Annotated in this window: 63 protein-coding genes, 1 pseudogene and 1 riboswitch (1 of these 65 running past the window's edge); of the genes and pseudogenes, 48 read left to right on the forward strand and 16 right to left on the reverse strand. The window is 43.4% G+C overall.

Going from position 1 to position 57671, the window contains the following annotated elements; translation table 11 throughout:
* The 5 genes from F0342_RS18100 to F0342_RS18120 all read left to right on the forward strand — a co-directional run.
* A partial coding sequence (locus F0342_RS18100) for an integrase core domain-containing protein (protein ID WP_149157256.1) occupies positions 1 to 245 on the forward strand: 245 nt, incomplete at its 5' end.
* 205 nt (positions 246 to 450) lie between these two features.
* Positions 451 to 1641 carry an MFS transporter gene (locus F0342_RS18105; RefSeq protein WP_149157257.1) on the forward strand — a complete coding sequence of 397 codons (1191 nt, stop codon included), beginning with the start codon at positions 451 to 453 and terminating at the stop codon, positions 1639 to 1641.
* A 132-nt stretch (positions 1642 to 1773) separates the two neighbouring features.
* Entirely contained in the window at positions 1774 to 2217 is a 444-nt protein-coding gene (locus F0342_RS18110; protein ID WP_149157258.1) for a GyrI-like domain-containing protein, read from the forward strand.
* 485 nt (positions 2218 to 2702) lie between these two features.
* On the forward strand, positions 2703 to 3086 hold the full coding sequence (locus F0342_RS18115; RefSeq protein ID WP_149157259.1) for a hypothetical protein: 384 nt from the start codon (positions 2703 to 2705) through the stop codon (positions 3084 to 3086).
* A 94-nt stretch (positions 3087 to 3180) separates the two neighbouring features.
* The gene (locus F0342_RS18120; RefSeq protein WP_149157260.1) at positions 3181 to 3687 is read left to right on the forward strand and encodes a DNA topology modulation protein; all 507 of its coding nucleotides are present in this window, start codon (positions 3181 to 3183) and stop codon (positions 3685 to 3687) included.
* A gap of 430 nt (positions 3688 to 4117) precedes the next feature.
* On the opposite strand, the gene F0342_RS25000 is transcribed toward F0342_RS18120, so the two are convergent.
* Together F0342_RS25000 and F0342_RS18125 are read right to left on the reverse strand one after the other, a co-directional pair.
* Entirely contained in the window at positions 4118 to 4291 is a 174-nt protein-coding gene (locus tag F0342_RS25000; RefSeq protein WP_188048601.1) for a hypothetical protein, read from the reverse strand.
* 212 nt (positions 4292 to 4503) lie between these two features.
* On the reverse strand, positions 4504 to 4719 hold the full coding sequence (locus F0342_RS18125) for an IDEAL domain-containing protein (RefSeq protein WP_149157261.1): 216 nt from the start codon (positions 4717 to 4719) through the stop codon (positions 4504 to 4506).
* Positions 4720 to 5077: 358 nt separating this feature from the next.
* Positions 5078 to 5275: riboswitch (cobalamin riboswitch) on the forward strand.
* Between the two features lie 278 nt (positions 5276 to 5553).
* Between F0342_RS18125 and F0342_RS25525 the strand changes: the two genes are divergently transcribed.
* The 18 genes from F0342_RS25525 (at position 5554) to cntE (ending at position 25106) form a co-directional block, all read left to right on the forward strand.
* Positions 5554 to 5676: a hypothetical protein gene (locus tag F0342_RS25525; RefSeq protein ID WP_262481797.1), complete on the forward strand. Its 123-nt coding sequence runs from the start codon at positions 5554 to 5556 to the stop codon at positions 5674 to 5676.
* Positions 5677 to 6792, forward strand: coding sequence for a citrate synthase (gene mmgD, locus F0342_RS18130; protein WP_149157262.1), 1116 nt, complete (start codon positions 5677 to 5679; stop codon positions 6790 to 6792).
* Between the two features lie 102 nt (positions 6793 to 6894).
* The gene (prpD, locus tag F0342_RS18135; protein WP_149157263.1) at positions 6895 to 8328 is read left to right on the forward strand and encodes a 2-methylcitrate dehydratase; all 1434 of its coding nucleotides are present in this window, start codon (positions 6895 to 6897) and stop codon (positions 8326 to 8328) included.
* Positions 8329 to 8346: 18 nt separating this feature from the next.
* Positions 8347 to 9261, forward strand: coding sequence for a methylisocitrate lyase (gene prpB, locus F0342_RS18140; RefSeq protein WP_149157264.1), 915 nt, complete (start codon positions 8347 to 8349; stop codon positions 9259 to 9261).
* Positions 9262 to 9366: 105 nt separating this feature from the next.
* A complete protein-coding gene (locus tag F0342_RS18145; protein WP_149157265.1) occupies positions 9367 to 11082 on the forward strand; it encodes an acyl-CoA dehydrogenase family protein in 1716 nt (571 codons plus the stop codon).
* A gap of 15 nt (positions 11083 to 11097) precedes the next feature.
* Complete coding sequence (locus F0342_RS18150; RefSeq protein ID WP_149157266.1) at positions 11098 to 11985, forward strand: NAD(P)-dependent oxidoreductase; 888 nt, start codon at positions 11098 to 11100, stop codon at positions 11983 to 11985.
* Between the two features lie 16 nt (positions 11986 to 12001).
* Positions 12002 to 13456: a CoA-acylating methylmalonate-semialdehyde dehydrogenase gene (locus F0342_RS18155; protein ID WP_149157267.1), complete on the forward strand. Its 1455-nt coding sequence runs from the start codon at positions 12002 to 12004 to the stop codon at positions 13454 to 13456.
* Positions 13457 to 13544: 88 nt separating this feature from the next.
* The gene (locus F0342_RS18160; RefSeq protein ID WP_149157268.1) at positions 13545 to 14330 is read left to right on the forward strand and encodes an enoyl-CoA hydratase-related protein; all 786 of its coding nucleotides are present in this window, start codon (positions 13545 to 13547) and stop codon (positions 14328 to 14330) included.
* A gap of 14 nt (positions 14331 to 14344) precedes the next feature.
* Entirely contained in the window at positions 14345 to 15415 is a 1071-nt protein-coding gene (locus tag F0342_RS18165) for an enoyl-CoA hydratase/isomerase family protein (RefSeq protein WP_149157269.1), read from the forward strand.
* A gap of 423 nt (positions 15416 to 15838) precedes the next feature.
* Positions 15839 to 16684: a histidine racemase CntK family protein gene (locus tag F0342_RS18170; protein WP_316252629.1), complete on the forward strand. Its 846-nt coding sequence runs from the start codon at positions 15839 to 15841 to the stop codon at positions 16682 to 16684.
* Positions 16684 to 17487, forward strand: a complete 804-nt coding sequence (locus F0342_RS18175; protein ID WP_149157271.1) for an SAM-dependent methyltransferase — start codon at positions 16684 to 16686, stop codon at positions 17485 to 17487. The genes F0342_RS18170 and F0342_RS18175 overlap by 1 nt, the downstream gene beginning before the upstream one ends.
* Positions 17487 to 18803: an opine metallophore biosynthesis dehydrogenase gene (locus F0342_RS18180; RefSeq protein ID WP_149157272.1), complete on the forward strand. Its 1317-nt coding sequence runs from the start codon at positions 17487 to 17489 to the stop codon at positions 18801 to 18803. The genes F0342_RS18175 and F0342_RS18180 overlap by 1 nt, the downstream gene beginning before the upstream one ends.
* A gap of 44 nt (positions 18804 to 18847) precedes the next feature.
* Positions 18848 to 20440, forward strand: coding sequence for a staphylopine-dependent metal ABC transporter substrate-binding lipoprotein (gene cntA, locus F0342_RS18185; RefSeq protein WP_149157273.1), 1593 nt, complete (start codon positions 18848 to 18850; stop codon positions 20438 to 20440).
* A 51-nt stretch (positions 20441 to 20491) separates the two neighbouring features.
* On the forward strand, positions 20492 to 21424 hold the full coding sequence (gene opp1B / locus F0342_RS18190; protein ID WP_149157274.1) for a nickel/cobalt ABC transporter permease: 933 nt from the start codon (positions 20492 to 20494) through the stop codon (positions 21422 to 21424).
* A complete protein-coding gene (gene cntC / locus F0342_RS18195; RefSeq protein ID WP_149157275.1) occupies positions 21425 to 22324 on the forward strand; it encodes a staphylopine uptake ABC transporter permease subunit CntC in 900 nt (299 codons plus the stop codon).
* On the forward strand, positions 22321 to 23127 hold the full coding sequence (cntD, locus tag F0342_RS18200; RefSeq protein ID WP_149157276.1) for a staphylopine uptake ABC transporter ATP-binding protein CntD: 807 nt from the start codon (positions 22321 to 22323) through the stop codon (positions 23125 to 23127). Before cntC ends, cntD begins: the two co-directional genes overlap by 4 nt.
* Position 23128: 1 nt before the next feature.
* Positions 23129 to 23875 (forward strand): ABC transporter ATP-binding protein, encoded by a 747-nt coding sequence (locus F0342_RS18205; protein ID WP_149157277.1) that lies wholly within the window; start codon positions 23129 to 23131, stop codon positions 23873 to 23875.
* Between the two features lie 37 nt (positions 23876 to 23912).
* Entirely contained in the window at positions 23913 to 25106 is a 1194-nt protein-coding gene (cntE, locus tag F0342_RS18210; RefSeq protein ID WP_149157278.1) for a staphylopine family metallophore export MFS transporter CntE, read from the forward strand.
* A 95-nt stretch (positions 25107 to 25201) separates the two neighbouring features.
* Here cntE and F0342_RS18215 read toward each other — a convergent pair whose 3' ends face one another.
* Positions 25202 to 25990: a sporulation protein gene (locus F0342_RS18215; protein ID WP_262481812.1), complete on the reverse strand. Its 789-nt coding sequence runs from the start codon at positions 25988 to 25990 to the stop codon at positions 25202 to 25204.
* Positions 25991 to 26277: 287 nt separating this feature from the next.
* Here F0342_RS18215 and F0342_RS18220 point away from each other — a divergent pair, with 287 nt between their 5' ends.
* The gene (locus tag F0342_RS18220) at positions 26278 to 26520 is read left to right on the forward strand and encodes a hypothetical protein (RefSeq protein ID WP_149157280.1); all 243 of its coding nucleotides are present in this window, start codon (positions 26278 to 26280) and stop codon (positions 26518 to 26520) included.
* A gap of 151 nt (positions 26521 to 26671) precedes the next feature.
* Here the strand turns inward: F0342_RS18220 and F0342_RS18225 are convergent, their stop codons facing one another.
* The gene (locus F0342_RS18225; protein WP_149157281.1) at positions 26672 to 26971 is read right to left on the reverse strand and encodes a hypothetical protein; all 300 of its coding nucleotides are present in this window, start codon (positions 26969 to 26971) and stop codon (positions 26672 to 26674) included.
* Between the two features lie 363 nt (positions 26972 to 27334).
* Between F0342_RS18225 and F0342_RS18230 the strand changes: the two genes are divergently transcribed.
* The 13 genes from F0342_RS18230 to F0342_RS18290 all read left to right on the forward strand — a co-directional run bounded on the left by F0342_RS18230 (position 27335) and on the right by F0342_RS18290 (position 38168).
* Positions 27335 to 27877: a ribonuclease FAU-1 family protein gene (locus F0342_RS18230; protein WP_149157282.1), complete on the forward strand. Its 543-nt coding sequence runs from the start codon at positions 27335 to 27337 to the stop codon at positions 27875 to 27877.
* A gap of 145 nt (positions 27878 to 28022) precedes the next feature.
* Positions 28023 to 28499, forward strand: a complete 477-nt coding sequence (locus F0342_RS18235) for a DUF2975 domain-containing protein (protein ID WP_262481798.1) — start codon at positions 28023 to 28025, stop codon at positions 28497 to 28499.
* A 9-nt stretch (positions 28500 to 28508) separates the two neighbouring features.
* Entirely contained in the window at positions 28509 to 28727 is a 219-nt protein-coding gene (locus tag F0342_RS18240; RefSeq protein ID WP_149157284.1) for a helix-turn-helix domain-containing protein, read from the forward strand.
* Between the two features lie 22 nt (positions 28728 to 28749).
* On the forward strand, positions 28750 to 29556 hold the full coding sequence (locus tag F0342_RS18245; protein WP_149157285.1) for a DUF817 domain-containing protein: 807 nt from the start codon (positions 28750 to 28752) through the stop codon (positions 29554 to 29556).
* 17 nt (positions 29557 to 29573) lie between these two features.
* Entirely contained in the window at positions 29574 to 29828 is a 255-nt protein-coding gene (locus F0342_RS18250) for a hypothetical protein (RefSeq protein ID WP_149157286.1), read from the forward strand.
* A 238-nt stretch (positions 29829 to 30066) separates the two neighbouring features.
* Positions 30067 to 30462, forward strand: coding sequence for a transcriptional regulator SpxA (gene spxA / locus F0342_RS18255; protein ID WP_149157287.1), 396 nt, complete (start codon positions 30067 to 30069; stop codon positions 30460 to 30462).
* A gap of 97 nt (positions 30463 to 30559) precedes the next feature.
* Positions 30560 to 30973, forward strand: a complete 414-nt coding sequence (locus F0342_RS18260) for an Rrf2 family transcriptional regulator (protein WP_149157288.1) — start codon at positions 30560 to 30562, stop codon at positions 30971 to 30973.
* Positions 30974 to 31064: 91 nt separating this feature from the next.
* Entirely contained in the window at positions 31065 to 31400 is a 336-nt protein-coding gene (locus tag F0342_RS18265; protein WP_149157289.1) for an IDEAL domain-containing protein, read from the forward strand.
* A gap of 282 nt (positions 31401 to 31682) precedes the next feature.
* A complete protein-coding gene (locus tag F0342_RS18270; protein WP_149157290.1) occupies positions 31683 to 32495 on the forward strand; it encodes an MBL fold metallo-hydrolase in 813 nt (270 codons plus the stop codon).
* Positions 32496 to 32579: 84 nt separating this feature from the next.
* The gene (locus tag F0342_RS18275; RefSeq protein WP_149157291.1) at positions 32580 to 34319 is read left to right on the forward strand and encodes an ABC transporter ATP-binding protein; all 1740 of its coding nucleotides are present in this window, start codon (positions 32580 to 32582) and stop codon (positions 34317 to 34319) included.
* Entirely contained in the window at positions 34316 to 36094 is a 1779-nt protein-coding gene (locus tag F0342_RS18280) for an ABC transporter ATP-binding protein (protein ID WP_149157292.1), read from the forward strand. The genes F0342_RS18275 and F0342_RS18280 overlap by 4 nt, the downstream gene beginning before the upstream one ends.
* A 322-nt stretch (positions 36095 to 36416) precedes the next feature.
* Positions 36417 to 36833, forward strand: coding sequence for a GNAT family N-acetyltransferase (locus tag F0342_RS18285; RefSeq protein ID WP_149157293.1), 417 nt, complete (start codon positions 36417 to 36419; stop codon positions 36831 to 36833).
* Between the two features lie 57 nt (positions 36834 to 36890).
* Positions 36891 to 38168, forward strand: coding sequence for a sensor histidine kinase (locus F0342_RS18290; protein ID WP_188048603.1), 1278 nt, complete (start codon positions 36891 to 36893; stop codon positions 38166 to 38168).
* An 11-nt stretch (positions 38169 to 38179) separates the two neighbouring features.
* Here the strand turns inward: F0342_RS18290 and F0342_RS18295 are convergent.
* A pseudogene (locus F0342_RS18295) lies at positions 38180 to 38965 on the reverse strand (putative hydro-lyase); the annotation flags it as partial.
* A gap of 417 nt (positions 38966 to 39382) precedes the next feature.
* Between F0342_RS18295 and F0342_RS18300 the strand changes: the two are divergent.
* Positions 39383 to 40282 carry a cupin domain-containing protein gene (locus tag F0342_RS18300; RefSeq protein ID WP_262481799.1) on the forward strand — a complete coding sequence of 300 codons (900 nt, stop codon included), beginning with the start codon at positions 39383 to 39385 and terminating at the stop codon, positions 40280 to 40282.
* Between the two features lie 176 nt (positions 40283 to 40458).
* Here F0342_RS18300 and mce read toward each other — a convergent pair whose 3' ends face one another.
* The 3 genes from mce to F0342_RS18315 form a co-directional block, all read right to left on the reverse strand.
* Positions 40459 to 40884: a methylmalonyl-CoA epimerase gene (gene mce, locus F0342_RS18305; RefSeq protein ID WP_149157297.1), complete on the reverse strand. Its 426-nt coding sequence runs from the start codon at positions 40882 to 40884 to the stop codon at positions 40459 to 40461.
* A gap of 196 nt (positions 40885 to 41080) precedes the next feature.
* The gene (locus F0342_RS18310; protein ID WP_149157298.1) at positions 41081 to 41863 is read right to left on the reverse strand and encodes a YibE/F family protein; all 783 of its coding nucleotides are present in this window, start codon (positions 41861 to 41863) and stop codon (positions 41081 to 41083) included.
* Positions 41860 to 42999: a YibE/F family protein gene (locus F0342_RS18315; protein WP_262481813.1), complete on the reverse strand. Its 1140-nt coding sequence runs from the start codon at positions 42997 to 42999 to the stop codon at positions 41860 to 41862. Before F0342_RS18315 ends, F0342_RS18310 begins: the two co-directional genes overlap by 4 nt.
* A 403-nt stretch (positions 43000 to 43402) precedes the next feature.
* Between F0342_RS18315 and F0342_RS18320 the strand changes: the two genes are divergently transcribed.
* Positions 43403 to 43729, forward strand: a complete 327-nt coding sequence (locus F0342_RS18320) for a four-helix bundle copper-binding protein (RefSeq protein ID WP_149157300.1) — start codon at positions 43403 to 43405, stop codon at positions 43727 to 43729.
* A 67-nt stretch (positions 43730 to 43796) separates the two neighbouring features.
* Here the strand turns inward: F0342_RS18320 and F0342_RS18325 are convergent, their stop codons facing one another.
* Positions 43797 to 44480 (reverse strand): response regulator transcription factor, encoded by a 684-nt coding sequence (locus F0342_RS18325; protein WP_149157301.1) that lies wholly within the window; start codon positions 44478 to 44480, stop codon positions 43797 to 43799.
* Positions 44481 to 44498: 18 nt separating this feature from the next.
* Entirely contained in the window at positions 44499 to 45860 is a 1362-nt protein-coding gene (locus tag F0342_RS18330) for a sensor histidine kinase (RefSeq protein WP_149157302.1), read from the reverse strand.
* Positions 45861 to 46033: 173 nt separating this feature from the next.
* On the opposite strand from F0342_RS18330, the gene F0342_RS18335 reads away from it, so the two are divergent.
* Positions 46034 to 46633, forward strand: coding sequence for a YdhK family protein (locus F0342_RS18335; protein WP_395940701.1), 600 nt, complete (start codon positions 46034 to 46036; stop codon positions 46631 to 46633).
* Positions 46634 to 47064: 431 nt separating this feature from the next.
* On the opposite strand, the gene F0342_RS18340 is transcribed toward F0342_RS18335, so the two are convergent.
* Together F0342_RS18340 and F0342_RS18345 are read right to left on the reverse strand one after the other, a co-directional pair.
* Complete coding sequence (locus F0342_RS18340) at positions 47065 to 47529, reverse strand: DinB family protein (protein WP_188048604.1); 465 nt, start codon at positions 47527 to 47529, stop codon at positions 47065 to 47067.
* Positions 47530 to 47580: 51 nt separating this feature from the next.
* Positions 47581 to 48609: a serine hydrolase domain-containing protein gene (locus F0342_RS18345; protein WP_149157305.1), complete on the reverse strand. Its 1029-nt coding sequence runs from the start codon at positions 48607 to 48609 to the stop codon at positions 47581 to 47583.
* Between the two features lie 201 nt (positions 48610 to 48810).
* Between F0342_RS18345 and F0342_RS18350 the strand changes: the two genes are divergently transcribed.
* Together F0342_RS18350 and F0342_RS18355 are read left to right on the forward strand one after the other, a co-directional pair.
* Positions 48811 to 49428, forward strand: a complete 618-nt coding sequence (locus F0342_RS18350; RefSeq protein WP_188048605.1) for an HAD family hydrolase — start codon at positions 48811 to 48813, stop codon at positions 49426 to 49428.
* 148 nt (positions 49429 to 49576) lie between these two features.
* The gene (locus tag F0342_RS18355; protein WP_149157307.1) at positions 49577 to 50779 is read left to right on the forward strand and encodes a sensor histidine kinase; all 1203 of its coding nucleotides are present in this window, start codon (positions 49577 to 49579) and stop codon (positions 50777 to 50779) included.
* Between the two features lie 103 nt (positions 50780 to 50882).
* Here F0342_RS18355 and F0342_RS18360 read toward each other — a convergent pair whose 3' ends face one another.
* Positions 50883 to 51131 (reverse strand): YueH family protein, encoded by a 249-nt coding sequence (locus F0342_RS18360; protein WP_149157413.1) that lies wholly within the window; start codon positions 51129 to 51131, stop codon positions 50883 to 50885.
* Between the two features lie 213 nt (positions 51132 to 51344).
* On the reverse strand, positions 51345 to 51647 hold the full coding sequence (locus tag F0342_RS18365; protein ID WP_149157308.1) for a hypothetical protein: 303 nt from the start codon (positions 51645 to 51647) through the stop codon (positions 51345 to 51347).
* A 185-nt stretch (positions 51648 to 51832) separates the two neighbouring features.
* Here F0342_RS18365 and F0342_RS18370 point away from each other — a divergent pair, with 185 nt between their 5' ends.
* The 6 genes from F0342_RS18370 (at position 51833) to F0342_RS18395 (ending at position 55355) form a co-directional block, all read left to right on the forward strand.
* Positions 51833 to 52321, forward strand: a complete 489-nt coding sequence (locus F0342_RS18370) for a DUF2798 domain-containing protein (RefSeq protein ID WP_149157309.1) — start codon at positions 51833 to 51835, stop codon at positions 52319 to 52321.
* A gap of 141 nt (positions 52322 to 52462) precedes the next feature.
* Positions 52463 to 52966, forward strand: coding sequence for a YehS family protein (locus F0342_RS18375; RefSeq protein WP_149157310.1), 504 nt, complete (start codon positions 52463 to 52465; stop codon positions 52964 to 52966).
* A gap of 3 nt (positions 52967 to 52969) precedes the next feature.
* Positions 52970 to 53677 (forward strand): M48 family metallopeptidase, encoded by a 708-nt coding sequence (locus F0342_RS18380; RefSeq protein ID WP_149157311.1) that lies wholly within the window; start codon positions 52970 to 52972, stop codon positions 53675 to 53677.
* Positions 53678 to 53717: 40 nt separating this feature from the next.
* Positions 53718 to 54107 (forward strand): VOC family protein, encoded by a 390-nt coding sequence (locus tag F0342_RS18385; protein ID WP_149157312.1) that lies wholly within the window; start codon positions 53718 to 53720, stop codon positions 54105 to 54107.
* A gap of 189 nt (positions 54108 to 54296) precedes the next feature.
* Positions 54297 to 54737 carry a Dps family protein gene (locus F0342_RS18390; protein ID WP_149157313.1) on the forward strand — a complete coding sequence of 147 codons (441 nt, stop codon included), beginning with the start codon at positions 54297 to 54299 and terminating at the stop codon, positions 54735 to 54737.
* 195 nt (positions 54738 to 54932) lie between these two features.
* Positions 54933 to 55355, forward strand: a complete 423-nt coding sequence (locus F0342_RS18395; RefSeq protein WP_149157314.1) for a VOC family protein — start codon at positions 54933 to 54935, stop codon at positions 55353 to 55355.
* A 115-nt stretch (positions 55356 to 55470) separates the two neighbouring features.
* Here the strand turns inward: F0342_RS18395 and F0342_RS18400 are convergent, their stop codons facing one another.
* Positions 55471 to 56835, reverse strand: coding sequence for an MATE family efflux transporter (locus F0342_RS18400; protein ID WP_149157315.1), 1365 nt, complete (start codon positions 56833 to 56835; stop codon positions 55471 to 55473).
* Between the two features lie 59 nt (positions 56836 to 56894).
* A protein-coding gene (locus F0342_RS18405; RefSeq protein WP_149157316.1) for a MerR family transcriptional regulator crosses the window boundary here: on the reverse strand, positions 56895 to 57671 show its 3' portion. 66 nt of this gene lie beyond the right edge of the window; the window shows 777 of its 843 coding nt (coding positions 67-843); its start codon lies off the right edge, out of view; the stop codon is at positions 56895 to 56897.

Raw genomic sequence — 57671 nt, forward strand, 5'->3', positions numbered from 1 at the left:
GCGCAAAAAAAAGAGGCATTATCACAAGCATGTCCCGACGAGGAAACTGCTTTGATAATGCCGTCATCGAATCCTTCCACTCCTCTTTAAAGTCAGAAGAATTCAGCCCTCTGGATCGAGGGAAACTAACCAACCATACAGTACGAAAGAAAATAGAATCGTACATGTATTATTATAATTATTGTCGTCCTTTTACAAAATTAAACTGCCAGACTCCGGTAGAATTTAGAGTCAAGGCAGCTTAGGTGTTTTATTTAGTCTTATTTGACTGTGTCACTCCAGATACCCTGTGGCTTTTTTGATCTAGCTACGGCGGCTAGAGGCTCGAGGTCATAAGCTAAACATGCAAAAAAGGAAAAAGCGCCTTTCCGGCATATTCATCTTATGCTTGTCGCCTCTGAACGAGCCGCCTCCGCTTTTCTATTAGCCTTATGTTTATGAGAGGACGAAATGATAAAGACAAAAAACAATATTTATCTGCTATATTTATATATATTTTTTGCCCAGTTATTCTTTGACCGGGCGTTGTGGGTCATCTACCTTGGCGATAAGGGGATGACATTTGGTGAAATCGGTATATTGGAGGCGTTTCTCCATTTAGCCATCGTCCTGTTTGAGGTTCCGACAGGGATGATCGCAGATTTGTATGGGAGGAAGGTCAGTCTGGTGATCGGGAATGTGTTCAGTCTCCTTTATGGGCTGTTCATGCTGATGAGCGGTACGTTTTCGATGTTTACCTTGGCCTTTCTATCCATGGGTCTCATGGTCACCTTTCATTCCGGCGCCGAGCAGGCGTTTGCTTATGACACGTTGAAAAATGAAAAGCGTGAGAAGGATTATACGAGGGTAATTGGAAGCATGACGGCCATTTCCCTCTTATCATTGAGCCTTGCCAAATTCCTTGGGGGATTCATGGCAGAGATCAGCTGGGAATGGGTATACGGTGCAACCATAGTTACCCATGTCCTTGCTGTGATTCCACTGTTTTTCATGAAGGAACCGGAACGTGAAAAGACGGAGGATATCGGCGGACGATGGTATAACCAGTGGGTTCATCAATTTAAATTAGGGGTTGCCGTTTGGAGAAATAACAAGGTCATTCACCAGCCTGTTGTGCTATTCATCTTAGCGAGTGCAGTCATGGTGATCATGGTGTTCTACGGACAGGAATACTTCATTCAATTAGGTTACTCCCCTGTTGTCGTGGGAGCTGTGTTTACAATTGAAGGGTTCCTTGGCGTCGTGATGGCGAAGATCGCTTACAGGGTGGAGGCGCGATTTAAGTTCTTTAATATTTTATATTATGGCTTAGGTCTTTTCCTCTTCTTTTTCATCCTGTTCATCTTCGCCACGGACTGGGCGATCCTGTTATCGTTTCTGATCCTTGCACAGCTCTTGAGTCTGTTCGAACCGATCTTCAGCTCATTCGTGCAAAACTTTCTGCAGAGCAATATCAGGTCAACTTTCCTTTCCCTGATCGGATTAATGGAGAGCTTCGTCATCATGATCAGCTTTCCGATATTCGGATTTGCCATTGAACGTACGGGGTTTACCGACGGGTTTGTGGGCCTGCTTCTGATTTTCTTCGTGCTGGCAGGCGGGTATTTGGTTGGTAAGAGATTTATTGAACGGATAAGGTAAAGAAGGAGCTTCTCACATTTAGGTGGGGGGCTTTTTTTATCATCAGAACAGGGAAATTATGTTAAAATTAAGAGGTTAGAACTCAACTAGGGGGTCAAAATGAAACTATCCTAAATAAAAGGAGAGATTAATGTGCATGGTGAAAAAATGAAAAAAACGTTCCGAGTAGTAGGGCTAAAAGGGGAAGGAGCTTTCACTGATTTTAGCACGGAGGTACCAAAACGTGCCCGGCAATTTCTAGAGAGGTTACATGAAATCGAATCCGTGCATGGTCCTGAAGTCACCCTTTATGAACCTAAGAGGGATACGGACCATTTGGAAGGGATCTATTATGTCGGGATCATGGTGGACGAAGCCCTCACAAAAGTTCCGGTGGGAATGGAATATATCGAACTGGACGATGAGTATGTTACGGCGAGTGGGAACGTACAACAAATTGGCGAGCTTCATAACGATCTTTTGAATTGGATGGATGACCAGGGATATAAAAGGAAACCTGAGTCTTATATTGTGGAGACCTATCATCCTTTGGAAAATGGCGAGGAAGAAGTAGCGATATACTTACCTATTCAATAGTAGGATTCTCCCCACGTCATTTTTCAACAAAAAGATCATAAAAAGAAAAAGTGGATCTTAAGCCGTGAAACCGGTTCATATATTGGATGAGAGGATGCTTATCTACTCAAATAAGCTCATTGATAATCATAAACGTGATATTTTCATAGGTTTTGATCAAAAACAATTGAAGGGGTGTTTAGTTGAAAGATTATTATGGTCCTTATTTTAGTAGGTTCATGGAGCCCCGGGGAAAGGCACCTTGGCTTTTGGTGAAAAAGGATACCAACGGGAATGTCTCTGTGGTTTTTTTTAGAATAGCTTAAATATACATGACCTATCTTATCGTGTGACCAGAAAGGGGGAATTTCGTGTTTTTATTTATCGCATTTGCGCTGCTATTTCTAAATGTGGCGTTTCTTATATTAAAGCTAGTGGCTCCTTATTCTGAAATGATGAACTCTTTTAAAACAGTGAATGGATTTTGAAAAGCTCAAGTGGCTTGTTTGGCTTTTGTCTTGCTCTTCGTATTTCTCCATTTTTCAGGGGAGGAGAGGGCCAAATGGCATACTAGCCCTGACTATGTTTCAGATGGCAATTTGTATTTAGGTGATGAGAAGGGGAGCATCGAATACAATTCATTTGTGATGGAGGAAGAAAACTTTGAAACGAATCTGATACTTCCTGAGAAAGCCGTAGGTGCAGATAAAGTGCGCCTTCTGTTCACTCACGATGGCCGCGGAAAAAAAGCACCGATCGCGTTACCGCATTCTCGGGAGAAGGAACAACCAGTGACGCTGTGGTTTCCTGACAGTGGGAAATGGAGAATGGATATTGAAATTAATGGTTCCGTCCATTCTTCAGTTGTGTTGCCCGTCAAAGAGAAATAACCGAATCACAGGGATAGGTCCCTTGGCTTTTTTCCGGAATAAGAGCCAAAGGGCCTGTCCTTATGGTCTTGAGAAAGAGAAAAAGGAGGTCCCCATGAAAAAGGTTGTACTTATTGGTTCAGGTGGATCGGGGAAATCTACACTGGCAAGGCAATTAGGTGAAAAACTAAAGATAGATGTTTATCATCTTGATGCGATGTTTTGGAAACCTAATTGGGTTGGTGTTCCAAAGAATGAGCAGAAAAAAGTTCAAAATGATTTAGTTAGACAAGAAGAATGGATCATTGATGGGAACTATGGCGGGACCATGGAGATAAGACTGAATGCAGCAGATACCATCATCTTTCTCGATATTTCCAGAATAATTTGTGTCTACCGTGCTTCCAAAAGATTGTTGAAGTACATAAATAAAACAAGACCGGATATGGGGGAAGGTTGCGAAGAAAGATTTGACTTAAAATTTTTTAAATGGATATGGAATTATCCGAAAACCAGCAGACCGGAAATTTTAAATAGACTTAAACAATTGCCTAAAGATAAACAAGTCATCATGTTGAAGTCACCAAGAGAAGTTCAACAGTTCTTGGAAAAATTAAGATGACTTTATTTATCTAAAGGGAATGAACGTCGTGAATTGCAAATTTTCATTATCTTATCAATCCTTTGTAGGGTTTCATTAGGAGCTTCATTTTCTTCTTGTTCAAAGTATTTTTTGAAACAGCCAAAGAAAATTTAACACGCTGGCATGATTACGATGGAAAGTGGCATGATTATTATCATTTCGGCACGATAAATCTGAAACTGGCATGATTATCCGAAATCATGCTTGAAAGTAGCCTAAACCGGCATGATTACCGCGTAAAGATTACAATTTTCTTTTAAATCGCTTGTTTTTTTATACATAGTTGTTTTCACTTGGCGAATAGCAGGTTCAAATTAGAAAATCTTGAACACTCCCTGCGCTTCTTGAATTAAAAAGCAACCCAAAAATGGCTTGGTTCAAACCTCAAGCCATTTTTGGGTTGAACCAGCTATTCATTGATCTGTTGTTGCACCTGTTGGATTTTCTGTTGTGCTTTTTCAAGTTCGCTTTGAGCAAAATGACACGCTTCTGCTTCAGTACTGTTTGAATTAACTTGCTTTAAATGAAGATGTGCTTTATGGATAATATCTTGGGCTTCTTGTAATTCGCTTTTAAAGTTCATAGCCGTTCATCCCTTCATTAACTTTTTCTCCATTATCATGCGCAAGTCTTTAGTGAATTACTCACTTCTTATCATTGGGAGAGGATCATGTATCTCTTTCAGGTGAAAATGAAAAAGGAGAGAAACTCCTGCCAAATTCAGCAAGAGAATTCTCTCCTTTTCATTATCCATAAAAACCAATGGCTTATTTATATCTAATCAATCGTTTAGCGTTACATCTTTTCCTCGTGATCTTTACGGATCTGATTTAACTCCTCCGTGAACCGCAGGAATTCTTCTTTGTTTCGATCACGTAATGATTGGTCGATTTTCTGTTCGAGTTGCTCTTTCCGGAAAGTTAGCAGGGCCTTGTCCAAAATCATTTCTGCAAAAAGAGAGTCTATGCCGGGTACCTCGGACTGTGGTGAATTTAGCAAATACTTCTTCATGAAAAATCAACTCCTTGACCTTTTTTATATTATACTAACCATTATCTCAATATTCAAACATTTTAATCGAAAAAAATAAATTAATTGAAGGGAAGGAAGTTGGAATCAAGTTTCATTTAAGATTTTGTTAAGTTTGCTTTTCACTATTCAGTTACTAATCCTCGATGTTAAAACCGCCATTTACTCAGGTTTCGTATCAAAATTAATGAACTTTAAAAAATATTTCCCCGTGGCTTGGAAGTATTTAGCTGATTAGCTTGTTCCATACAAAAAAACTTCAGATTTAAAAAGGAAAATATATCAAACAATAAAATTGTTTGTAATTTTTAGAAATATTTGATATGTTTGATTGGAAAACTGAATACGTGTAGAAGCAGGTGTAGAGGGATATGACGATCCTCTACTTAATAGGGAAGTTCGGTTAGAGTCCGACGCTGTCCCGCAACTGTAATTGGGAGCGATTCGAAAAAGCCACTGTCTTTAGAAATTTGAAGATGGGAAGGTTCGGAGAGTGATGATCATAAGTCAGGAGACCTGCCTGTTTCAGCACACATCAATACCTACGAGGATAGGGGGTGTTAAGTGCGAACGAGTGATCAACATTTTTTGTTTTGGCTTTTTGGGGGAACAGAAAATGTTTATTTAAGCATCAGTTCGATCTTAACAACTTCTTTTTAGAAGTTGTTTTTTTATTGTCCATTTTTAAACAAGACGGATTCGAGGTGAACTTCTTTGTATGGAACAGTTGAGTATTTTACCGATTACTTCAAAACGTGCATTATGAACAACTTCAGTGGAGAAAAGCCACTTATGCTTCCTTCTAATTATCAGCGATTGACAGAAGAAATCATAATGCGGATAGAAAAAAGAGAAGAAAAAGAAGTTTGTCTGAGTAATCTTGAAAGGGCTTACAACAAAATAAATGATGAGTTATTTGGAGATAGGAGGAAGAGATGATTGGAAGCTAAAGAAAAATTTTTCCCCGGACTTGATGGTGTTGTTGCAGCAGAAACAAAGATCTCGTTTTTAGATACGATACAAAGTGAAATTGTCATCCAGGGTTATGACCTTATTAAACTATCACAATCTAAAGAGTATATGGATATTGTCCATTTACTGCTGGAAGAGAGTTTACCTGATTCTGCAGAGAAAGAAGCTCTGGAAAAGGTGTTGAAAGGTGAATATAAGATACCTGGGGAACTGATTGAAATATTCAAACAGCTTCCTGGAAATACACATCCCATGGATGGGCTTAGAACAGGAATTTCAGCTCTTGCAGGATATGACAACAAACTCGATGATCGTTCATTACCCGTGAATAAAGGGCGGGCTTATCAACTTCTTGGGATGGTGCCCAACGTTGTGGCGAATAGCTATCGGATCATTCAACAAATGGAGCCGATCCGTCCAAACGAAGATCTATCATACAGTGCAAATTTCTTTTACATGATCACTGGGCGAGTCCCTTCTCTACTGGAAGAAAAGATATTTGACCGCTCTTTAGTCCTTTATAGTGAGCATGAGATGCCGAATTCCACTTTCACGGCAAGGGTGATCGCGTCTACTCATTCTGATTTATACGGTGCCTTAACCGGTGCGGTGGCTTCCTTAAAAGGGAACCTGCACGGAGGAGCGAATGAAGCGGTTATGTACATGCTTAATGAAGCAGGCAGTGTGGAAGCATTTGAAGAGTTGCTCGAAATGAAAATGATGAAAAAAGAAAAGATCATGGGGTTTGGGCATCGCGTGTATATGAAGAAGATGGACCCGAGAGCATTAATGATGAAGGAAGCGTTAAAAGAACTATGTGATGTAAAAGGCGACCACCTTTTATATGAAATGTGTGAAGCCGGTGAGAGAGTAATGGAGAGAGAGAAAGGAATCTATCCGAATCTTGATTATTATGCAGCTCCGGTCTATTGGATGTTGGGGATACCGATTCCACTATATACTCCAATCTTCTTTAGTGCCAGAACAGTCGGACTTTGTGCGCATGTTATTGAGCAGCACGCCAATAATCGACTCTTCCGTCCGCGAGTACATTATACAGGCGAGCGACGTGTATTTAATTAAACAACTGGGGAGTTGTAACGTCGCCCACCTGATGAAAATGGATATTTTGGCGAATACCCATTTATATCATAAATAACTTTTAACAGAAAAGGAAGGTATCTCATGCTGAAAACGAACGAAACGACGAAAACCGATGTGTTATTGGAAGAAATAGCCGATTACGTATTAGATAGAGACATCACAAGTACGGAAGCATATGAAACGGCACGCTATGTATTGTTTGATACGCTTGGATGCGGAATTCTCGCTTTGAAATACCCGGAATGTACAAAGCTTCTGGGACCTGTCGTACCCGGGACAATTGTACCGAATGGGACTAGAGTGCCAGGTACATCGTTCGTCCTTGATCCTGTGAAAGGGGCATTCAACATAGGGTGCATGATCCGCTGGCTGGATTACAATGATACGTGGCTCGCTGCGGAATGGGGACATCCATCTGACAACCTTGGAGGCATCCTTGCAGTAGCGGATTATGTAAGCCAGGTACGGATTTCGGAAGGGAAAGAACCCTTACAAGTTCGGGATGTGCTCGAAATGATGATCAAGGCCCACGAGATTCAGGGAGTACTGGCTTTGGAAAATAGCTTGAATCGTGTAGGTCTCGATCATGTTCTATTTGTGAAAATCGCAACGACAGCTGTTGTAACGAAGATGTTGGGTGGATCTCGTCAGGAAATCATTAATGCGTTATCGAATGCATGGATTGACAATTCAAGCTTGCGAACATATCGACATGCACCCAATACAGGCTCGCGAAAATCCTGGGCAGCAGGAGACGCAACAAGCAGGGGCGTTCACTTGGCAATGATGGCTGTAAAAGGCGAGATGGGCTATCCAACCGGACTTTCAGCACCTGGATGGGGATTCCAGGATATACTCTTCAATAAAAAAGAATTGGTACTGGGCCGTCCACTTGAATCGTATGTAATGGAAAATATACTGTTCAAAGTATCTTATCCGGCAGAATTTCATGCCCAGACAGCAGCCGAGTGTGCGGTAAAGCTCCACCCATCAGTGATTAACCGACTTGACGAAATCGATGAAATCAGGATCATGACCCATGAATCAGCTATACGCATCATTGATAAAACAGGTCCTCTCCATAATCCGGCGGATCGCGATCATTGTTTGCAGTACATCACAGCCATCGGATTGCTTAAAGGCGATATCAAAGCGGAAGATTATGAAAATGAAACAGCCCTGGATCCAAGAATTGATTCCTTGCGTGAAAAGATGACCGTGGTAGAAAACAAACAATACAGTGAAGATTACCTTGATCCGAGCAAGCGCTCAATCGCAAACAGTGTACAAATTCGTTTCACAGATGGATCCGTTACCGAAAATGTAGAATTAGAGTTTCCATTAGGACACCGATTCAGAAGAGACGAAGCGATTCCAAAGATTAAGGAAAAATTCATGAACAATATCAAGACCCACTATTCAAGCAAACAACAGAAATTGATTGAAGAAGCCTGCTATGACAGGGACACATTAGAAAACATGAAAGTGAATGAATTTGTAGATTTGTTCATCTAGAAAAGGAGGATGACCAAGATGGCATGGATTGTAGACCAACCGTTAGCACAAACAGAGCTTGCCGACCAATTTCAAAAAAGTATGTCCAGTGAATCCATTTTGCAAATACCTGGCGCTCATGATGCGATGGCTGCCCTCATTGCAAAGGAGGCGGGTTTCTCAGCGCTTTATTTATCGGGAGCCGCTTATACAGCAAGCAGGGGACTCCCGGATCTTGGGATGCTGACGTCAACTGAAGTTGCAGAACGCGCCAAAGACCTTGTTCGTGCTACTAATTTGCCGGTATTAGTCGATATCGATACGGGATTCGGAGGATATCTGAACGTAGCACGTACGGCTAGAGAAATGGTGGAGGCCCATGTAGCTGCGGTTCAATTGGAAGATCAGCAATTGCCTAAAAAGTGCGGACATCTAAATGGGAAACAACTCGTATCTCCGGAAGAGATGGTTCAGAAGATCAGGGTGATCAAAGAGGTGGCTCCTTCATTAATTGTCGTAGCGCGTACGGATGCCCGCAGCAGCGAAGGACTGGAAGGTGCGATAGAAAGAGCGGCTATGTATGTAGAAGCAGGTGCCGACGCAATCTTCCCTGAAGCCCTTGAATCTGAAGAAGAGTTTCGACTGTTCCGAAACCGAATCCGAGTTCCACTTCTTGCTAACATGACAGAGTTCGGGAAGACCCCTTACCATACTGCTGAAGAGTTTCAGGACATGGGTTTTCAGATGGTCATTTACCCTGTGACTTCATTGCGGGTGGCGGCGAAGGCATATGAACGGATCTTCCAGCTAATCAAAAAGGAAGGCACTCAAAGAGAAGGAATCCAGGACATGCAGACTAGAAGCGAGTTATATGACACCATTTCCTATTATGACTTTGAAAATCTGGATAATGAAATTGCAAAGACTCTCCTAACCGATGAACATAAATCGTAAAGCACAAATGGTAAAAGGGAATCGTGATTCGCATCAATTGTAGGATGTAATCGATTCAACGCTTTTGGTAAATAGGTATAACAAGTCAAAGCGAGGAGGAAAGGGATGGGCGAAGCAGAACTTCAAGCTAGTGAACGTTTATTTACTCATCATGGAGAGGAAGATGAAGTATTTACTCCGGAAGATTTTAATGAGGAAGGTCATCTCATATCGAAAACAACAGAACGATTCGTCAAAAACGATGTAATTCCCTTGCTTGATTCGATTGATCATCATGATTATGCCAACGTTAAAAAATTGTTTAAAGGAGCAGGGGAGCTCGGCTTGCTCAGTATTGAGGTTCCAGAATCGTATGGTGGCCTGTCACTGAACAAAAAACTTTCAGGCCTTGTAGCAGAGAAGATGGGATTTGGCGGTTCGTTCAGCGTATCCTTTAATATTCATGCAGGTGTAGGTACACTTCCATACGTATATTATGGAACAGAGAAGCAAAAACATATGTACCTGCCAAAGCTCATATCGGGAGAATGGATTGGAGCCTATGCTTTAACGGAACCTGACGCAGGATCGGATGCACTAAAGGCTAAAACGACTGCAGTGTTGAACGAAGAAGGGACATCCTGGCTGTTAAATGGTGAAAAACAGTGGATAACCAACGCACAAGTGGCGGATGTCTATGTCGTCTTTGCCAAAACCGGTGACGGCATGACTGCCTTCATTGTAGAGAGGTCTTTCAATGGGGTTTCAGTTGGCCCAGAAGAGAAGAAGATGGGGATAAAAGGATCTTCGACCGCCACTTTAATCTTGGAAGATGTCAATGTGCCGTCACAGAATGTCCTGGGAAAAGTTGGGCAGGGACATCATGTAGCGTTAAACATTTTAAACATGGCGCGGTTGAAGCTCGCCTTCTCGAACATCGGTACATCGAAGCAGGCACTGAAGCTTGCAGTGGGCTACGCGAATCAGCGTAAGCAATTTGGTAGACCAATCATCCGTTTTTCCATGATACAAGAAAAGATTGCGGATATGGCGATTTCGATTTATGGGGCGGAGAGTGCCGCATACAGGACGGCTGACAGCTTAGACCAAGTGTTGGACTCCGCCGCCCCCTTAGATGATCGATTGAGAGAACTCGCACACTACGCAACAGAATGTGCAATCAATAAAGTAAACTGCTCCGAAGTCCTTGACGGGATTGTAGATGAGGCCGTACAGATTCATGGTGGGTATGGATACATGCAGGAATATGAGGTGGAAAGACTTTATCGGGATGCACGGATAAGCCGGATTTTCGAAGGAACCAATGAAATAAACCGACTGACGATTGCTAAGCTTTTGATCAAAAAAGCATACCAATCTGCCGATTCAAGGAAGGAACACCTAATCCATAAGCATATAAACCGAAATCAGGAATACATCCACTTGTCTAAAATGCTTCTCGACAAATCTTTGAGAGCACTTACACATTTCCACATTAACATCCAGCAGGAACAAGAATATTCCCGCTTGCTCGCCAACATGATGAAAGAAATCTATGTGATGGAATCTGCGTTCATTCGCACAGAAAAAGCCATACAAAAGAACGGGATAGACAAAGAGCTATTGAAAACGAACATGACGAACATCATCTGTGAAGAGGGTTATCGAAGAATGGAAGAGATGACAGTCTTGATCTTATCGGGAACAGAAGCAGATGAAGCCCGCAGAAAAGGGATATTGGATGAAATCAAAAGTCTTCCTGTTCCCCTTTACAGGAATCTGTTTATTCAAAAGCGGGAAATCGCAGAACGCGTGTCTGAACATGAAAAATATATCGTGTGAACGGAGTGAAGTCTTGTGAAAAAGATCGGATTTATCGGTTTGGGCAATATGGGTCTACCTATGTCGCAAAATTTGCTTCTGTCTAACTTTACAGTGTATGGAATGGATCTGAATAAAGAAGCTGAGTTGTCCTTTCTTAAATCGGGAGGTACGGTCGGCGTATCGCTTGATGAGATGGTTGAACGATGTGATGTAATCCTGACAAGCCTTCCATCGACAAACGCAGTGGAGGAGATTTTCTTGGGGGAAAAAGGACTCGTTAACATCTCGGGTCCAAGTGTTATGCTCATCGATACGAGTACGGTAGCTCCAGAACTGAATAGCCGGATAGAAGAGGCGGCTAAGAAAAAGGATGTGGAATTTCTGGCGGCACCAGTCAGCGGGGGTGTAGTAGGGGCAGTAAATCGAACACTCACTTTCATGGTCGGTGGTGTAAGGTCTGCCTTCGATAAGGCACTGCCTGTATTCAACGCGATGGGTGAGAATATATTTCATGTGAGTGAAAAGATCGACAGCGGTACAAATACGAAGCTCATCAATAATCTACTGATCGGATTTTATACAGCGGGTGTAAGTGAAGCCCTCCATCTTGCTAAGAATAGTGATCTTGATCTTGAAAAATTGTTCGAGATGCTCAACGTCAGTTATGGACAGAGCAGAATCTACGAGCGCAATTATAAAAGTTTCATAGCTGATGATACTTATGAGCCCGGTTTTTCTTTAAAGCTGCTGAGGAAGGATCTCGGGTTTGCTCTTGGACTTGCCGAAAAAAACAACGTGGAACTGCCGGTCAGCAAAATCCTCTTCGACCTATATGAAGAAGCCGAAAAGAACGGTTGCGGTGAAAAAGACATGTCCATCCTATACAAAAAAATTAGTGAAAAGACGACGACCATTTTATAAGAAGGGGTGAGAATAGATGATTACAACAAATATTAAAAAAATGCAGAACAACATCAACGGAGAATGGGTAGATTCTACCGGAACGGATGTTGAAGAAGTAATCAATCCTGCGAATGGAAAAATCATTGCCTATGTACCTCTATCGACGAGAACGGATGTCGATCACGCCGTACAGGCCGCTCAAAAGACGTATGAGACTTGGACATTAGTCCCTGTGCCGAACCGGACAAGACTATTATACAATTACTTAAGGGTTCTTCAAGAACAGAAAGAACAATTGGCTGAAATCATCACGATGGAAAATGGAAAAACGCTAAAGGATGCTCGTGGAGAGGTTCAGCGAGGGATAGAAGTCGTTGAGCTTGCGACTGCGACACCAACTCTAATGATGGGAGAGTCACTACCTGGGATTGCGGATGGAATTGATGGTTCGATTTGGCGTTATCCATTAGGAGTCGTTGCAGGAATTACACCTTTTAACTTTCCGATGATGGTACCACTTTGGATGTTCCCACTTGCGATTTCCTGTGGAAATACGTTTGTTCTGAAGGCATCAGAAAAAACTCCGATCCTAGCAGGTAAACTTGTAGAGCTGTTCTATGAATCAGGTTTCCCTAAAGGTGTCCTTAACCTCGTACACGGAGCAAAAGACGTGGTGAACGGTTTACTGGAGAACGAAGACATCAAAGCCATTTCTTTCGTTGGTTCCGAACCTGTGGCAAAGCATGTTTACCAAACGGGTACAGCTAACGGAAAACGTGTCCAGGCACTTGCCGGTGCAAAAAACCATGCTGTAGTCCTATCGGATTGCCAGCTTGAGAAGTCGGTTCAAGGCATTATCGGTGCCGCGTTCGGCAGCAGTGGAGAACGCTGTATGGCGTGCTCAGTCGTTGCAGTCGTAGATGAGATCGCTGATGAGTTTATGGAAATGCTCGTTTCTGAAACACGCAAGCTGAAAACAGGAGACGGCAGGTCAGAAGATAACTTTGTAGGTCCCTTGATCCGGGAAGTTCACAAAAACCGTGTGCTCCATTATATTGACACCGGGGTAAGAGAAGGGGCTTCATTACGAGTGGACGGACGGGATCCTGAAGTAGGGGAAGGATACTATGTCGGGGCGACCATTTTCGACCATGTGAAACCGGATATGAAAATATGGCAGGAGGAACTCTTCGCGCCAGTATTGAGTGTCGTACGAGTAAAAGACCTTGATGAAGGAATCAAACTCACCAATCAATCCAATTTTGCCAATGGAGCTGTTATCTATACGTCGAGCGGCAAAAGTGTCCAGAAGTTTCGCGATAAAATTGATGCCGGCATGATCGGTGTGAATGTCAATGTGCCAGCTCCAATGGCATTCTTCTCATTCGCCGGAAACAAAGCATCATTTTATGGAGACCTTGGAACAAATGGAAAAGACGGTGTCCAATTTTACACACGGAAGAAAGTAGTAACAGAACGCTGGTTCTAAACCTGACTGTAGGATCCCTCTATTTGTAGGATATAGGCATTTAGAGGGATCTATTTATCTTGAAATCTTTCAACTGGAGGGAAAAATCTTGAGTTACACATACGCGACGATTAGAAAAGAAAATGATATCACAATGGTTACATTGAACAATCCGCCGGCGAATACATTATCTTCTTCCTGTATCACCGAATTGCGTTCCCTTTTCCAGGAACTGGTCAGGGATGATGAAACAAAAGCCATCATCCTTACAGGGGAGGGCCGTTTCTTCGTTGCGGGAGCAGACATTAAAGAATTCGTATCTAAATTAGGGGATCAGGAACAGGGGTTGGAACTGGCGAAAAATGGTCAGGCTCTTTGCGATGAAATCGAAGGTCTTCAGAAACCTGTCATTGCCGCGATAAATGGGCCATCTCTTGGGGGAGGCCTAGAGTTGGCGATGAGCTGTCATTTCAGAATCATGTCAGATCATGCTACGGTTGGTCTTCCTGAATTAAAGCTTGGGCTGATTCCGACTTTCGGCGGCACACAACGGCTTCGCAAGATAACAGATACAGCAACCACACTGGATATCATCCTTACAGGGAGGACCCTCTCTGCAAGAGAAGCCGTAGATCTTGGGATAGCTCAGTTAGCTGTAAAAGAAAGTGAATTGTTACAGACGGCAAGAGCAATTGCAACTTCGTTTGTGGAAGGGAAAAGCATGACCAGTGTGATGCGGGCAGTGGAGTGTATTGTACAGGGCAGTAACGTAAGTATGGAACAAGGATTAGAAAAGGAACGTAGAAGATTTGCTGAGTTGTTCCTGACAGAGGATGCGAAAGAAGGGATTCACGCATTCATCGAAAAACGCAAACCAGACTTCACACATTCATAAAAGGAGGAGATAGAATGTCCGACGAAGTATTGTTTTCCGTTAACCCAAATGGTGTTGCTACGATTTTACTTAATCGCCCGAAAGCACTCAATTCTCTATCTCATGAGATGGTCATCGCTATCGGTGAAAAATTAAGAGAATGGAAGAGAGACAATAGTGTATCAATCGTCGTCATGAAAGGTGCGGGTTCAAAAGCGCTATGTGCAGGCGGTGATATTAAATCACTCTATGAAGCGCGTTTGTCTGAATCCGCACGGCGAAAAGCAGAGAATTTTTTTGCTGAAGAATATGAGGTCGATATGGCCGTGTATCAATTTCCGAAGCCAATCATTGCCTGTTTAGACGGAGTCGTAATGGGTGGGGGCGTTGGTCTAACATATGGGGCTAGTCATCGCATTGTAACGGAGCGGACAAAATGGTCGATGCCCGAGATGAATATCGGTTTCTTTCCGGATGTTGGCGCAGCTTACTTCTTAAATAAAGCTCCCGGGCACGCAGGTCGTTATCTCGCTTTAACGGCCTCAGTCATACAGGCTCAGGATGTTCTATATGTAAACGGTGCAGACATTTATATGGAAAGTGAGGCATTAGAACGTTTTATTGAAAAAGTGGATAATACGGATTGGCGTCATGTGAAGGTGGAGGATATTCTTGATCAACTGATTGATGAATACAAAACATATTCATCTAATGAAAGAAAGATTGCCCCTATTCAAAGTGAAATCGATCGGCATTTCGCGTTTGAGACAGTTGAAGAAATTCTTCAATCCCTCGACAGTCAGACAAGCGATTTTAACTTGAATGTGAAGAAATTGCTCCTTTCAAAGTCCCCTTTTTCATTGAAGATCACGTTAAAACAAATGATTGACGGCAAACAAAAGACAATGAAAGATTGCTTTGCAACCGATCTTCTTCTAGCCAAGAACTTCTTAAAACACGGAGACTTTTATGAAGGCGTTCGGTCTGTCCTCATTGATCGGGACCAGTCACCGAATTATGAGTACAAACATATTTCAGACGTTACGAACGATGTGGTGGATTCATTTTTCAAACCGATTTCTCCTGTTTCAAAAGTTGATAATTGATTTAATTCTAGTCATTGAGTAGTTAAAAGAGATGCTTAATTTACTGAGGGACTACCCGCTTGGAATTGAAAACGACAAAGTCTATGGGTGAGGGGTCTGTCTGACTGCAATAAAAGTGAAAATGTAGACGGAATCTGCCTTCCCCTCACTATGTAGAGGGGAAGGTTTCTTTTTGATGCTAGCTAGAAGACCCCCTGATAGAAAACAAGATATGAGGGTAGCCCCTTTTTCCTAATTATGCTTATTGGATAAAATCCGATTGACAGAAACTAAAAAAAGTCATAGCATAATAAAGGTAAATCGTAATTATTACGCTTTAATGCCGTTCCTTATATTTTTTTACATAATAAATCGTAATGGTTACGAATTAATGATTTATCCTTTCAGTATCTCATTACCAAAAGAAGCAGAGGGGTCGAAATAATGCAGGAGATCGAGTTTATCAAATTCAACCCGACGGAGAATATGACGGTACTTGTAAAGACCAAACACCTCAAAGAAGAATATCATCAGATTGCGTCAAGGCTTATGGCATATGACAGTTTATATGCTGAACAGGTGGGGTTCATTGAAGAGTCAAAGAATACGGGTGCGGATACCAGACTGCAGATGGCCGGGGGAGAATTCTGTGGGAATGCCTGCATGTCGTTGGCTGCCTTCATTGCTTCGGGAAATGCGCTGCCCCTCGGTTGTTCGACCACCATCCTGATGGAGGTCTCGGGCACCGACGAGTTAGTCCGGTGTGATGTGAAGAATGATATGGGCTTGTACCGTTGCAGCATGACAATGCCTATTCCCGCTAGGATCAAGAAACAAATGTGGGTGGTGGATGGAAAAGAACTTCCCGTCACGATGATCCATTATCAGGAGGCGGTTCACGCTGTATGGGAAGCGGGACAAGTGGACCCTTCATTGCGCCGGTCGGCGGAAACACTTGCGCGAATGATCAAGTCGTCCTATGAAGGGAATCTGGTCGGTGTTTTGCTCTATGATCCCCAAACCCACGAACTTGCCCCCCTCATCCATGTACCGGATGTAAACAGCATGATGTGGGAACGGGGGTGCGGATCAGGGACCGGATCATTGGGTGCTTATCTTGCATGGAAGCAGAAACGCTGCATCTCGTTGCAGGTCAAACAGCCAGGAGGGGAAATGCATGTAACCGCAGATTGGGATGAAGGGTCCATAACAGCGGTCAGGATTGAGGGGACCGTCGGGATTGTAGCAGAAGGGAAAGCATTTATACACATGATTGAGGAGGTTATATGATGAAGGCGAGCAAGACCTTTGAAGAAGATCTGCGCATCTATTTGGAACGATTTGATGAAGCCATTCAAAGAAATAGCCTTATGGAAGAGGAGGCTGTGGCGTTAGAGGAATTAATCAACGAGTATTCACGATTCATTCTTAATGAAGAGTACATAAAGAGGTGGGATCAGTTAGCGGATCCACACCTGGTAGATCAGTTAAGAAATCTATCCGCCTTATCCGTGGCCAAGATGGAGAAGTATCGGGCCCGGAAGCTATTGAGGGGAGATGGAGTGATAGCAGATTACTTTCAAAACATCGAGTCCTGCATTGAAGAGGAGTTCGGGCAGTTTCAGGTGACACGGGAATCGACTGTACTCCTTGTCGGCTCAGGTTCTTTTCCGATGACACCGCTCCTTATTGCGGGGCGCACATGCTCGAAGGTAATCGGGATCGACATTGACGAAGAGGCGGTCACCATGGGACGGCAGGTTGTTGATCGGTTAGGCAAGGGTTTGAACATCACGCTGGAATTTTCGTTAGTAGAACAGCTCAGAGATCTCAAGGAAGTGTCGCATATCATCTTCAGTTCGACGGTTGAAGCGAAATATGACATCCTGGATCAGCTATATGAGCTGACCAATGAAGAGGTAGTTGTGTCGATGAGGTACGGTGATGGTCTGAAATCCCTCTTCAATTTCCCTTCCCGTGAAGTAGATAAGAAGAAGTGGAGAATAGCAGAAAATAGTCTGCGTCCCCAGCAAATATTTGATATCTTAATCTATGAAAAAAATCGTCCCGCTAAAAGTCAGGAGGGTAATTGATGAAAATGGGTAAACGGGTGCTGGTCATAGGCACTGGACCCGCTTCGTTGCAACTTTGTATGATCGTAAAGAACCACCTGGGATGCGAGGTGGGGCTCGCAGGGAGGAATTCCGTCCGGTCGGAATCATTTTTTAAATCGTTAAAGATGAATGGAAATCAGATTCGGGTGTCCGTTCAAAATCACCAGAATGAGAGATTACAAGGTGAATGCCTGATTGATCATGTGTACCGCGGTCTCGACACGATAAGGGGAGAGTGGGATGTCGTCGTATTGGCCGTCACTACAGACGCGTATCTGGACGTGCTCCACACTATTCCGAGGGAAGTATTCAAAGACGTCCGGTCGATCGTATTGGTTTCACCGACTTTCGGATCCAATAGTCTTGTGAAGCATGATCTGGCTGACGTCCAACCCGAGGCGGAAATCATCAGCTTCTCTACTTATTTAGGAGATACGAGGTGGATGGAGAGGGATCCTTCTCACCATATCGTTACGACGGCGGTGAAGAATAAGCTCTATATCGGATCGACCCATCGTCAATCGAAGACGGTTCAAAAACTGATTTCGTTAGGGCAGGAGCTCGGGGTAGAGTTAGTGCAGACTGAATCCCCATTAGAGGCAGAAACACGCAATATTTCCCTCTATGTCCATCCTCCGCTCTTTATGAATGATGTGACACTGCAGGAGATATTTGACGCGGGACCTTCCATGAAATATGTGTATAAGCTGTATCCCGAAGGACCGATCACCCAGCATCTGATCAGGGATATGCTAGCCCAATGGCAGGAAATGATGGAGATCCTGAAAAGAGTGAATATCAAGCCACTCAACCTACTTCGATTCATGACGGACGATAACTATCCAGTAAGATTGGAAAGCTTATCAAGGAGTGACATTGAAGAGTTTGAACAGCTGGATAGTATACATCAGGAGTATTTACTATACATACGCTATACCTCACTGTTGATCGATCCCTTTTCCACTCCTGACGAGGCAGGGAGGTATTTCGACTTCTCGGCCGTACCGATCAGGAAGATGTACAGGAACTTAGAGGGCGAGCTGGATATTCCGAGAATGCCTAAGGAGGATTATTACCGGATCAAGATCATCCAGGGGATTGCTCGTTTCCTGGAAGTACAGAGCCCTACCATTGACAAGCTGATCAGGACCTATGAGGACAAGCTGGCAGAAGTCGCGGTAGTCCATCATGATCAAAAATTTTCCGAAGCCTTTTCCATTCGAAGCTTCGAAGAGGATTTAACGAGGATTACTAGTGAGATGGGAAAAGAGTGGGTTACAAAATTTAAATCGTAATGATTTTGTTTTATAGAGAGAGTACAAAAGGAGAGAAAAATGGGATGAAGAAGAGATGGACATTAAGCGTAATGATTCTTTTGATGATGATCCTCACTGCCTGCGGAGCGAAAACAGAAGGTGAACAGGACGCAGATAAGGATGAACTGGTTTATGCGACAGCCAAGGATATCAATGATATGAACCCTCATTTATACACGGGGTCTATGGCGGCTCAGGGAAAAGTGTATGAATCATTGGTTGAAAATACAGAGGATGGCATCCAGCCCCTGCTTGCTGAGTCCTGGGAGATTTCAGATGACGGCAAGGTGTATACATTCCATCTTAGGCAAGATGTTACCTTCCATGATGGGGAGCCGTTCAATGCCGAGGCAGTGAAGAAGAACATTGAAGCGGTACAGCGGAATGCGGAGAAGCACGCGTGGATCAAGCTTTCCACTAAAATCGAGGAGGTTCGGGTCATTGACGAGCATACGGTGGAACTTGCCCTGTCTGAATCCTATTATCCTGCCCTTACAGAGCTTTCGATGACAAGGCCTTATGTGTTCCTGTCACCCAATGACTTCAAGAATGGAGAAACGAAGGATGGAGTGAATGGTTATCATGGCACCGGACCTTATATCCTCGGGGAACATAAGGTAGACGAGTTCGCCCGGTTTAAAGCAAACGAAGACTATTGGGGAGGGGCGCCTTCCATCAAGGAAATTACGGCGAAGGTGCTTCCTGCAGGGGAGACGACATTCCTGGCTTTACAAAAAGGGGAGGTCAACTTTGCCTTCACAGATGATCGCGGTGCAGACAGCCTGAATGTGGAAGCGATGAACCAGCTGGTCGATTCAGGAAATCACCAGGTCGAAAGAAGTGAGGCGATGAATACGAAGATGATTGTCGCCAATAGCAGCAAAACGGATAGTCCCGTTACTGAGACGGCGGTTCGGGAAGCGATCTGGTACGCCATTGACAGGAAGACGATCTCAGAAGATATTTTGGACGGGACGGAAACAGAAGCCCATACCTTATTTTCATCCAATGTCCTTTATGCAGATATTGATCTGGAGAAGAGGGACTTCGATGTCAATAAAGCTAAAAAATTGTTAGAAGAAAATGGCTGGAAGTCCGGTGGTGATGGAGTCCGTCAAAAGGATGGCCGTCCTTTGACCATGAAGCTATATTATGACGTCAATTCACCTTCTCAAAAAACAGAGGCTGAATTCATCCAAAGCTCATTGAAACAAATCGGTGCGAGTCTTGAAATCGTCGGTGAGGAATCCACATCCATCGCAGGTAGACGATCAACAGGTGAATATGACTTATTATTTAATCAAACATGGGGTCTCGCGTATGATCCGGTCAGTACGATCGCGGCGTTCACTTCCGATGCTTCTTACCTTCATACAACCAAAGGCATCAGGCAGGCGGATGAACTTTATAGAAAAATCGAAGAAGTGATGGTGGCGACGGACGAAGGAAAGAGAAAATCCCTCTATAAGGATATTTTAACGATCGTCCACGATGAAGCCGTATTTATCCCGATATCGAATGGCCGGATGACGGTGGTGGCTCCTGAAGGATTAAAGGGCGTATCATTCAAACAAACACAGTTTGAGCTGCCATTCGAACAGATGAGATTCCAATAATGAAAAGGGGAGTAGTTTCCCTATATTGGAATATCCGAGAGGAGGATTGACTTGATACGCTACATCATTAGAAGATTGTTGATTTCGATTCCGGTCCTATTGATGATCTCCTTTTTAACCTTCGTGTTGATGAGTCTGTCCCCCATGGATCCGGCTGAGGTCGTCCTCAAGTCCCAGGGGGTACCGGTCATTACGGATGAACTGAGGGAAGAAACGAGGGAGGATCTCGGGTTTAACCAGCCCTTCCTCCTTCAGTACGGGGACTGGCTGTTGGACTGTCTCCGATTGGATTTTGGAACGTCCTTTGTTACGGGTCAGCCGGTATGGTCGCTCCTTGGACCGGCTTTAATCAATACAGTGAAATTGACGCTCATTTCATCTGTTGCGGTCATGGTCCTGTCGGTTCTCCTTGGAGTGATCTGTGCATTGCAGCAGGACAAAGCGGTGGATCAGTTTGTCAGGGGCATCTCGTTCTTCTTGACGGCCATGCCTTCCTACTTACTGGCATCTTTATTGATCTGGTATTTTTCCGTGAAGCTCGATCTATTTCCGACAAATGGCATGGACTCCTATACAAGTTACATCCTCCCTGTCCTGGTCATTACCATCAGTTATGCGGGGATATACTTCCGGGTCGTCCGAAGCTCGATGCTCCGTCAATTAAGTGAGGATTATGTACTTTATGCCAGGGCATGCGGCTTGAAGGAATGGCGAGTCACCGTCTGTATCATACGTAACTCCCTACAGGTCGCCATTTCGGTCTTCTGTATGGCTGTACCGATTATATTAGGGAGTACGGTCGTCGTGGAAAGTGTGTTTGCCTGGCCGGGAGTAGGAAGTTTGAGTATCAGATCCATTGTCAGCAGGGACTTTCCGGTCGTTCAGGCGTATGTACTGATTGTGGCGGTGGCATTCGTGATGTTCAATGCCATTTCTGACATCTTGAATGCCGCTATGAATCCTAGAGTAAGGAATGATCATTAAATGAGACAATTAACGAATTTACGTCATGATAAGCTGGCGATGGTATCGTTGATCGTCATTTTCCTGACCCTTCTGAGTGGTCTGTTTGCGCCATTCATTGCTCCACATGATCCTGCGGAAGTCGATATGGGCTTACGTTATGCACCCCCTTCATGGGATTATCTGTTAGGGAATGACCATTTGGGACGCTGTATCTTATCGAGGATCCTTTATGGCATCCGGCCGAGTGTCTTGTGGGTGTTGCTGGCACTGGCCATTTCCGTGGTGATCGGGGCGATCGTCGGTTTCCTGTCGGGATATTTCGGGGGAAGAGTGGATGCGGTTCTGATGAGAGCCTGTGATATCATGCTGTCGTTTCCGGGATATGTCATGGCTCTTGCCATTATCGGTGTACTTGGGGTCGGGCTTGAAAATATATTGATTGCCTTTATTGTCACAAAGTGGGCCTGGTTTGCCCGGGTCATCCGGACTTCGGTCAAACAATTTACGGAATCTGATTATGTGAAGTATGCAAGGGCCATCGGGGTGGGACACGGCAGGATCATGCTGAAGCATATCGTACCCGTGACGTTTGCCGATATCGCGGTCATTTCCAGCAGTTCGATTTCCTCGATGATTCTGCAGATTTCAGGTTTCTCATTTCTCGGATTGGGGGTCCAGGCCCCTACTGCGGAGTGGGGGATGATGCTGAACGAAGCCCGCTCCGTGATGTTCACCCGGCCGGAGCTACTGCTTGCACCAGGGGTTGCTATCATCGTCATTGTAATGGCCTTCAATTTTCTCTCGGATTCCCTGCAGATTGCATTGGATCCAAGGAGCCGGGGCACAAAGGTTCCCAGGAGGAGCAACCTGCCATTTATCAACCCGGTATCAAGAAAAGAGGTGGCTGAATCAAAATGAATATTCTCGAGGTAAACGGACTGTCCATCGTCGATGAAATTACGGACCAATGGCTTGTGAAGGATAGCTCCTTCCACGTGAAGAAGGGGAGGACACTCGCCATAGTCGGGGAAAGCGGAAGTGGTAAATCCCTGACATGCCGGTCGCTGATGAGGTTGAACCAACCATGGCTGAAAGAAACCGGGACCGTCCTTTTTAAAGGGGAAGATCTCCTTACCCTTTCGAAAAAAGGAATGAGGAAGAAACGGGGCAAACAGATGTACATGATCATGCAGAATGGGATGACCGCATTTGATCCATCCCGTGTCATAGGCGTTCATCTACGTCAGGCGACAACGGAACATTTCAACTGGTCTAAAAGGGAGACGGAACGAAAACTGAAACTCGCCATTGAAAGCGTCATGATCAAGAATCCCGACGAAGTGCTGAACAAATATCCTCATCAATTATCGGGAGGTATGCTCCAGAGGATCATGATTGCTCTTGCCCTTATCTTGGAACCAGATCTCATCATAGCCGATGAGCCGACGACAGCACTTGATACCATCACCCAGTATGAAGTGGTGAATCAGTTGATCGAGTTACGGGAAAGAATGGGGTGCTCCATGATCTTCGTCTCCCATGATCTGGGAGTGGTCCGTCACATAGCAGATGATCTATTGGTGATGAAGAACGGCAGGATCATTGAACGGGGGAAGGCTCAATCGGTGTTCAGAGAGCCGGAAAAGGAGTATACGAAATATCTGGTATCCACCCGGAAATCGTTGAGTCACCATTTTAACAGTCTGATGGGGAATCCTTAATATGCTGAACGCTAATCATGTAAACAAATCATATCAACGTGGAGGCCTCTTTTCGAAAGAGAGGAAGCAAGTGCTGACTGATGTCAGCTTTGAAGTGAAGCGAGGAGAATGCCTGGGCATCATCGGGGAAAGCGGCAGCGGCAAATCAACACTGGGGCGGCTCCTGATTGGGATTGAAAAGCCGGACCGGGGAAACGTTACCCTTGATAGTGTCGATATAGCAAACATTAACCGACGAATCGGGAAGATCAGCGCGGTGTTCCAGGATTACAAATCCTCCATCAATCCATTTTTTACAGTGGAGCAGGCCATCCTTGAGCCTCTTGAGCTGCAGAGGATATCAGAGGATCAACAGACCAAAAAGGTCGACGGATTGTTGAGTGAAGTTGGGTTGCCTCATACATTCAAGCATAAATATCCCCATGAATTGTCCGGTGGAGAGATTCAAAGGGTGTGCATCGCAAGAGCAATCTCCACTGAGCCTTCTTGCATCCTCTTTGATGAGGCGATCAGTTCCCTTGATGTGTCGGTTCAATTACAGGTATTGGATCTCCTCCGGAAACTGAAAGAAACACATAGCATTACTTATGTGTTCGTCACCCATGATATTCAGGCAGCTGCCTATATCTGCGACCGCATCCTCATTTTTCGCCACGGACAGGTGGAAGAGGTGGTGGAAACTGAGAGCTTAAAGGACGTTCAATCCGATTATGCGAAACAGCTGTTGCGGGCATTGGTCACGTTTTAGTCCCGAAAATCATCAAGATGTCAGGAGGCGATAGACAGTGTATGGAGCATTATCGTGGCCATTCTTACGACTATATTTGGTAGTCCTTTGTTATTTCAGTTCCAACGCCATCCTGAATGTGCTCATCCCCCTTCAAGGAAAAGAGTGGGGAGCAAGCAACACGACGATCGGACTGGTGATGGGGGCATATCTATTTACGACGATGTTCTTCCGTCCCTGGGCTGGTCAGATCATTCAAAAGTACGGACCGACCCGGATCCTGCGCATCATCCTGATCCTGAACGGGCTTGCCCTTGCCCTATACGCTATTTCTGGCCTGGGAGGCTATTTAGTGGCACGGATGCTGCAGGGGGTGGCGACTGCCTTCTTTTCCATGGCCATGCAGATCGGGATCATTGATGCACTGCCTGAGAAAGACCGGTCGCAAGGGATTTCGCTTTATTCTTTATTTTCCTATATCCCGGGAATCCTTGGTCCGCTACTAGCCATCGGAATCTGGCAGGAAGGAATGGATTCATTCGGTTACGTTATGATTGGGCTTGCCGTTGTGACGGGCTTATTTGGGTACAGCGCCAAGTTGGAAACGAAAGAAGATGAACCGATACCTGTAATAGATGGAAAAGGGGGAAAGATGCTTGCATCCTTTTCCCAATTGGTGGAAAATCCTTTCTTATTTAAATGCAGCGTACTCATGCTTGGTTCTTCAATCATTTTCGGGGCAATCACCACCTTCATCCCACTATACGCATTACAGATGGAGAGTGGAAGTGCCGGTGTATTTCTCATGCTGCAGGCTGCAACCGTTGTGTTTGCACGGTTCACCTTGAGAAAACATATTCCATCTGACGGTAAATGGCATGCCCCCTTTGTCATGGGGACCATGCTTCTTCTAGCACTGGCAGCCCTATGCATCAGCTTCTCACAGATGTTCGGCAGCGTCCCGTTCTATGTGGGGGCTGTCGGGATCGGAATGGCTCAGGCGTTGATTTATCCAACGCTCACCACGTATTTATCTTTTGTGCTTCCGAAAGTGGAACGGAATGTCCTTCTGGGGCTCTTCATTGCAACGGCCGACTTAGGAGTTTCCCTTGGTGGGGTGCTGATGGGGCCACTTGCCGATCTCTCGTCTTACTCGTTCATGTATGGGATGTGTGCCATATTGGGGGGCATGATGACCTTCTTTTCTTTCAATAGAGGCAAAAGGGTATCGGTAAGGGAGGAAACATCTTGATATGTTCAAGAGGTGGAAGTTCAAGTCAATAGAAATAAACGATCAGGGATTTATAGCCCCTGATCGTTTTTTAGTGGTTATGTTAATGTTCTTGGTTAAAGAACCTCATCAATAATCTCTTCAAACACATCACTCACACAGCTCCTCTTAAGCAGGATTTCCTGGTTATTGAGTGTCACATTTCCTCTATGTTCATCCAAGTTGAACTTTTCTTTTAAGACCGCCATCGATCCTTTGCTGCGTTTGTCGATTTCGAAGTAGATGGTGGAATCGTGGTCGCCCTGAAGGATATAGACTTCGAGTTCGTCGAGCTTCCGACTGTATTTGCCGAAGGATGGAGTGAATTCATATTGCTGCACGAAAGGACGATTCGTTTTCACCCATGCAGGGGCGTTCTGACTCTCCATCTGCTTGAATTTAAACCCGATGACCTTGATGGCATCCATAATATTTTCATGTACGGTTGTCGGGGCAACGGATATATAATCCCTGTCCTTTGGGTCAACAGCATTCTTGATATCGACACCCGTATCAATCCAGACTGGTGGAACACTCTTCTGCGTTTCAGGGTGTATCATCGTGACCGGCGTATCCAGAGGGACCTTGAATGAGAATGGAATGTGCTTTTTTTCTCCCTTAGAAATAGTGAAGGGCTCATTGAGCTGGTGGACTTCAACAACGGCAGGTGACAGTCGATCTCCACCTTCATGACCGAACATCGTCATCAGCTTCAGATCGATCGATTCGATTCGCTGATCCGAATTCCCGCCTTTCACCTCTACGACTCCCTCGAGCAGCTCACCCTGCTGAATATAAGCCCGCTTCACCTTCGTATCAACTGTGGCGGAACCAATCCCAATACTCGCAATCACTTTATTGAACATGGACAAGTGCATTCATCCCCCTTCTTATTATTCCTATCGTAGCATAGATTGTCAGATTGAGAGGAAGGGGAAGTGTTCAAGATATATGAACACTTCCGATAAGCATCTATGATTGTCACGCCGCCGGAAATGCGTTACGCCAATCAGATTCTCCTTATTAGACTAATGTATGAAACGCGTTTCATAGCAAGGGGAAAATAAAATAATGAGTCAAGCAGCTGGGCCTGTCATGTAAACTCCAATCCTCTCATATTCATAATAAAGACATCATAAGGGGGTGTGACATTTTGAATAACGTGATGATACCTGCATTCATCGTGCTTATAATCCTTATTTTTATTATCTGTATCTACTTTATGACCAGGTACAAGCAACAGGCTGTTCAAGTCTTTACATTAGAGAGTTTCCTTCATTCGTCTAAACTGGGTGATGATGAGGGGAAGGATCATAGCTTAATAGAAAAGGTGAATGATTATTTTGATGATGGAGATAGCGGTGGGCATGGAGATGGTGGGGATGACGGGGCGTGAAATTCCCCGTCTTTTTTTATCCATGGAAGCGAGTTGCATAGGCCCCTGGATGGGCAAAGCATGTAAAGATTTAAAGGGAATTCGACACAGATGCTCAATTATTCGAAAAGCGGCACAATAAAACATCGAAAGCTGGATACGTTCTTTCTAACTAGCCAGGCTCATTATCTGCATCTTCTATTGTATTCTCTCCGCCATCTCTAACAACCTGTCCAAACTGGTTGGCATTTTGACCACCTTTATCCGCGATCTGTCCGCCTTGGCTTGCATTCTCCCCATCTTTTCCAGTCAGGTTCTGCGACCCTTCCGATGCGATTTGTTCCACACCGGCATTGCCGCCTTCATTTGCAAGATTATTCGTATTATAAATATTGATATAAATTTTAATTCCATCTTTATCGTGCTTGAAGGAAACTTCTGACTTTTTAGGATCATCTTTATGTTTACCCAAGTTACACTCACCTCCCGTCTGGTATGTTACTACTAAAATATTCATTGCACTCGTAAGTGATTGTGAACTTGTCCTATTGTTTCTGTTTTCTTTCTATTAACAGAAACACTGGTTTGTATATTGCAAAAAAGAAGGAACTCTTCTTCCATTTAATAGAGATAACAAATAGCAGGATGTTTCAAATAAATGTAGAAGCATAAACAAAGGAGTTTCCTGGATATACCAATTTATAAAGAGACTGAAATAATTATTGAAAGAGATGATCTCATACCTTTGCTTATTTTGCGGAAAGGTTATCTGAAGAATAATTCATGGAGACTGATTGCATGAGTACATAAACAGAAAAAGGTTTGGGGGATAATGATGCTTAAAAGAAAATATGGAGACCGTGCGGATTGGAAACGAGTGATCAAACGAAAATATGCACAGACGTATCTCGATAACGGGGAATATAAGGGCTATATCACATTATTGAATACAATAAAAGTAACGGAACCATTATCTGTTCGTTATGTGGAAAAGAGTGTATGTATTGTGGATGATGGTTATATGTGGCTGCAGCAATTTCCAATCGGTAAGAATCATTCAGTAACGACGATGTTTGATGCAGGTGGTGATATCGTTCAATGGTATATCGATGTTTGCCTTTGCAATGGAATAGAAAATGATATTCCCTGGATGGACGATTTATTCTTAGATATTGTCCTATTACCAACGGGAGAAATCATTGAAAAGGATGCGGATGAGCTTGAAGATGCTTTATTGAAAGGAATCATTGATAAGCCTCTATACGATCTGGTATGGAATGAAGTGAAAACCCTAAAAGGTCTCATAAGGAAGGGCAGCTTTGACTTGATAAAATGGTCACATAGCCATAAGGAAATCTTATCTAACCTTTGGCAGTAGCATGCATTAAAGCATTTCTTTATCATAAGGAATGCTTTTTATATTGTCTAATACAATAATAATAAACTTATTTTCAATAATTTTTTATTGTAAAACAATAAACTATATATTAAGATTAAATTGAATTTAAATAAGCGAGGTGCTTTTGATGAAACGAGAAACACTCTTTTTGAAAATAGCTGTTTTTCTTATAGGAACCCCGGTTCTTGCTTTATGCGTATTCGGGTTGCCCTGGTTAGCGAAGGATGCGGCTGGTTCGGAGCTGGCATATTTGATATATGGTATCTTAGTTGTGATGTATGTATCGGCGATCCCGTTTTTCGTTGCCTTGTATCAGGCGATCAGACTATTAAGCTATATTGACAAGAACAACGCGTTCTCGGAATTATCGGTCAAGTCGTTAAAGAATATTAAATATTGTGCAACCACCATCTCGATCGTGTATGTGGCAGGGATGCCTCTCTTCTATCTCATGGGAGAGAAAGACGACGCCCCAGGGGTCATATTGATCGGGATGATGTTTGTTTTCGCTCCGTTGGTAATTGCGGTATTTGCGGCAGTTCTTCAAAAGCTATTAAAAAATGCCATCGATATAAAATCAGAAAATGACTTAACGGTCTGAGGTGAAAATATGGCGATTATAATCAATATTGATGTGATGCTGGCGAAAAGGAAAATGAGCGTGACAGAGCTATCGGAGAGGGTTGGAATCACGATGGCGAACCTTTCTATATTGAAAAATGGAAAGGCAAAGGCGGTTCGATTATCCACTTTAGAGGCGATCTGTAAGGCATTGGAGTGTCAGCCCGGAGATCTTTTAGAATACCAAAGTGAGGAAGACATTCAATAAATAGGGTTTGGAGGCAAAAATCATGAGAGCATTAAAACAACTCGTTCGATTTGGTTGGGAGCAGGCCCTGTCCTGTTTGTTCCCTGTCGTCATTTTTGCCTCTTTGGCTTTGACACAAGTCATCCCGCTGCCCTTCTTGCCGCGGTATGACTGGCTGCTCATCATCTGCCTCCTGATGCAGTGGGGGATGCTGCGTTCCGGGCTTGAAACACGGGATGAACTCAAGGTGATCACCTTGTTTCACCTCATCGGGCTTGCCCTTGAACTTTTTAAGGTCCATATGGGCTCATGGTCTTATCCTGGGGAAGGGTATTCCAAAGTGTTCGGGGTGCCTTTGTACAGTGGATTCATGTACGCAAGTGTGGCGAGTTATCTTTGTCAGGCGTGGAGGAGGCTTAGGGTGGAACTGGTGAAGTGGCCACGGTTTTTAATCGTTTTCCCTCTTGCTGCTGCCATTTATTTAAATTTTTTCACCCACCATTACTGGATCGACGTTCGCTGGTGGTTATCGGGACTCGTTCTGATCGTCTTTTGGCAGACATGGGTCCTGTACGAAGTGGGCGGAATCCGTTACCGCATGCCACTTGCCCTTTCATTTGTGCTCATCGGATTTTTCATATGGATAGCTGAAAATATCGCCACGTTCTTTGGCGCATGGGAATATCCAAATCAAACCGATGCCTGGAGTCTCGTTCATCTAGGGAAGGTGAGCTCTTGGCTCTTACTGGTGATCGTCAGCTTTCTGATCGTGGCGATGTTGAAGCGGGTGAAGGGGAACGGTTCGGTTCAGGTTGGGACGGATCCACTTTCCACCGGACATAACCAATGAGGTCAGGAGAGATAGGTTTGAAAAATATAGCTTTCTTTATCATCCTGGTACATACCATCATTTTTATTCTGTGGATCATGAACTCAGGGTACTTGTTTTCAACGGTTGGAACGACATTTTGGATTGCGTCGGTAGCTTTAGGGTTCCTCATTCAAAAACAGCTGGATGATGTCATGATGTTAAGAAAGATATTGGTTATATCTAATTGGTGGATGGTGTTTTTGATGATCATGACTGTGGGAATTTATTTTGTTGTGAGTTCAATGCCTTAACCTTGATGAATGATTAATTGTAGATAAAAAGATTATTCAGGTAAATGGTAAAAATAATTTCTACTTTTTGTAGAGGAGGAATCCTTCCTTTAGTCGGGAAGGGTTCTTTGTTTTGAAAAAAGATAGTTGACAAATCAAACTGTAAATTATATTATTACAGTGTATCCAAAAGACAACAAATATTTTTTTAGGGAAACTGTTACTTTTTTTATTACAATTAAGAAGGAGTGAGTAAATAATGGTCAATTTATATCTGACACCGAGCTGCGCATCCTGCCGTAAAGCAAGAGCATGGCTTGATGAACACTCAATCGAATATGTGGAACGAAATATGCTGACAGAACCGTTGACACCTGACGAGATCAAATCGATTCTTCGCCTGACGGAAAATGGAACAGAAGATATTATTTCCACTCAATCAAAGGCTTTCCAAGAATTAAATGTAGACGTTGATTCGTTGCCACTCCAGGATTTATATACATTAATCAGAGAGAATCCGCAAATGCTGAAGAGACCTATCATCCTGGATGAAAAAAGATTGCAGGTTGGTTATAACGACGAAGAAATCCGCAGCTTTCTTCCGAGAAAGGTTCGTACTTTTTCATACAAAGAGTTGCAAAAAATGGCCAACTAGGAGCAAGTATCCCATGCGGTATTCTTGACTATTTAAACTGTAATATGTAAAATTACAGTAAGAGTCACAAAGCAGCTTTTGATTTAGGAGGCAGGCCATGAATAGCGACTTTACTTTAGCCATTCACAGTTTAACGTACCTGGCACTGAAGGCAGATCGCATGTCGACAAGTGATGCGATTTCAGAAAGTGCCGGGGTCCATCCAGTCCGCATTCGTAAAGTCCTGAGTTTGTTAAAAAAACAAGGATTTATCACATCAAAAGAAGGAACGGGCGGTGGATTTATCTTTGTCAGGGAGTTAAGAGAGATCAATCTTTGGGATATCTATAAGATCACCTCTGAAGGCTCACTGCAGCCGAAATGCACGGATTCTAATGAAGAGTGTGTGGTAGGGGCCAATATGAAAAGCGTTCTTTTTCACATTTTCCTAGGTGCAGAAGAAAAACTGGGGGACTATTTAAAGCAATACACCATCAAAGATATTGTCGATTTGATCAATAAAGGAAAATAGAGGAAGGCTGGGAGACAGCTTTTTTTCTGGTCCAAATGTAATTAAAAATGTTACAGTTAAGTTGAAATTTTTTATAAGAAGGTGAATAAGGATGATGTCAAACAATCAATCGATCTTAAAAACGGGAGATTGGATCAAGGGTAAATCACACTCAGGTGAATTAATCATCGGATACATTGAGAACCTTGATATCCAAGGCACAACCGTAAAAGCCAAAGTTGTGACCAGTGATAATAAAACCATTGAAGGCAGGACCATCCCCCTATTGAGCAAACAGGTGAAAAAAATACCAGAAGCGAATGTGAAAAACAAGGAACAAATCCAGTACCTGATTGACCTGGCGCTTGCAACGGGTGATCAAGAGTGGTTCTTGGAACTGACTACCAAGTTGAATTCCATAAGGGAGCTTGCAGAGGGTATAAAGTGAACGTCATGAAAAGGAGCTGATGAGCGGGATTCTTCACCTTTTCATTTAGCGCGCAAATATAAACAGCGTATTAATGCTATCCCTCAATTCCAACTATAAAGAAGCTGCTGATCCATTTTATTGGGTCGGTAGCTTCTTTTTTCATAAGAATTTACCATATAGGGAGTCAACCACCTTTTCCTTCTAAAGTCGTAGAATACATTTGACCATTCGGTGGAAGAGGATTACTAGAAAATGGAATAGAATAAAAGAAGTGGTTAATAAAAAAGGAGGAGCTTTACGATGAACAAATATGTGTGTTCAACATGTGGAACCCAATACCCTAAGAGTCAGGAAGAACCTGAAAGATGCCCCATTTGTGAGGAAGAACGTCAGTATGTCAATCCAAATGGTCAAAGCTGGACGACTCTCGATGAAGTGATCTGGAGCGGAATCTATCAAAATACCATTCTGCAAGAAGAACCGGGACTGTACAGCATCACCACTACGCCGAAATTCGGCATCGGACAGACGGCTTACCTGATATCGACTGGCGGCTACAATGTTTTATGGGACTGTGTCACGTATCTGGATGAAGTGACGATCCAGACCATTGAAGAGTTGGGCGGCATCGATGCAATCGCGGTTTCCCATCCGCATTATTACTCTGCACAGCTGGAGTGGGCTGACCGGTTTGATGCGGACGTTTATCTTCATCGGGATGACCAGGCTTGGGTCATGGAACCGGGAAAGAGGATCAGGTTTTGGGACGGGGAAGAGCTGACGTTGAGCGAAGGGATTTCACTGCACCGTCTCGGTGGGCATTTCAAAGGAGGAGCAGTCCTTCACTGGAGTCAGACAGGGGTTCTCTTGACAGGAGATATCATTCAGGTGGTGGCGGATACGGACTGGGTCAGCTTCATGTACAGCTATCCCAATCTCATTCCCCTGCCGGCAGGTAAAGTGAAGGAAATGGCTGAAAAAGTAAAGCCTTTATCTTTCCACAAGCTGTATAATGCCTTTCATCGGGTGATAGAAAAAGATGCCGATCAAGCGGTCCAACGATCTGCAGAACGATATATTAATGCTTTAGAAGGGAAACTGTTCTCTACATAATGGAAGGGTCCCCTCACTCTATTCGAATTATAGTGAATATTATAAAAAATTGGTATAAAATAAAATTTTGTGAGGGGGTCAATCATGAACTTATTAAAAACAACTCTAAATCATTTTAAGCCTTATTGGCGGAAGCTATTAGTGGCTCTTGTGTTTTCCATCATCGGCGGGCTCTTTACGATCGTGCCATCGATTCTAGTGAAGCGGTTGGTGGATGATGTGATTGTTGGTGGGGACTTGAATTTCTTAGTCTGGGTCGTGGCCGGGATTCTCGGTGCGTACTTAGGAAAGTCCCTGTTTGAAACGATGCAGGAATATGTGCAGGTGAAAATCGGGCTCGATGTGATTACAGATATGCAGATCCGTGCGTTCAGAAAGCTACACCGGACTCCGATGTCGTTCTTTTCAAAGACACCGAGGGGAGATATGCTATTCCGTCTGACTCATGATGTGGAATCGATCCAGAATCTGAACAATACGGTTGTTCCCCGTATCCTCCAGCAGGTTGTAGGTGCAATTGCGGCCTTTTCCACGGTGTTTGTTTTATTCTGGCCTGCTGCCATCGTGATGTTTGCCGTATTTGCGATTTATATCGTTCCTTCTTTTACATTGGGGAAGAAGATGCGAAAGATGAGCGCGGTCCAGCGTGAGATGAGTGCTGATATGTATCAGCATCTGCAGGAAAGCATTGAGAGTGTGAGATTGGTGCGGACTTATCAGACACAGGATGTAGAAGTGGGAACCCAAGAGAAGAAGCTCTCGGATTGGAAGCAGTTCTCGATTCGGGCGGCCCTCATCGGGAAGGTGAATTGGCGCTTGGGGAACCTATTCAATATCGCAGCTCCTGGTGTCGTTATGCTGATCGGTGGATGGGCGATTTGGGACGGGACGATCACGGTCGGAACCCTCGTTGCGTGCCTGAGCTTCATCCCCATCATGTTTCTGCCGGTCAGGTCCATGGCGGAGCATGCCTTGACGATTCAGCAGGCGATTCCGGCCCTGCAGCGAATTTATGAATATTTTGATCTGCCGGAAGAACATGAGGAGAAACTTCCTTCTTTTGGTCCGGTAAAAGGAAAGATTGACTTGGAGAATCTATGGTTTTCGTATCCTGGAAGTGATAAGCCGGTCTTGAAAGGTGTTTCCTTATCATTGAATCAGGGGAATCACATCGGGATCGTCGGTACGAGCGGCGGAGGAAAAAGTACCCTGGTCCAGCTTTTATTGGGGCTGTATGAACCTCAGCAGGGCTCCGTGATGATCGATGATAAGAATCTATTAGAATACAACCGGAACAGCTTTCGCCAGCAGGTTGGGGTGGTGTCTCAGGAAACCTTCCTATTGAATAGCACGCTCCGGCAAAATCTGTTGTACGGAAAAACAGACGCAACAATGGAGGAATTGGAGAGGGCTGTGGAAGCTGCGGGCTTGAAGGAATTGATTGATTCCCTGGACGAGCGATATGAAACGCTCGTCGGGGAGCGGGGCTTGAAGCTTTCAGGTGGTCAACGACAGCGCGTGGCCCTTGCCCGGGCGATCTTGAGACAGCCGCCTGTGCTGATCTTCGATGAAGCGACTTCTTCCCTGGACGGGGAAACGGAAGAACGGGTGCAGGCATCCTTAGAGAAGCTGATTCCGGGCCGGACGACGATCACGATCGCCCACCGTCTCGTCACGGTGAGGAATGCCGATGTGATCATCCTTCTCGATCAGGGAGTGGTGGCTGAAAAAGGAACGCATGAAGAGCTGCTCCTCATGAGGGGCAAGTATTATGAATTATACAAAGCCCAATACAGCGAGCTTGAAAAGGAGATGATCGGATGACAACCACCCAAGTGAAGAATCGTGACGGACGAAGGGTGCTTAGCTTCCTTCGTCCCTATAAAAAGTGGGTAATAGCAGACTCCATCGTCATTGCGATCAGTCAGGTATTCTCTGCCCTGATCCCGACACTCGCCCTCAGCTGGCTAGTGGATACGATCCTCCCGAATGAAAACTATAATTGGCTTTGGGGTCTCATGTGGCTCCTAATATTATCAGCGGTATTGGATCTTGTTATGATGGTGATCGACGAATATTTCTGTCACCAAACCGCGAAGACTGTGACGAATTGGCAGAAGTTGAGGTTGTTCCGTCATCTGCAGATCATCCCGTATTCGTTTTATCACCATAATTCCACAGGGGAAATGCTTGCGAGGGTGTCGGATGATCCGGATACGCTCCATAATTTCCTGGCGTGGGAAGGCTCGACGTTCATGGCGAGCGTGCAGGGTGTCTTCATTTACAGCCTGGTGTTGTTATGGATTCATCCTTACTTGATGATTACTAGTGCTGTCCTTGGCGTGATTTTCTATTGGACTTCTAATTATGTGGGGGCAAGAACAAGGTCTGCTTCTGCTGATGCAAGAAAAGAAGCGTCGAGATACCTGGAGAGATTAAGAGAATCGGTGACGGGGATTCACCTGTCGCGTGTGATGGGTGTCTCTGAAAGTGAAGTGGAAAGTGTCATCTCCATCCGGGATACCTTCGTTCAGCACTCGGTCAAGGAACTAAAAGCAAGAATGCAGTCGGTGGTGGTGATTGCTAGTTACAACGGATTCGCTTTGGGGCTTGTGTACTTAATCAGTACTCTATTGATATGGAATCAAGGTCTGACGAGCGGACAGATGCTGACGGCCGGAGGACTCGTGACCATTGCGGCGAATGAAATGCAGAAACTGCTCCGGAACTGGCTTTCTGTCAGGAGGACAGGGCCGGCACTGGATCGTTCTGAAATCCTGCTTTCTGAGGAAGTTTCTGAAGCCGAGGTTTCAGAAGGATTGCGTGGTGAACGGGCAAGCGGGAGCATCCGCCTCCAGGACGTGGCATTTGCTTATCCGGGGAAGGAAGAAAATGTGTTAAAAGGCGTGTCATTTTCCATTGGTGCCGGGGAGAAATGTGCATTGGTCGGTCCGAGTGGGTCGGGAAAATCGACGATAGTCGATCTGCTATTTAAGCTCTACGATACAGGAGTCGGACGAATTGAAGTCGACGGCAAGGATATCCGGGAATGGGATACAGCGTGGCTCCGTTCGCAAATGGCCATTGTGACCCAGGATGTGATGCTAAGAAGCGGGACACTCGCAGAAAACCTGCGCATCGGAAAGCGGGAAGCGACGGATGAAGAGCTCTTGAAAGCAATGGAAGATAGCGGCTTGGGCGAACTCATGGACACCCTGCCGGACGGACTCAATACCGCAGTCGGGGAGAGGGGAAGCCTGCTATCAGGAGGGCAGAAACAGCGTTTATCGCTGGCTAGAGCGCTCTTAAAGGACGCTCCGATTTTGATTCTTGATGAAGCGAGTTCGGCACTGGATCCAATCACAGAAACCAAGATCAACGAAGCGGTGATGAAAGCAGGGAAGAATCAAACAATCATCATCGTTTCCCATCGATTATCAACGGTTCTTTCTGCGGATAAAATTGTGGTGCTGGAGGATGGAAGGATTGTGGAAGAAGGAAAACATGCGGATTTGCTTCTGAATCAAACAGGAGTGTATTCAAGACTGTTTGGCAGGGAAGCTGAAATTGGCGGGAAGACGATTGATCATGTGTCGTAAAGGGACGATGGAAGGGAACCACACGATTCCTCATAGGTTAGACATGATGCGGGAGCAGGAAAAAAACGTACTCCGGCAAATGGAAGATACGAAAGTAAATCTAAAGAAAATAAATCGGAAAATTAAAAGGTATGAAAGTGAAATCTAGTAGGTGAAAAACCCGACTCCTGGTTAAAGCAGAAGTCGGGTTTTTACTTTAAAAGGTCGAAAGAAACGCAGGAACTGTATCACGCCTTGGTCTCCAATAGGAGGATTTTTGAGACGTTTTATCGAATTATTAAACATCGCATAGTTAGAAATATCTATTTATTGGAGGATCCATATGAAACAGTATGAAATGCTGCCTAATACAACCCCGACCCTGGATGAATACGTAACCTTATGCTCAAGTGTAGGATGGAAAGAATATATGAATTTTGACGTTGCCGAGGCCTCGCTGGCTCATTCGGTTTACTCTGTCATGGTGAAGGACCGGAATGAAGTGATCGGGATGGGAAGGATCGTAGGAGATGGTGCTATTTATTTCTACATTCAGGACGTGGTGGTCCGTCCCGACTATCAATATAAGGGAATCGGGAAGGAAATCATGGATGACTTGATGCGCTACATCAAAGAACACGCCCCCAGTAAGGCCTTCGTGGGGTTGTTCGCTTCAGAAGGAAAGGAAGCTTTCTATGAAAAATACGATTTCAAGGATTACTCACCGAATATGACAGGGATGTTTAAAGTGAATCCATAAGAGGGACGGACCTCATCTGCATTCGACCAAAGACCTGAAATTTTGGAGGCTTACATGATGAACCATTCAGCGTTATTTAACGGATTACTGATCAACCTCCTTGTCATTCTGATCATTGTCTTATTAGTAAACTTCTATCATTTATCGAAGCATAGTTTGAATAAAGCTCATATGGGGCCCTTCCAAGTTTTTCTCACCAATATGGTGCTGATCATTCTGAGTGTGTTGCTATCGCACCAATTACATAGTGGTTTCCTTTATGATTTACGTTTCATTCCTTTTTTAATTGGCGGGATATACGGGGGAAGAAAGGTCCTGCTAGGATTGGCCGTCACGATGATCGCCGTCCGGGTCCCGTTTATGGGGCATGGATTGATTGTCACGATCCTCCTCACAGTCCTATCAAGTGTTGTAATCTACTATTTGTCTCCGAAACTATCTGAAAAGCCGTGGAGGATCAGAGTGTACTGGTTTACCCTCTTTTCCTTCTGTTACTCGATTCTTGGCCAACTGATCCCTTCGTTGTTCTTTGATTTTAAGGATTATCTGGCGTTCGTTATTTATTCTGGAGTTCTGACGGTATCTACCTTCCTTGTCTTGTATCTTTGTGAGATGATCAGGCTCACCGTGATTCTTCAATTGGAATCCATTAAATATGAAAAGATGCAGGTCGTCAGCCACCTGGCAGCAAGCATCAGTCATGAGATCAGAAACCCCTTGACGACGGTCAAAGGCTTTCTGCAATTAATCAATGAAGATCCAGCAAATCCTTCGACCAATATCGAATTATCGAAAGTGGCTGTCAGTGAAATCGACCGGGCGACGGAAGTGATCAATCATTATTTATCCTTTGCCAAGCCCCATCCGGAAGAAGATACGAAGCTGGATGTGACCATGGAAATCATGCGATCAAAAGACATCATCATGCCCCTTGCCCTCAAAAAAGGAGTAACGATGGATGTCGAATTATCTCATACTCATACCATAATGGGGGACTCCAACAAGCTTCAGCAAGTCCTCATCAATGTTCTGAAAAATGGCATCGAAGCAATGGAGTCAGGCGGAGCACTGAGTGTCATCAGCTATGAAGAAAGGGATCGGTTGTTGATTGCGATCAACGACACGGGGATCGGGATGACCCATGAACAAGTCACCCGCCTTGGCGAGCCCTACTTTTCCCTAAAAGGATCAAAAGGCACGGGTCTCGGTATGATGACAGTCTTTCAATTGGTTGATGCGATGAGTGGTACGGTAAACGTTCAAAGTAAGGAATATCAAGGTACGACGATCACTCTATCATTCCCTGTTGTACGGGATGAGGGACGGACCTCTTAGAGGTCCGTCCCTCATTTTCCTTCCTTCAGATACTCCTCATTGCTCCAGTCCGTGACGAACATATGTCCGGGGGCATGGGTCATTATGAAGGGGATCTTTGCATGTAGGGCCACTGCTTGAGGTGTCACGCCGCAAGCCCAGAACATCGGTGTTTCTCCATCCTTGATGCCGACAAAATCACCATAATCGGGCCGGGTGATATCCCCGATGCCGATTTCTGTCGGGTCACCGATATGGACAGGAGCCCCGTGCATTTTAGGGAATAATGAGGTGATATCTGCTGCTTTTTGTACCAGATGATTAGGGACCGGCCTCATGGAAACGACCATTGGACCTTGGAACACACCGGATTTCTCCGTCTGGATATTCGTCTTATACATGGCAACATTCTTATTCTCCTCGATATGCCGCAAAGGGATCTCTCCCTTGATCAGCTGACTTTCAAACGTGAAGCTGCACCCGATGAGAAAAGTGACGAAATCATCTCGCCATACATCATCTATCCGCGTTTTCTTTTCCACCAATTCACCATGCTCATACACGTGATAGAGGGGGATATCCGTTCTGATGTCGGAACCTTTTCCATACGTCGATTCGAATTCACCAGCTTCCAGCACTTCGACAATCGGGCAGGATTTAGGATTCCGTGTGGTGAAAAGTAAAAAATCAAAGGCGTATTCCTTAGGCAGGACGACTAGATTGGTCTGGACATAATCCTGGCACACACCGGACGTATGGGATTGGTGCTCCCCATTTCGGATGCGGTTTCTTAGTTCTGACGGTAACATGGATTCAGCTTCCTTTCTTTGTTGATCGAATTTTCTCTATTTTAACACAGGAGGTCCATCGATAATGAAGTCGTTTCCTGAAAGGGACCAATTCTCCGGCTTCTCTTAATCAAATAAATCATCAAATAGCCAAGGAATATCCTTGCACTCTAGGGGAGGATAAACGAAAAATCCACCTTTCGACCAAGAACAGTCCGAGAAAGGCGAAGATCCCGACCAGGAACGGAAAATACCAGCAGTGAATGATGATCACCTCATTCACTATATTTTTCCAAATCGATCCGCTGATTTACTATAGCCGGCTGATAGATTGTTAATCTCTTGAACGTCGATCCGTTCAAATAGGTATGTGCACACTTACCTGGCACTTACATAAGATATCTTGGTAAAAATCTGAAGGGAATGAGCAGCATGTACAATGTTCCGATGACATATTCATATCATCCTTATGCGAATCCAAACCCCATGGCAAGAACCGGGGAGGAAGCGAATCAGCCAATTGCTGAAATCCTTTTCGACGGAATCAGGGGAAAAGCGGCAACAGTCGATCTGTACAGCCGATTAGCCCATGCAGCCCCGAATCAATACCACCAGTATGAACTTCTTCAACTGATGGAAGACGAACAGCGTCACTGGTGGGAACTGACCAATCTATATACTTCGCTTACGGGAAGTCAGCCTGTTTACCAGGTTGAGAGTGTTCCATTCTGTTCTTACCAGGAGGGACTGCAGAGAGGATATGAAGCGGAATTGGCAGATTATGAACAGTTCCGTGTCGGATGCTTGCAGGCCCAGCATCAACCTGTGTATGAGGTGTTCGCGAATGCATGTAAGGATGAATGGGAGCATGCGAGGCGCTTGAGTGTGCTTGGGGCGGATGAGGACAGTCGGATGATATCGATGGATTTTGGTCCGTCACCGTTTGTCGTGGATATCGACGAGGCAACGGTTCAAATTGACACATTCCGCACCGCCATTTGGACGGGAGAGCATCTGCAAGTGACATTGATGAGTATTAATCCGGGAGAAGATATCGGGTTGGAAAATCATCCGAATCTGGATCAATTCCTGCGTCTGGAGCAAGGTCAGGGAATCGTCCGGATGGGAGACCGGCAGGATAACTTAACCTTTGAAAGAGAAGTGAAGGAAGATTATGCGATCGTGATCCCGGCTGGTACGTGGCATAATTTGATTAATACGGGTAATACGCCGATTAAACTTTATTCGATTTATGCTCCGCCTCAGCATCCTCGGGGGACGGTTCATGTGACGAAGGCGGATGCGGAGGCTGCCGAGGCAGGTCGCGGGTATTTTTATTCGGAATAGGGATTCATGTGAGAACGAGATTTGAACAGGGAAGGACGTTTTAAGGTGTAGATAGATAACCTGGTCTCATTCCTGATTCCACGGCCTTACCAGTTCCAATCAATAGATTAAAGACGAGGGATTATTGACAAACAAACGCATTGAACTCGAGTTGAGCCCAATGCGTTTTTGTGTGGTTAGATATTTTCCCCATCCGGATAATCACAATACTCGATAATCGTGCCTTCTGTATCAGCAGGATTCAAATAGATCAATCTTCTGCCATGCTTGTTGATGCGAAGACTATCCTCCAATGTGCGGATCCCCTTTAGCTTCAGTTCCTCGAGAGCGGCATCAAGGTCATACACACGATAGGCGATGTGATGGACCCCCTTACCTTTTTGCTTGATGAACCTGGCGATCGGGGACGTATCATTATTCGTCGGCGCAAGTAATTCGGTTCTGGCGCCGTCCACCTCCATGATCGCAATCTCACTTTCGACACCCTTGGCATCACTTCTGTAGCGGTCGATCAGTTTAGCCCCGAGCACATTCTCGTAGAAGCGGATGGTATCTTCAATGTTTCTGACTGCTACCCCGATATGGTCGATTGTCTTTTTCATGGTCATTCTCCTAAAGTCTTATCAGTTTATGTGCTATCTTACCATATCCTTTCGATGACGTGAAAGAATCGGTTCGTCCCAGTGCTTTTTATTCGAAGTTTCGAATAGCAGTCAACTGTGTTTTTTCTACAAAAGGATCAAAAGAAGCTAACAACCTATACTACGGGCCGTTAGCTTCTTTTATAAAAAGTTTTATTCAACGTTCAATCCTGTCCCTCGACCCGCTTCTCCGCTTCACCAAATAATAAGCCGTGATCCAGGAAGTAACCGGAATCGCAAGGGCGACGCCAATTCCCGCAGAACCGATGAAAATCATTTCGGAACTGAATACTTTGGAATTCACGATTTCCCCGATCGAGTAGGATAGGTCCTTGAACCAGATCAGCAGGCCCATATATCCTCCGAAGAAAGCAAAAAACAGTGTATTCGTGCTGGTTCCGAGGATATCCCTGCCAATGCTGAGCCCCGACGTGAATAGATCTTTTTTGCTGATGGTGGGATTATGATAAGCGATTTCCCGCATAGGCGAGGAAATCGAGATGGATAAATCAATGATGGCACCGATGGTACTCATGATGATCATGGAAGCCCCGATTTTCACAAAATCCACTCCGACAAAAAGGGATAGCGCCCCGATTTCCTCGGTTTCCTCTTCACTGAATCCCTGGATCATCGCCTGATCGGTCAACATCAGGATGAAGAAGAGCAGTAAGCCGGTGGTGATGATTGTCGAAAGAAAGGCTGTCACCGTTTTGATGTTGATCTCACTGATGAAAAACAGGGAAATGCAGCTGATCAGAGTGCAGGCGATCAGCGTCAGGATAATCGGATTCATATTCGGATCGTTCATCAAGATGATGGTAAAAAGAAGCACGCCGAAGTTCAGAAATAAGGCGACAAAGGACCGGGCACCTTTTTTTCCACCAATCGTGATCATTAAGATGAAAAGGATGGCTGCGAGATACAGTTGTACAGTCATAGTCTAGCCTTCTTTAGGTTGACAAAAAAGATGGATGTATAGATGGCGATCGGGATCGCCAGTACAATGCCGATTCCCCCGGTCAGTGCCCTCGCCATTTCCAGTGAAAGATTCATGGAAAGGGTGAATCCCAGTGGGGAAGCATTTTTGAAAAACAAAATGAGCATGGGAATAGCTCCGCTTATATAGACGAAGAACAAAATATTCGTCATCGTTCCCATGATGTCCTTGCCGATATCGAATCCCGACTTCCTCAACGCTTTGATTGGGATATCGGGATTCTTCTCGTACAGTCCGAAGATGGAAGACGATAGAGTGATGGCGACATCCATCACCGCTCCCAAACACCCCACGAGTATCCCTGCCATGAACACCATTTCATATGGACGGGTCAGGAATTGCATCTCCTCGTAACGGAGGCCGTTACCAGCGGTGAATCCTACCACAACATAAGCAATCAAAAGTGTCATGAACGTTCCGATCAAGGTCGCGACAACCGCTGCATACGTTTTTTCATTAAAGCCATTGACGAATAAAAGGGATATGCCGGTGAATATAATCACCCCGATGCTGCATACCACCAACAGGCTTATATCAGCTGAGTTCAGGTATATGTCCAGGGCATAGGACAGGATGACGGCGTTGACTCCAAGGGTGATCAGTGAGAAAAGCCCCTGCTTCTTCCCGACCACCAATAAGAGAAGGATAAAAACCCAACCGATGATCATCATGTATGTATCCCGTTTGACGTCTTCTATGTTCCCGGTCAACACCGTGGTCCCGGATGAAGATGAATCGATGCTTATGAATAATTCATTCCCGGGGTGATATTCCTGATCTGTTGCCCCTGAGAAAGAATATTCGTTGGTTAAATGGATTGTCTCACCCTTTTGATCCCCGTTCTTCAGCTCAGCTACGATTTGCTGGGAGTAGAGCTTATCCTTATTTCCATTCATATCCTCCATCTCCGTCGTTTCCACAATCTTGGTACTAATCACTTCGGCAATCGGTCGATCATACCATTCATGATTGTGATAGACGAAGTAGAGTGAAGCGGCAACACATAATGCGAGGATGATGTAGACAAAAAGATGTTTGAAACTTATGTTCTTCCGTTCAGTGATTTGTGCAAACAACAATTCATACCTCCATGATTTGAATAGAAAATAGTATATGTATGGGATGAAAGTAAATTTTCCATCCTTCCGGTCTTCCATTGGTTTCTTGGACTAATGGAACGAGCATTTATTCATTATTCCATAAAAGGGGCGGTTAATCAAAAGAAGGGACGGACCTTGTGCTTCCATAAGAAAGCATGAGGTCCGTCCCTTTTTATAACGGATAAACCGGGGTGTTCCCCTGCCTAATACAAGGGGCGCGCTTCCAAGATGACCATGTTTACCCTCTATTTTTGCAAAAAACATGCAAATGAAACTAAACTTCTTTCTTATTAAATATATTCAACTTATCCGTTTATAGCAAAATGAAAGGGATATAGTAAACGTGTAGGAAATACTAATCTTAAAGGAGGAACTCAACTTGTCTCACGAAAAATTTCAATCTGCCATCAACGCATTACATGAATGTATGGTGGCTTGTAATCATTGTTATGATTCTTGTTTAAAGGAAGAAGACCTCAACATGATGAAAGAATGTATCCGATACGATCGGGAATGTGCGGATATGTGTGCATACTTAGAACAATCCTTAGTAAGAGGAACACCATTTGCATCGGAACTCGCTGGAGTATGTGCTGCGATTTGTGATGCATGTGGGGACGAATGCAGGAAACATGATCATGATCATTGTCAGGCATGTGCCGATGCTTGCTTCAAATGTGCAGAAGAGTGTAAGAAAATTGCCTGAAAGTTTAAAGAATGAACATAAGAAAAGATCAAAGGACTGGGATCCTTTGATCTTTTTATTGTTTTCTTTATATTTTCCACTGATATCCGATACCCCATATCGTCTTTAAATGATGTTCGATGGGAAAGCATGATTTCTTCAATTTTTCCCTTAAATTCCTGATATGGGAATCCACGGTTCGGATATCGGTCGTGGAATGGATATCCCATACCATGAGAAGAAGCTGTTCCCGAGTGTATACCCGTTCTGTGTTCTTCATCAAGGAGTGCAGGATTTTGTATTCTTTTAACGTCAGAGGGCTGACTTCATTCTCATATTTTAACGTGTAGGAGTCTCCATCCAACGTAAAAGCCCCTCTGGTCAAGTGATGCTCATCTACTTGGTCATATTGGTTAATCCTTCTGAATTGTGCAATCACACGTGCGACAAGTTCACCTTCGTCAAACGGTTTCGTGATATAATCATCAGCCCCGGCGCTTAAGCCTTTAATGGTGTCTTCCTTATCCCCTCTGGCCGTTAACATGATAATCGGGATATTTGAAAACTTCCTGATTTTTTCACAGGTCTGAAAGCCGTTCAGCTCAGGCATCATGATATCTAAAATGACCAGGTCAATAGAGTGTTTCTTAACAGCCTGAATGGCCTCATAACCATTATTTTTCTTTTTGCATATATACCCATGAGGCTTTAGATAAAGCTCCAGAAGATTCAGCATCCTGCTTTCATCATCGATTAATAATATAGTATTCACCAGACTGACCTCCAAGCGTCACAGAATAATGTTGATTGATGTCCCTTTGTTTCGTTCACTTTGTATAGAGATATGACCACCATGTGCTTCCACCAGTTCTTTCACAATGGATAGGCCGAGACCTGATCCACCAAATTCCCTGGAACGTGATTTTTCCACCCGGTACATCCTGTTGAATACGTGTGGAAGTTCATCCGGTGGGATGCCCATTCCCTGGTCGTTAATCAAGAGGCTCAAATTCCCTGATTCGTTTCGCTCAACCGTAACCTCAGTTATTGAATGAGGGGGCGAATGTTTTAGGGCATTATCCAATAGGTTCATAACAATTTGTTCAAGACGTATGGGATCGGCCTGGAACGGGAAATCCTCCTTTACAGTCAAAATGAGATCGATTCCCTTTCTTTTAAAAACAGGAGCTACTTTGTTTATGACTTTTTGAAAAAAAGAGCCCGAATCGATGGTTTCAGATTGAATGGAGAAATTGTTTTCATCAATCTTTGCGAGCTCAAATAAATTTTCGATCAACGTCAGGATGGTTTTGGATTCTTCTTGAATGATGTTCAAATATTCTTTTCGTTCAGCTTCCGGGATGTCCTCTCGAAGAGCCACATTGGCATACCCTTGAACATAGGTCAGCGGGGTCCTGAGCTCATGAGAAATATTCGCTAAGAATTCAGTACGCTCCTGTTGTATGGTTTCTAAATCATTCGCCAGCCTCTGAATGGAATCCGATAGATCCCCAAGTTCATCCTGACCCAGATCGGGAAGTTTCACCTCGAATTTTCCCTTGCTCAATTTTTCCGTCGCCTGCTTCATTTTTAACAAGGGGCGCGTCAGGAGTTTCGACAGGAGAAAATGGATCCCCGTTAAGATGATGAGACTCAGTATTCCTGCGAGAAGGAAATGGCTGTTCAATTGGCTGATCAGATTCCGTAACGGTGCGGCGCTCTTGAACATATAGACATATCCTTCGTTCGGTTCACTTTCGAAGGATGTGACGGTAGCTAAATAATTCATATCCTTCCAGTTTGATTCGATCACCCTTCCTTCACGGGGCAAGGATTGCGGGGAGACATGGATGAGTTTACGCATTCCATCGGTTAATTCCCTGGAACCTATGATGACATTATGGTTTTGATCCGTGATCACGACTTCTGTTTCCGTTTTGGATTCCATGAGGGCTATGTGATGGAGTGTCGTTTCTGAATAACGATCTTCTAACACATCACGATGACTGTTTCCCCGGGATAAAATCGATTCAAACTCCTCTTCGATCCGTGTATCTATAATATTGTCATGTAGATAAAGCATCAATAACCCTTCCATCACGAGAACCGCGATTGTAAAGTAGAGGGCTAATTTGGTTGAAATTTTATTCATGGTAAAACCTCATTTTGGCATTTCCTTTATTTTACCGAAAAAATATGAAAAAACTATGCACAATGCCTGAAAGCCGGATGGCATTTATCATAAACTCTTCATGTTTCTTTTCCCTTTCTCCATATAAATTGCAATTTTACAGGATAAACTTTATTGAGAAGATGAAAAGGAGGATGACCATGAGTAGTAATAGTAAAAAATCGATCCTGTTCCTCGTTACAGCACTGTTTCTCCTATTGGGAGCCTGCTCCAACAATGGAGAGGATACAGGAAACCATGAAGGCGGAAATAACCAGGAGAAAAAGGAAGAAATGGACGGGATGGATCATGATGACATGAATCACTCCAGTTCAGGAGAAGTACCGGAAGGCTTGAAGGAAGCGGCCAATCCGACATATCCAGTAGGAAGCAAAGCCACCATCCAAGATGACCATATGAAAGGGATGAAGGGAGCCGAAGCCACGATCACTGGTGCTTATGAGACCGTCGTATATACCGTTACCTATACACCGACCACTGGCGGAGAAAAGGTGGAAGATCATAAATGGGTCATACATGAAGAGATTGAAGATCATGGAGAGGAACCCTATGAATCGGGGGATGAGGTCGTCTTGGATGCCGACCATATGAAAGGGATGGAAGGAGCGACTGCCACCGTTGAATCTGCTGAAGAGATGACGGTGTATATGGTGGATTTCACACCCGTGACAGGTGGAAAAGCAGTAAAGAATCATAAATGGGTGACGGAGAGCGAGTTGTCACCGGCTGAATAAAGGGTAGTTTAGTAAACCATAAAGCAAGAGTTTATTCTAAAAAAAGGATAAGCTCTTTTTTTATGATACAAAGAATTGGAGGAATCCTGAACACTTGAAATAATTAGGAGGGAAGGGAGGGAACAAGAGTACAGTTTCTCCTTTTAAACTTTTTTTATAAATGTTTATTAAAAGCGATAAGAAAGAGAGAGTGTCATTCTAGCAAAACAGCATGGTGATGAATCTAAAGAATGGAAGGTAGAAGACGGCTTTTCTAGACTTGTTCTTAGCCATTGTTGCCCTGGGTGTTTTAATGTGGGGAGGTATTGGCTATTTATATTAAGCTCATGACGGAGTATCAAAGTCGTTCACATACTAATGAAAAAAAGCGAGATCCTTCTTCGATCATCGCCTTCTGTTAATATGTGGGATTTATCTTAATTTCAATTATATTACAAATCAGAGATCTTCAGTAGACGTTCCATCGCCTCAATGTGTCCTATATGAACCGATTCATGCAAAACAGAAAACGAAGCGGCATCCATCATGGTCGTGAATCCATGTACAGGTTTCTCCAAAATCTGATGGAAAGTTTCAAATGGATTTTCATTTACCCGCTTTAATTGATCCTTCAATTCATTGATCAGCTCCGTCAATGGTGGTGCCTGTCCTATCCAATTGGCCGGTTTCGTACCCGGGGCAAAGAAATCGTTGTAATGGTCCGGAATATTCATGGGACGTTTAGATAGTTCAAACATGAAGTATTCTGTTTCCGTAACCAAATGACCTAAATGCCATTTGATCGTATTGTTGAAGCCCTCTGGTTGAATGTTCACCATTTCTTCCGATAGCTTTTCAGAAATCTGAATAGTCCAGCCCCTTACTTTATTGAATTGACCCAGTACAATTGAAGACATTGTATTCCCTCCATTTATCATTATTTTGCTAATTTTATCCCAACTTAATACTCAGATCCCGAAATATCCCTCAATCGCTTTCGTCACCTCAAACGGCCCAGAGTCTCTATTGGATGGAATCGCCAGTTTCAAGTCAAGCTGAGGATAATAAGAGGAACGAAAACTGACTCCGGGATCATACCCCATCACATGAAACTTGTAGATGTCATCATTTCTTTGATTCATCCAAATTCCATAACCGTAGTGCACCTCTCCATTCACATGGACATGAGGGGTCAATAGCTTCCTGGTCGTTTCTTCATTTACTAGTTTATAAGAAAATAAAGCTTCCCAAAGACTCATCATATCTGATGCTGTGATAAACGCCCCTCCGTCCGCCCCGCCTTTTACAGGGATGGAATAGAGGTTGGTTCTCCAAGTATTCTCTTCCTTGTCCTCTATATACCCAAATGCCGTGCTATGAGGAAGGCGGTCCAATGAAAAATAGCCAGAGCGGTCCATGCCTGCTTTCTGGAAAATCTCAGATTCTATGTAATCAGTAAAAGACTTCCCAGTTTGTTGTTCAATGATTAATCCCAAAAGGATGAATCCCGCATTATTGTAATGAAATCGATCGCCTGGAGTGAATTTCATCTTACTGGATTGAAAGAATGGTAGAAAGTCCCCGAGAGATCTCATATGATAAACCGGTCTCTCTTTCCACAACTCTTCAAAATCAGACATGACTTCTTCATCGAAATAATCCGGGATTCCTGACGTATGCGTCAAAAGATGATGGATGGTCACGCCGTCATCAAAATGAGGAAAGTCGATATCCAAACAATCCTTTAAACGGGTGTTAAAAGAGAGTACCCCCTTTTCAACTAATTGACCTATCCCTAGACTTGTAAATAACTTACTTCCAGAAGCAATCCCGAATCGTGTGCCTGGGGTGTTCGGAAGGCGATCTGATCGATTCGCAAAGTCATGGGCGAATTCTGATAATACTTCTGTCCCTTGTTTGACAAGGACGACACCAGAAAAGTCGAGTTCTTTGCAGCTTTCATGTATTAGATTAAGGAGCTCGATATGTTTGCTCATTTAAGTTTCCTCCATTATAGGCTATGACTTTACTAATCTTTTTATAAATTTTAACATAAATTTCCTGTTGTGTGTGATCAAAGGGGACTAAGTAACATAGATCACTTTGGAAATAACCCTTCCCCCTGAATTTCTGCTATACTACATACAATTACATTTTTTCCCTGTCGGAAAATTAACAAATGATTGGAGGAATTAATCATGGACAGCATCATCTTCGACTTGGACGGCACGCTTTGGGACCCAATAGAATCCGTTCTGGAAGCATGGAACAACGTCATCAACGAACATACCCAGTTAAAAGAAGGTATAACAAGGAAGCATCTTGAGGGAACCATGGGGCTTCAAATGAAGGAAATCGGGAAGAAATTGTTCCCTGAATTGAACGAAGAGGAGCGGGAACAGCTTCTGAAAGATTTGTCACGTCATGAAATCCCGCACTTAAGTAAACATGGAGGGAGTCTCTATAATCATGTGGAAGAGGTGATTGTAAAGCTGTCAAAGAAGTACAAGCTGTTTATCGTGAGCAACTGTCAGGACGGGTACATCGAGGCGTTTTATGACTATCACGGACTGGATAAGCATTTTATCGATTATGAGAACCCCGGCAGGACAGGCCTTTCAAAAGGTGAAAATATTAAACTGATCATCGAGCGCAACCATTTAGATGACCCTGTATACGTAGGAGATACAGAAGGAGATCAAAAGGCGGCAAAAGAAGCGGGGATTCCATTTATATATGCACGGTATGGTTTTGGGGAAGCGGAAGAATATACGCAAGTTATTGATTCATTTGATGAGTTACTTAAAATCTTCTAATCATGTTGAGGAGGGACGGACCTTGTAAAGGTCCGTCCCTCCAATTTTAATTGATTTCCAATATTGACTATTCCCGATTTTTGTAAGATAGTTACTATGTCCTGTCATAGATTGACAGAAATAGAGTTTTCTAGTGGGAGTATTTCTAATGAAGGAATTTCATGGTCGATTACATAAAAAATACTATTATATGATTGTTTCGTTCATCATCGTCCTGATGTTGGCTGGTTTGCTGGTGGATAATCCAGTGAATTCACGATTTGCCGTGCATGGAGTGATGATCGTGGTCATCTCTATCTGTCTATTGGTTTATCCGTGGTATGAGAATGCGTGGATGAAGTATATGACGGTCATTTCGTCGACCGGTTATTTTTACGCGTTATTTTACTTGTATCCAGAAACTTGGTCGGAGTTTGTTTTGCTCTGTTTTATTCCTGCATTTTCAATTCTCTTTTTTGACAAGAGGCTTTTTTATTTTTCACTTTTAATCAATTTTGCGTTCATTGCGTTTACATTCGGTTATATCGGGTTCGTGGATAAAGGGCAGGACTATCCTTACATCTTCATAGACTTGGTAGGGAATGTTGTGAACTTTTTGGCCAGTCAGATCCTCCTGTATTTTATCTTCCATTTAACAAACCTTCGAATACAGAAGCAACGTTTGTATTATGAACAGGTGCAGCAGGCGGAGCGGATGAGGACAACGGGGCAGCTGGCGGCGGCTGTCGCCCATGAAATCCGGAATCCCTTGACCGTCGTGAATGGATTTCTTCAATTTTATGTGGAAGATCCGGCATTCAGTCAAAGCCAGAAGCAGAGTTTTGCCCTGATGATGAATGAACTCGATACGGCGGAGCATGTCATTTCCCAGTTCCTGTCCGTTTCAAAGCCTGATGAAAGGGAGAAGGTGGACAACGTAGATGTTGAACTGATTTTGCAAGAGGTAACGGATCTCCTCAACATGTACGGTCTGTTAAATGATAACGGCATTGATCTCAACGTGGAAATGGATTGTCATGTAGCGGCCAATTCTATTGAATTAAAGCAACTATTCATCAATCTAATTAAAAATGCCATCGAAGCCTCCCCGCATAGCGGGTCCGTTAAGGTAATAGCTGCCAAAGTAAAAGGCCATGTCTGCATTCAAATTATAGACAACGGACGTGGAATGAGTCAGGAGGAAGTGAAGAATCTAGGGACTCCGTTCTACTCCTTAAAAAGTAAAGGAACCGGCCTGGGTCTCATGATTTGCTTCAACATTGTGGAGAAATACAACGGGAGCATACAGTTTGACAGCGATCCGGGAGATGGTACAACAGTCACTCTGAGATTTCCGCTTATTCCTAATTAAAAAGAAGGTCCGTCCCTCAACGCACTAAAGCATTGAGGGACGGACCTTCTTGATAAGCATGAAGAAACAGCAAATAAACCGTTTGCTGTTTTGTGTCTTTTATTTAAGAATGGCTTTGAACTAACTTTTCGATAGCTGTGACCAATTCGTCTGTATCACCTTGGAACATATGAAAATTAAGTGAGGATTGAAGTTTTGTATTTTGAATGCTAATGTCATCCTTTTGATTAAATTCTGCAGACCAATGGATTGTAGGTATCGATACGATAAATCGTTTGTCCGGAGTTTTATGGAGATAAACTTCAGCCAGTTTGTTTCCAGAGAGATTTATTTTCTCATACGAGGTTATCATGACATCACTCATTTCAGTTTTATGGTAGGTAATGTAAAGTATAACAGGATTAAACTGTGAAGGTGAAGCATTGCAGACTGGAGCAATAGCAAAGGAATATTTTAAAGTAGAGATTGACTTATTAAAACATGAATAGAAAAAATGTAGAAATAGCAGGAGGGGTTAAGGATGATTGATGGGTCCTTGATCGCTTCAGCATCGTTACAAAGACCATTAACGTTCAACCCGATTTTCAAGATTGAATACACGTTTATCGATTTCTGTTAGTCTTTTATTCAAATAGAGAAATTCAGATTCCGAGTTCTGTTTGGTCACTTTCAGCAAAGCAATGGCATCTTCTGTTTGTGATGCTTCAATTCTTTTTACCGTTTCTTTGATGTTTCTTACGTCTACTTGAGTCTCTTTCAAATCGTTACTGATGTTTTTAACATCCAATTTAGTCTCCTTTAGCTCACCTCGAAACTCTTTAAAATCTTTTTGTAGATCTAATAAAACTTCTATCATTTGCTTTTCCATTGATATCACCTCCTGGATTCCATTATATAGCATGTAAATCGCTCATTCTACCCTAATATATTTCCTCTTTTATAAGAAGGATTTACTCTCCCGCGGTCATCAAATCGTTCACAAAATGTTCACTTATGCAGCCTATCCCTCAATCGCTATAATGACTAGGTGTTCAAAAGAAGGGATGATGGAAATTGCCAACAACGAAGAAGGAAAATCTTTATTTTGGAATGATGATGTGCGTAGGGATGGTGGTGGTCATGACATTTTATAATTTAGTGATCAATAAGATGCTTGGCACTATATCGTTGACAGGAATTCTTGCTCAACTGATCCTGGGCTTTATCGTAGCTTTACTATTGGAATTATTTATTGTCGGACCGGTGGCGCATAAGATGGTGTTCTCTTTGCCATTCGACAAGTCCAAGGGTTTGTATGTGATTCTGTTCACTTCCCTTTTTATGGTGGTGGGGATGGTTTGTATGATGTCGCTGTTTGGATTGGGAATGACGTATTTTTTTGAAGGCCTGGGAGAGAGTACATTAGTTGAAAACTACATTTCGATTGCTTCTAAAAATTTCATCTTTGCTCTTCCTTTGCAGCTTGTCATCATGGGGCCGTTCATTCGCTTTGTCTTTGCTAAATTTGTTAAGGGGCAGGGTATGGCTGAATCGGTTCATTAATCCGGGTGAAGACCGGCAAGAATAGAAGAAGCTTATCTGTCATTAGGTAAGCTTCATTTTCATTGAGGTCATACTATAAAACAAGTCCTTATAGTGGTAAGCTATTGTTTTAGTGTTAGGAAAATCTCAGGAGGTTGACACATGAACCTAAATAATAACGATATATTAATTCGATTACGGTATGCACTCGATATCAAAAATACAGAAATGGTAGAGATCTTTAAGCTTGGAGGCATTGAGCTCTCAAAGGAAGAAGTGCTGAAGGTGCTCACCAAATCACAAGATAGTGAAGACTTGGATGAAGATATGCTTGAGGATGAAGACCATATCCCATGCGATGATGAAATGTATGAGTCTTTTTTAAACGGATTCATTACGTTCAAAAGAGGACCAAAACCGGGACAGCCGGATCGACCGGAATTGACGTATGAGCATGTCAATAATCTTCTTTTAAAGAAGGTAAAGATTGCCCTCTCTTTCACAAGTGAGGATATGATAGAGATCTTGGATCTGGTTGGAGTGGTGATCACAAAAGGAGAATTAGGAGCGATTCTGCGAAGAGAAGGCCACAATAATTACAGAGTGTGCGGTGACCGTTATGCGAGGAATTTCTTAAAAGGGTTGGCCATCCGATACAGGGGATAAAAGATGAACCATACTTATTCTGGTGAGACCATACAATTTGAGATTATATATAAGAACCGTAGTACGATCGGCATCTATCTGGATGTCTACGGACATATTGAGGTCCATGCACCTAAAGGGATCCCGGATGAATCGGTGATCCGGCTGCTGGAGGATAAGTGGGATGTGATCCTGCAGAAATCGAGAGAAATGAAGGATCGTCTGAATGGACCGCAGGAGAAGGTCTATGATCATGGGGAACCTTTCTTGTATTTGGGGAACTCCTTCCCCATACAGGTTCTTCAAAATCAAGAGATCACAAAGGATCATGTCCTATTTGACGGAAAGACGCTGCGCATCCAAGTAAAAGAGCTAGAGGATGAACGTATCCAACAGGCTTTGAAGCGTTTTTATTACAAGCAGTGCAAAGCGTTGGTAGAGAAAAGCATTGCGGTCCATCAACGTCACTTTAAAACCAAGCCCCGTTCCACCCGCATCACAGACAGTCAAACGACCTGGGGAACCTGTGATGGGAGAAGGCAGCTGACATTCAACTGGAAGCTTTCCATGGCTCCCCGGGATGTCATCGACTACGTGGTCGTCCATGAAATGTGCCATATGGTTCACCTCAATCACGACCGGTCTTTCTGGCGGCTTGTCGGGAAGATCGTTCCAGATTATAAAGAAAAAGAGAAGTGGCTGGCGTTGTCCAGTTGGAAGATGACGGTGTAAGCAGGCCAGTCCCATACAAAAAAAGAAAGAAGTGAGGATATTGATTAAGTATACTTGTCTCCATCACGTAAGTCTTACGGTGACAGATCTGGGAAAAGCGAAAGATTTCTATGGGGAAATGTTATGTTTAAACGAGATCACGCGCCCTGACTTTGATTTTCCTGGTGCCTGGTATGAAATAGAGGGGCAGCAGCTTCACTTGATCGTCGACCCCTCGTCGCAGACCATCCGTCAGGATAAACGCTTATCCAGCCGGGAAGGTCATTTTGCCCTAAGAGTGGAAAACTACCATGACACTCTTAAATGGTTAAAAAAGAATGAGGTTGAAATCCTTGAAAAACCTAACTCGAAAAGTGGATTTGCCCAAATTTTCTGTGCCGATCCAGATGGTAATCTGATTGAACTCAATATTGAACAAGAAGATCTATAAAACCAACAGGAGTGATGGACTCATGAAAGAGTCGCGCTCCTGTTGGTTTTATTTTTGAGAAAAACGTATTTAAATAAAATCAGGGGTAAAAATAAGGATGTAATCTTTTTATGATAATGCTTATTAATTGATAATTATTATAAATAAGGATATAATACATTTATCACAATCCAAAAGGAGAGAACATACATGAATCAACAATTAGTCGTGGCTCTTAACAAACAACTTGCAAACTGGAACGTCCTTTACACAAAACTACACAATTATCATTGGTATGTAACGGGTCCGGAATTCTTCACATTACATGAGAAATTTGAAGAGTACTACAACGAAGCAGGGAATTATATTGATGAAGTGGCAGAAAGAATTCTAACGATTAAAGGGAAGCCAATCGCTACATTAAAAGAGTACCTTGAAACGGCTACCATTGAAGAATCCAATGGAAAAGAATCGTCCACTGAAATGGTCGACTCCTTAGTGAACGATTTTGAACAAATCGTAAATGACTCGAAGAAAATCATTGAAGCAGCAGAAGATTCTCAGGATCAACCTACTGCTGATTTATTTATCGGAATTAAAACATCCCTGGAACAGCATATTTGGATGTTGAATGCATTTAATACCCGATAAGCCGAGTAAAGCATTGACCAAACCGGGTCAATGCTTTTTTATCGTTTGATCCATTCGTCTCTCTTTTTCCTCGACTTTGTGAAGGGGATCTAGAAGAAGGAAAATGGAAGTATGGTATTGAAGTGAATAGCAGACAGGAGTTTGGAGTGCTTATCTTGAACCGTAATTATGCTTAAAGAGACAGGAGGTAGGAAAATGATACAATCTGTAGTTCATATAGCCCTAGTTGTGAAAGACTATGATGAAGCTATAGAATTTTATACGAAGAAACTTCACTTTACTTTAGTTGAAGATACATATCAACCCGAACAAGATAAGCGATGGGTCGTTGTGTCGCCACCAGGTTCCTCAGGGACCACACTTTTACTTGCTAAGGCATCTAAGATGGAGCAGGAGCCTTTTATAGGAAATCAAGCAGGCGGAAGAGTGTTTCTCTTTTTAGGTACGGATGATTTTTGGAGGGACTATATCGAAATGTCCTCTAAAGGAGTTGAATTTGTAAGAGATCCGAAAGAGCAAGAATATGGGACAGTTGCGGTATTTAAGGACTTGTATGGTAATTTGTGGGATTTAATACAGTTTAAAGAAGATCATTCCATCGCAAAGCGGGTAAGGTAAGGTCATTCTTATCTTCAATGTTTTATTAAATGACCAATGAGGTCGATCGTTATTCCAGGGGCTTATTAATGAAATAGCCCCTGAAAACTTTCTTATAAAGTTCTATTACAATCCATTACGATATAAAAACTTTCTCCCTCGCATTAAATTTGCTCTGGAAAATGGTTTTTCGTGTGAAAGCAATTATGACCAAAGCGACGACTAATTCTGATGCCGGAAGTGCAACCCAAATACCATTTACGCCAAACCATTGAGGTAATATCCAGAGGGCAGCAAGCAGAAGGATAAATCCACGCATGATAATGATCATAATTGATGGTCCAATATGTCCGATAGATTGATAATACGTCATATAGATGAAATTGATGCCCATGAATAAATATCCTGTGAAAAACAGCTGAATTCCTTGGATTGCAAGAGATTTAATTTCACCTGTCGTAACACCAAATAATGAAACAAGAAGAGGAGCTCCCATAAACCCAATAATGAAAAATAAAGCTCCTAATAAGATTGCTGATTTCTCTGCTATTTTAACCGTATCCTTTATCCGGTCTTGTTGATCGGCTCCATAGTAGTAGCTGATCATAGGCTGAATCGCTGAACTGATACCGAAAAAGGCGAGAAACATAAAGGCGTGTAAATAGTTAACAACAGAAAAGGCAGCTACTCCATTCGTACCGGCAAGTCTTTCCATCATCAAATTATAGCCTATGACAAATATCAATGTTCCCATTTCAGCAAGGAAACTTGGAAAACCAATTGAAAGGATCCTTAATATAGAATGATTAGACCATTTCAAACGTACAAACGTTAATGTAATGTCTTTTTTCAAAAAATGAGTAAGTAGCACAAGTAATCCAACCACTCCAGAAAGGACGGTAGCTAAAGCGGCACCTTTGACACCTAACTCCAGAGTGAAAATCATGACGTAGTTTAATACTATATTTATGACAGCTGATACCACTAAACTAATCATGGCCAGTTGAGGATTACCATCATTTCGAATGAAAATACTTAGTGCATTTTCCAGTGCCATAAACACTCCAAAAAGTAGTAGTACGCCAAGGTACTCCATGACAAATACCTTGGTATCCTGGTTAGCACCTAATAATATTGATAATTGCTCTAAGTTAACGTAACCATATCCTCCGATAATCAATACGATAAGCGTGACCATCGCCATTGAAAATGTGAATATTCTTCTTGCCTTTTGGACGTTGTTTTCCCCAAGTGACATAGAATATAGAGCTCCGCCACCTATTCCAATCCAAAGGGAAATAGAAATAATAATGGAAAAGACCGGAACGGCTATATTGATACTTGCCAATGCAATAGATCCTAATGCATTTCCTACGAAGATTCCGTCTACAACAATATTGATCGACATGAGCATAAGACCGATTAAAGACGGGATCAAATAGTGGAAGAAGACGTTTTTAACTGATTGATTCATTAATTTACCTTGGATGTTCGCTGACATCAGTATCCCTCCTGTCGTTTCCTACAAGAGAGAGTTTAAACCTTCAAGTAACTTGAAGGTCAAACTGTTTTTTTCTTCTGAACAGGAATTTCTATTTCTGTAACGAAATGTTGTTGATCTTTTACAACAGACTCATCAATAATCCCGATTTCAATCGGTGCGCCAATCATTTTATAACCAGAGATATTGAGTTCATTCAACAACAATGAATAGCTTTTTGCGACATCTTCATATGGTCCTTTATGAGGATAACAAGCATATAGCCCTTCTGGTAAATAAGCATCTTCCTCAGTCAGGTTCCTGTTCCACAATAGTTTAAATAGACTTTTATATAAGATTGGTCCATCATGATAAAGGCTATTGGGATCGACAGCAGCCCCAATGTCACCGGTGAATACTCCCTGGTTCAAAGAACTTGATTTTTCTTGATTCATCCCTTCAACATAGATTTCTTCAAAGTCAATGTTTAAATCGATCGGCTCGTCATGATATAAAAATGAAACCGGTCTTTTAGGATACGTCTTGTAGGTGACAACTTGGTGCTCAAATAACCCCATTCCATTTTCCAAAGTACTTAATTTATGGTTTATTTTCCGAGCTGTCATTTCCAATGTGTACATTTCTTGCTGTACTTTGGTTAATTTTTTTTGTAATAGCTCATATGTGTTTTCTGGGGTTCTCACTTCCATATGACATTGAATATCTCTAATATGTAATCCGATTTTTCGTAAAAAAATGATGGTCTCAAGATGTACAAACTGATCAGCTGTATAATACCGATACTGATTCTCCTTATCTGTATATTTTGGTTTAAATAATCCTATCTCATCGTAATA

The sequence above is a fragment of the Bacillus sp. CH30_1T genome (assembly GCF_008364765.1).
Classification (GTDB): Bacteria; Bacillota; Bacilli; order Bacillales; family Bacillaceae_B; genus Rossellomorea.

Coding starts and splice junctions, on each gene's coding strand:
- F0342_RS18105 (WP_149157257.1), top strand. CDS start 451: ATGATAAAGACAAAAAACAATATTTATCTGCTATATTTATATATATTT.
- F0342_RS18120 (WP_149157260.1), top strand. CDS start 3,181: ATGAAAAAGGTTGTACTTATTGGTTCAGGTGGATCGGGGAAATCTACA.
- F0342_RS25000 (WP_188048601.1), bottom strand. CDS start 4,291: ATGAACTTTAAAAGCGAATTACAAGAAGCCCAAGATATTATCCATAAA.
- F0342_RS18125 (WP_149157261.1), bottom strand. CDS start 4,719: ATGAAGAAGTATTTGCTAAATTCACCACAGTCCGAGGTACCCGGCATA.
- prpD (WP_149157263.1), top strand. CDS start 6,895: ATGCTGAAAACGAACGAAACGACGAAAACCGATGTGTTATTGGAAGAA.
- prpB (WP_149157264.1), top strand. CDS start 8,347: ATGGCATGGATTGTAGACCAACCGTTAGCACAAACAGAGCTTGCCGAC.
- F0342_RS18145 (WP_149157265.1), top strand. CDS start 9,367: ATGGGCGAAGCAGAACTTCAAGCTAGTGAACGTTTATTTACTCATCAT.
- F0342_RS18155 (WP_149157267.1), top strand. CDS start 12,002: ATGATTACAACAAATATTAAAAAAATGCAGAACAACATCAACGGAGAA.
- F0342_RS18165 (WP_149157269.1), top strand. CDS start 14,345: ATGTCCGACGAAGTATTGTTTTCCGTTAACCCAAATGGTGTTGCTACG.
- F0342_RS18170 (WP_316252629.1), top strand. CDS start 15,839: ATGCAGGAGATCGAGTTTATCAAATTCAACCCGACGGAGAATATGACG.
- F0342_RS18175 (WP_149157271.1), top strand. CDS start 16,684: ATGAAGGCGAGCAAGACCTTTGAAGAAGATCTGCGCATCTATTTGGAA.
- F0342_RS18180 (WP_149157272.1), top strand. CDS start 17,487: ATGAAAATGGGTAAACGGGTGCTGGTCATAGGCACTGGACCCGCTTCG.
- cntA (WP_149157273.1), top strand. CDS start 18,848: ATGAAGAAGAGATGGACATTAAGCGTAATGATTCTTTTGATGATGATC.
- cntC (WP_149157275.1), top strand. CDS start 21,425: ATGAGACAATTAACGAATTTACGTCATGATAAGCTGGCGATGGTATCG.
- cntD (WP_149157276.1), top strand. CDS start 22,321: ATGAATATTCTCGAGGTAAACGGACTGTCCATCGTCGATGAAATTACG.
- F0342_RS18205 (WP_149157277.1), top strand. CDS start 23,129: ATGCTGAACGCTAATCATGTAAACAAATCATATCAACGTGGAGGCCTC.
- F0342_RS18215 (WP_262481812.1), bottom strand. CDS start 25,990: ATGTTCAATAAAGTGATTGCGAGTATTGGGATTGGTTCCGCCACAGTT.
- F0342_RS18230 (WP_149157282.1), top strand. CDS start 27,335: ATGCTTAAAAGAAAATATGGAGACCGTGCGGATTGGAAACGAGTGATC.
- F0342_RS18240 (WP_149157284.1), top strand. CDS start 28,509: ATGGCGATTATAATCAATATTGATGTGATGCTGGCGAAAAGGAAAATG.
- F0342_RS18245 (WP_149157285.1), top strand. CDS start 28,750: ATGAGAGCATTAAAACAACTCGTTCGATTTGGTTGGGAGCAGGCCCTG.
- spxA (WP_149157287.1), top strand. CDS start 30,067: ATGGTCAATTTATATCTGACACCGAGCTGCGCATCCTGCCGTAAAGCA.
- F0342_RS18260 (WP_149157288.1), top strand. CDS start 30,560: ATGAATAGCGACTTTACTTTAGCCATTCACAGTTTAACGTACCTGGCA.
- F0342_RS18265 (WP_149157289.1), top strand. CDS start 31,065: ATGATGTCAAACAATCAATCGATCTTAAAAACGGGAGATTGGATCAAG.
- F0342_RS18270 (WP_149157290.1), top strand. CDS start 31,683: ATGAACAAATATGTGTGTTCAACATGTGGAACCCAATACCCTAAGAGT.
- F0342_RS18275 (WP_149157291.1), top strand. CDS start 32,580: ATGAACTTATTAAAAACAACTCTAAATCATTTTAAGCCTTATTGGCGG.
- F0342_RS18280 (WP_149157292.1), top strand. CDS start 34,316: ATGACAACCACCCAAGTGAAGAATCGTGACGGACGAAGGGTGCTTAGC.
- F0342_RS18285 (WP_149157293.1), top strand. CDS start 36,417: ATGAAACAGTATGAAATGCTGCCTAATACAACCCCGACCCTGGATGAA.
- F0342_RS18290 (WP_188048603.1), top strand. CDS start 36,891: ATGAACCATTCAGCGTTATTTAACGGATTACTGATCAACCTCCTTGTC.
- F0342_RS18300 (WP_262481799.1), top strand. CDS start 39,383: ATGACATATTCATATCATCCTTATGCGAATCCAAACCCCATGGCAAGA.
- mce (WP_149157297.1), bottom strand. CDS start 40,884: ATGAAAAAGACAATCGACCATATCGGGGTAGCAGTCAGAAACATTGAA.
- F0342_RS18310 (WP_149157298.1), bottom strand. CDS start 41,863: ATGACTGTACAACTGTATCTCGCAGCCATCCTTTTCATCTTAATGATC.
- F0342_RS18330 (WP_149157302.1), bottom strand. CDS start 45,860: ATGAATAAAATTTCAACCAAATTAGCCCTCTACTTTACAATCGCGGTT.
- F0342_RS18335 (WP_395940701.1), top strand. CDS start 46,034: ATGACCATGAGTAGTAATAGTAAAAAATCGATCCTGTTCCTCGTTACA.
- F0342_RS18340 (WP_188048604.1), bottom strand. CDS start 47,529: ATGTCTTCAATTGTACTGGGTCAATTCAATAAAGTAAGGGGCTGGACT.
- F0342_RS18345 (WP_149157305.1), bottom strand. CDS start 48,609: ATGAGCAAACATATCGAGCTCCTTAATCTAATACATGAAAGCTGCAAA.
- F0342_RS18350 (WP_188048605.1), top strand. CDS start 48,811: ATGGACAGCATCATCTTCGACTTGGACGGCACGCTTTGGGACCCAATA.
- F0342_RS18355 (WP_149157307.1), top strand. CDS start 49,577: ATGAAGGAATTTCATGGTCGATTACATAAAAAATACTATTATATGATT.
- F0342_RS18360 (WP_149157413.1), bottom strand. CDS start 51,131: ATGATAACCTCGTATGAGAAAATAAATCTCTCTGGAAACAAACTGGCT.
- F0342_RS18365 (WP_149157308.1), bottom strand. CDS start 51,647: ATGGAAAAGCAAATGATAGAAGTTTTATTAGATCTACAAAAAGATTTT.
- F0342_RS18375 (WP_149157310.1), top strand. CDS start 52,463: ATGAACCTAAATAATAACGATATATTAATTCGATTACGGTATGCACTC.
- F0342_RS18380 (WP_149157311.1), top strand. CDS start 52,970: ATGAACCATACTTATTCTGGTGAGACCATACAATTTGAGATTATATAT.
- F0342_RS18390 (WP_149157313.1), top strand. CDS start 54,297: ATGAATCAACAATTAGTCGTGGCTCTTAACAAACAACTTGCAAACTGG.
- F0342_RS18395 (WP_149157314.1), top strand. CDS start 54,933: ATGATACAATCTGTAGTTCATATAGCCCTAGTTGTGAAAGACTATGAT.
- F0342_RS18400 (WP_149157315.1), bottom strand. CDS start 56,835: ATGTCAGCGAACATCCAAGGTAAATTAATGAATCAATCAGTTAAAAAC.